Below are 57,671 nucleotides of genomic sequence, written 5' to 3'. Positions count from 1 at the left end.
TGTGAACAACGACCTCACCTATAAGGTGGGGTTTTCTTTATGTTAATTTTAAACTAATGCTGCTCGATTATCGCGAATTATATGGACAACAAGAAGGCTTTTGGCAGTTCATGAAACTTGAGAACGGAAAAAGGATCGAACTCTACAGCAAAAACGACATCCTTTTATGCCATTAATTGGTAAAATGCATTCGTACCATAAAAAGATTAAAGGAGGGAAGAGACTAATGATACCAATAGACAAGAAGAGGATAGTAACCTTAGCAGGGACGTTAGTTCTTGCAGGTGCTGTTGTTGCAGCAGGGGTTTATGGCCCTAGCGTCTGGAAGGTTTTTCGGCAACAGAGTGCTATCACTGACCAGGTAGTCATTCAAACACCAGCTGTTGATGACGCTAACAGCACTAATGGCAGTAATGGCACGATGTTGCCAGAGGGTACTGCTCCACCACCCGCGCAAGGGGTAGAACAGACAACAACCACAGCACCCCCGGCCATTAATGCACCTCCAAAAAGTGATCCCGGAAATAAGAGTAAATATAGGGAACCGGATACCACGCTGATAGACATGGCGCCGTCTGTCACTGGATACTTCGGTGAGGCTGCATTAAGTAATGATGTTAAAACCCTAGCTTTTGGCTCTGCATGGAATATCCACCAGTATGTAGATGGATATCTTTATGGGTTGGCAGCAGGTCCTCAGATGAATGAAGAGGATATAAAGAAGTATATTGTGTTCCACAAAGCATTGTTGGACAAGCAGTACAAGAATGAAGCGAATCTTTCCAAAGCGGCAACCTTCACAGGTTACCTAGATGTGCTTCTTAACAGCGGCATTGATGCTTTTGATTCGAAGGATAAAACTCGAATCGAACAGTTCCATCAAGGCATTCACGATCTCGATGCACACATCATGCGTAATGATGCAAGTTCAAAAATCTACGGGGCGACGCCATTTGCAACCAAAAGGTAATAGTTTTAGGCATCAAGTAATGTAATAAACCTAGGAATGGAATGAAGCTTAGTTGTAGCAGTATAAGTGGTAAACGTCGCATTAAATTATTTCCAAGGTGCACAATGGCTGCTCTGATTAAAACTAAAGGCATAGAGTGTCGGTTGAAACGACAATGCACTCCTAAATTTATATAAATTCGATCTGTCAAATTGGTTATTTAATGGATCGCATAGTTTACAGGTTCAGGAGGGAGATTTGCCAATCAGTTGATAAGTGTCAGGTAGTTTTTCATCTTACAATTTAATAGGGCAACTAAATCTAGTGACTGTGACCTTGTATTATTTACAAGGTTGAAAGCAGGTTTGGTTGTTAAAACTGAATATGACATTCAAATACAAGGCCACCTTAAATGGACAGGTCTTGTGTTTTTTTGAATCGATGTCTAACATCTCCTTCCTTTGGTCAAGATAGTAATAAAATCATTTGAAGGAGATTCTGGTCTTTATGCGTAAAATGAATTATTTGTTTGGAGCGGCCGCTTTAGGTCTTGGTGTTTTGGTCGGGACCTTAGGTATGTCTTTACTCACGAATTCGAGTTCCCCAACGTCATTTATCTCAAAATTACGTGGCCAAGATAAGATACAAACAGTTTCAGGAACCTTGAGTGATCCTGTCAAGATTCCACCCAACTCGGATGTTGTAGCAGGGGGAACGTCAGAAAACGAAAATGAGAATGGATCGAAGATTCCGCAAACTAACCACGGTACTCTTACCGACAAAGAATCTCTCTTGGCTCAGCAGATCATAACTGATTATAAGCAGAACATTGGTATTTTCTTCGGAGCTTGGAAATCCACAGATATGGCTACCTTCCGTGCCAAGCTAGCTAAAGCCTATACGGGTGATTTGTTTGAAAAACATGCTCGCCGAGCGGAAGAATACTTAGTTCAAGGGATAGGCTTGGATGTAACTCAAATTACCTTCGACCAGATTGATGTTGAAAGCGTCTCGGAAAATGCGGCTACCCTGCGCGTAGATTATCGGTACACAGCAAGGGATTACAATCTGACCGACGGGGCTCCGGTCGGGGACGAACATGAACAAATAGTGCAGGTTCGGGTAAATCTAGTCAAACAAACTTCACGCTGGATGATTACGGGAGAAAGTACCATTCAGTAAGTAAAAAGGCTACCTTAAGGGGTAGTCTTTTTTTAAGTTTCAGAAAGTATAACTTTAGGGTTCTCTTTTACTCATGTCATCCTGAGCGCAGCGAAGGATGACATTAACCTATATGCACCAAACTAGGTGTGTGATAAACTATTGTTCAGAATCATTTCCTTGAGATGTAGGGAAGAAAGAGGGGCTGAGCTTAGATCGTGGAAACCGCCAAAAGTCCCAAAATGGAGCGGGTTGTGTGGGTAGACGTTTTAAAAGGCTTAGGAATAATGGCGGTTGTCTGGGGACACTCAGGAAGCAAAAATGCCTTCTACATGTTCTGGTTCCATATGCCTCTGTTTTTCTTTATCAGTGGTTATTTGTATCGCCTCAACTCACAACAAACAGAGCTATCATATATAAAACGCAAGGTGAACCATTTATTGGTCCCTTACGCATATTATCTGATGTTATTAGCCCTAGGTATGTTCAGTGTGAGTCTTTGGAGAGGCCAATCTGCAGCTTACTTTTGGAGTGCAAATTGGAAGGCCTTTTTGCTAGGTGGAAGTCTACTAGAAGGGGTTTATGCTACCTTTTGGTTTACAACCTGCTTATTTTTTGTACAGATCGGATATGATTTCTTATGCAGAAAAATACCCTCTGGGTTCTATAAAGGGCTTATTGTACTTGTAGCTTTTTTAATAGCCTATTGGCAATCACGTTATTTGCCAGAGAGTTTCGTCCCTTGGAATATGGACGTTGGATTATACGCTTTAGTCTTTTATTCAGGTGGTCACTTTTGCAAACAAACAAAGCTATTAGATAAACCTTCAAGTCGGAAAATAGTGTTAGGAGTATCTTTTATACTCTTTATAGGGTTCATTCATCTTTACTCGCGGCAAATCCTAGATTATGGCTTGGATATGAAACATCGCCAATACTATTATTTTGGGTTGAATCTAATCCTTCCTTTAATTTTTACGTTCTTTTTAGTTCAACTAAGTTTAATTCTTTCTAAGTGGCAGGTTTTTAATAAGACCTTAATTAGGATAGGCAGAGCGGCCATGGTAATTATGTATTTGCATATTCCTTCAGTCTACATAGTCCGTCAGATTATCCCTATGACACCGGTTCGCTTTTTTGTGGTAGGGATTCTATGCCCGTTGCTTTTTTATATGGTCATTCAAAGTTTCCCCTACGGAAGATTCTTAGCACTTGGAGAACCCATGAATAAGGGAAGGGAACATTCGGCATGATTAAACGTAACACCTTTGCAACGAAACCGGGAAAGATCGAGGAAATAAATTATCTTAGAGGGTTTGGAGTTTTAGCAGTCATCGCTATCCACACGACAGGCTACTTTACTGTCATTAAGGAATTTAACTCCTTAGTCCTATTGACCTTATGGACAGATGTCTTTTCGCAGTTTGCGGTACCCTTATTTATTCTAATTTCGGGATTTGTTTTAGCTAGGAATTATAGAAATGACTTTCCGTTAATCGATTTTTATAAAAAAAGGATCCGCTCAATTATCCCTCAATACCTATTATTCTCGGTTTTATATACAGCCTTTAACAATTGGGCTGCTATGAAAGCTAGCTCACTCAGTACAAACTTTAAACTTTTGCTTAAGAATATCTGGCATGCCGATGCATCCTACCATCTATGGTTCTTTTTATTAATCATTGTATTTTACCTTCTCTATCCGATCATTATAAGACTATATACTTTATTTAAGCAAAGAGACCGGGCAGAACAATTCCTTGCCTTACTTCTGATCCTGCAGACTCTCTTTATGGTGAGTCTACACACTCCCTATTTAGCAGGTACGAGAGTTAATTTTATTGGTTTTCTTTTTTACTTTGGTCTAGGGATATATACCGCGGATCACTATAAACAATTAAAAGAAGGATTTAAGCGACAAACCTCGATTTTATTCACAATGTCCATGGCCTTGACTCTGGGATCAAGCTTTTTTATCATTATTGGCTTAACCACAGGCTACCGATATAACACAACACCAGATTATTTTTTTATCGGATCAGAATTAGTCTATCCCATGTTTAGAGTGGTCACCTTCTTGCTGCTTTATAATGTGGCGAGGTACCTCCTTGAGAAAAAGAAGAGTGTCCTGGCCAAAGTAATGAATAAAATTGGTCAATATTCCTTTGGAATTTACTTAATCCACATCTTTTTCAACCAATCTGCCATAAAGCTACTTAAGGACTATCAAATTGGCTTTGATGATTGGGTTTTTTACCCAATAGTATACCTGGTGACGGTAGTTTTAAGCTATTTAAGCGTAAGAGTTATCAGTTTTATGCCCTTTAGTTACTATATAATAGGGTTCCAGAGTCCTAAAAGAACCCTCAAATAGAGGGTTTTACCCTCTTCATTTTGTCAGTGAATATCAAGGAAGCAGCTCTCTTTTCTGTAGTTGTAAAAGCAAGTAAGTTGTAGTAAACTTTAGAACGATAAAGTATAATGTTGGGGTTTATCGAGAAAGGGCTGAGCTACGTGTTATTCCGCAAACGAACGTTGGTTTTAATGCTGATTGATGCTATGTTAATCAACTTGGCAGCTTTCGGCAGTTTTTATTTGCGCTTTGAAGGAGGTATACCCTTAGATTATTATCAGACGTATTATCATACCGCCGTTGGAGGGACTATTTTATATCTGGTGGTTTTCTACGTCTTTGGGTTATATAATCGCCTTTGGCAATATGCGAGTACAGGGGAGTTACTCTCTATTCTTTATGCTGTAACCGTTGGAACGGGTGGAACCGTTGCGGTGGTTTATTTTTATGGCTTATCGAATGCGGACACACTCTCCTATATAAGGATGCCCCATACGGCTGCAGTGCTCCTTTGGTTAGCCATGGTCTTTTTGATTGGGGGGTCGCGGTTTATTTGGCGGATCTTACAGGAAAATGCCTTTGATCGCCATGTCCCGGGCTCGCAAAAACAGGTACTTATTGTTGGGGCAGGAGATGCCGGCGTATTAGCTGCGCGAGAATTAAAAAACCGTAATTATCGAGATGGACGTCCTATAGGTTTTATCGATGATAATCGTTCAAAACAAAAGTTGCAGTTACTTGGAATTCCAGTTTTAGGTACGAGAATGGATATTGCCCGCGTCGTAAAAGGACACAACATTGATGAAGTTATTATTGCAATGCCTTCTGCATCAGGGGAATCCGTCCGGGAAATCGTCCAAATCTGTGAAAAATCCGGGGTTGAGCTAAAGATAATGCCCGGCGTCTATGACATTATCAGCGGAGATATTAACGTCAATCCGATTCGTCAGGTTCAGGTAGAGGACTTGCTGGGGAGAGACCCAGTTTCCGTTGATCTAGAAGAGGTAGCGGGCTATGTTGCAGGAGAAACCGTGTTTATTACCGGAGCCGGTGGATCCATAGGCTCGGAAATCTGCCGTCAAATTGCCAGATTTAACCCAGGGAAGCTGGTTCTGCTCGGGCATGGAGAAAACAGCATTTTTGACATTGAACAAGAGCTGAGATCTGAGCACCCGGGAATTGACTTTATAACAGAGATCTTGGATATCAAAGACCGGGAGAAGGTCTTCTTAATCTTTAATAGGCATAAGCCAGGTGTCGTCTTCCACGCTGCAGCCCATAAACATGTTCCCTTAATGGAAAGAAATCCTGAAGAAGCCTTAAAGAATAACGTTGTCGGAACCCAAAACCTGGCAGAGGCAGCGGATTCAGTAAGAGTAAAGACCTTCGTCTCAATCTCAACAGATAAGGCAGTCAACCCAACTAGTGTTATGGGAGCAACTAAACGAACGGCAGAAATGCTGATTCAAAGCTTAGATCTCCGTTCCCAAACCAAGTTTGTAGCTGTGCGGTTTGGTAATGTTTTAGGAAGCCGCGGCAGTGTAATTCCTACGTTTAAACGGCAAATTGCTCAAGGTGGTCCGGTGACAGTCACACATCCTGATATGGTACGTTACTTTATGACCATTCCTGAAGCGGCCCAGTTAGTGATTCAGGCGGGTGCCATGGGGCGTGGAGGAGAGATCTTCATCTTAGACATGGGGAAACCTGTTAAGATTGTAGATTTAGCTAAAGACTTAATTAGGCTTTCGGGTTTCGAACCCGATGTTGATATTAAGATACAATTTACGGGGATTCGGCCGGGAGAAAAACTCTATGAGGAATTGTTGACGGCTGAAGAAGGAGTTACTTCAACGAAACATAGTAGAATCTTTGTTGCTAAACCAAATGGTATTGACATTGAACGTCTAGAAGAATTAACCCATATTGTTCGAGAACGAGGCAGCTTTTTAACTAGAGATGAAGTTATTGAATTGTTACAGACCGTCATTCCAGCCTTCCGTAAGAAGGTAATTAAGGAAGTTGTTAATCATTAAGGAGGAAATCAGAGATGATCACTGTTCAGAACGTAATAACCGACGAAGATATTGTGGCCAAGACGCTTAAAGGAAAAATAGAAAACCACGAAGCAAAAATTGGGGTTATTGGATTAGGATATGTAGGACTTCCCTTAGCCGTAGAAAAAGGGAAGGTCGGATTCCCTGTGCTGGGGTTTGACATTAACCCAGCCCGAGTTGGTCAGGTTAATGCAGCAGACAACTATATTGGAGATGTCAAAGATGAAGACCTCAAGGAAATCGTGCAAAAGGGTTTACTAATTGCAACCACAGATTTCTCCCGGCTGGCAGAATGTGATGTTGTGATCATTTGTGTACCTACACCATTAACTATTACCCGTGACCCAGATATTTCCTATATGCAAGCATCTGCAGAAGAGATCAGTAAATATCTTCGTCCTGGACAGATTATCACCTTAGAAAGCACAACCTATCCAGGCACTACAGAGCAAGTTATTCTGCCCTTATTAGAAAAAACAGGGCTTAAAGTTGGACGGGACTTCTTTCTAGCCTTCTCGCCAGAGCGGGTTGATCCAGGTAACAAACGTTTCAGTACGAAAAACACGTCTAAAGTAGTAGGCGGTATGACGCCAACATGCTTAGAAATCGCCTATGCCCTCTACACTCAAACCATTACAAACGTCGTCCCTGTATCCTCACCCGCTGCTGCTGAGTTGACCAAAGTCTTCGAAAACACCTACCGAGCAGTCAACATCGCCATGGTCAATGAACTAATGATGCTCTGCGACCGTATGGGAATCGACATCTGGGAAGTGGTTGAGGCAGCAGGAACAAAACCCTTCGGAATCCAAACCTTTTATCCCGGACCGGGGGTTGGAGGACACTGTATTCCTATTGATCCCTTCTACCTTACCTGGAAGGCCCGAGAATATGATTTCCACACTCGTTTCATAGAACTTGCTGGGGAAATCAATGTTGAGGTTTCCTATTATGTTATCAACAAAGTGGTGCGTGCCTTAAATAGCGTTAACAAGAGCCTAAAGGATGCTAAGATCTTTGTTCTTGGGGTAGCCTACAAAAAGGACATAGACGACATGCGGGAATCACCAGCCCTCAAAATCATCGAACTCTTACGCAAGCAAGGGGCCAATATCACCTATCATGACCCCTACATCCCAGTTATTGAACCACACGGTGGAAGTACAATTCACCTGGAAAGTGTACCGCTGACAGATGAGGTCTTAGAGACCGCAGATGCAGTATTAATCCTGACTGATCACACTGCTGTGGATTATGAACGGGTAGTTGAGAAAGCCAAGCTTGTTGTAGATACACGTAATGCCACCAAAGATGTCCTTAGAAATCGTGAAAAGATCGCTAAAATCTAAGGGGACTCGTGTGTCAGGGGGACGGTCCTTTTTGACACACTTTAGAAGGGTGTGACAAAGGGACGGTTCTCTGTCAACTTCGAGAACCGTCCCCTTGTCAGTGTTGAAATAACAAAGGAAAGAGTGGTTGTATTAAGATGAACGGAGAAAACAAAATTCGGTTTGCAATTATTGGATGTGGACGGATTGCCCCAAAACATGCGGAATCTATTGTTGCGCTGCCTGAGGCAGAATTAGTTGCAGTATGTGATATCGTACCAGAACTAGCCCAAGCCTTTGCTGATAAATATGGCGCAGTGCCCTATACAGATTATAAGGAAATGCTAAAACGGACGGACATCGATGTCGTTACCATCGCCACTTCCAGCGGCATACACGCTGAAATCGGAATTGCAGCAGCTGAAGCAGGGAAGCATATTTTAGTAGAAAAGCCAATGGCAATGACCCTGAAAACAGCGGATGCTATGATCGCGGCCTGCCGTAAAGCAGGGGTAAAATTAGGGGTTATTCATCAAAATCGGTTTAATGAATCTATAAAACTCCTTCGCAAGGCTGTAGAGGATGGACGTTTTGGAAAACTGACCCATGGACAAGCTACTGTGCGCTGGAACCGGAACGATAACTATTATACTCAAGCGCCTTGGCGTGGGACAAAGCTTCACGATGGCGGAGTGCTCATGAATCAATCCATACATAATATTGATCTCCTGCAGTGGACCTTTGGACCGGTTGAATCTGTTTTTGGATATACTGAGACCTTTATGCGCAAAATTGAAATGGAAGATATGGGAGCAGCTGTAATCAAGTTTAAAAGCGGTGCCATCGGAATCATCGAGGCTGCCTCAACTATTTATCCAACCAACATTGAAGAGACCTTGAACGTTTTTGGTGAAACCGGGTCCGTTATCGTCGGCGGAATCGCCGTCAACCGCATAGAAGTTTGGGAGTTCCCGGACAGCGTCGAAGAAAAAGCGGAGATTTTTGCGAGCCAGGCAGGGGATCCGCCAAACGTATACGGTTTTGGACATCGAGAAATAATCGCTGATATGATACAGGCGATACGAGAAGATAGAACACCGGCTATTCCTGGAGAAGAGGGACGAAAGGCTTTGGAAATTATTCTGGCAATTTATAAATGTCAGGAGACCAAGGAGCCGATTGTGTTTCCTTTAGAGGAGGAGTAAAAATAATGACTCATCACTTAATAGCCACTAGTGCAACTGTGCCGGAAAGCGTTAAGATTGGACCGTTTTGCGTAATTGGAGAAAATGTCGTGCTCGGAGAAAATGTGATCTTGGGAGTCGGCTGTGTCCTTGGAGACGGAGCCAAAGTTGGAGCCGGAAGTGTGCTTGGCAACTATATCAGTATTGGTCAAGGGACTGAAATAGGGCTTCAAACCCGCATAGGGGATCACACCACGATTTACCCGCAAGCTATTCTTGGCGAGAACGGATTTATTGGCAGTAACTCCTCGATTGGCCGTTTACCGAAGGCATCCGCAACGAGTACTGTTAAAGCTCAGAACGATTTACTTCCTCTTCAAATGGGGAATGGGTATACTATAGGCTGCTCTGCAGTCCTCTATGCCGGGACAAATTATGCAGATAAAGCATTTATCGGGGACGGAGCGGTTGTCCGTGAGAGATGTTCAATAGGGCAGAACGTAGTAATCGGCAGTGGAGTCGTAGTAGAAAATGATACAAAGATTGGCGAATTCACCAAGATTCAGACAGGTTCCTATATCACTGCCTATATGGAGATCGAAGAACAAGTATTTATAGCACCCATGGTCACGACAACAAATGATAATTATATGGGACGCACCGAAAAACGTTTCAAATCAATCAAAGGTGCCACGATCCAACGAGGGGCCCGTATTGGGGGAGGGGCAATCCTCTTGCCAGGCGTGAAAGTAGCACCGGAAACCTTCGTAGCAGCAGGGGCTTTAGTCAGCAAAGACACCACCGAAAAACGGGTCATCAAAGGGTTCCCAGCAAAAGACCTCCGAGCAGTTCCGGAAGAGGAACTCCTCTAGGAAGAAAGCCCAGAGGTTGGCGTAATAGCTTCAACATCCAGCGAGCAAGTGAAAGGAACCCAAATGAAGCAAAAGAAAGGATCGATTAAAGTGAGTATTCCTCTTTTGGATCTGAAGGCTCAGTATTTGACGATTAAAGATGAAATAGACCAGGCCATTTTTGATGTGCTTGATTCCTCGGTTTATATTTTAGGACCACAGATGAAGGCTTTAGAGAAAGAAATAGCTGCTTTTTGCGGTACAGAGGAGGCTGTTGCTGTTGCCAATGGTACGGACGCCTTAGTCCTGACTCTTAAAGCTTTCGGCATCGGACCGGGGGATGAAGTGATCACGACTCCCTTCACGTTCTTTGCCTCGGCAGAAACCATTGCGATGGTTGGAGCTAAACCCGTGTTTGTAGATATTGACCCTGTAACTCTTAACATGGATCTAAATCAACTACAGGATAAAATTACTCCCCAGACAAAAGCAATTATTCCAGTACATATTTTCGGACAGATGGTGGATGTTGACAGAGTCATGGAAATTGCTGCACGCCATGATTTGAAGGTCATTGAGGATGCTGCTCAAGCAATCGGAGCTGAGTATCGCGGTAAAAAAGCGGGCTCCCTTGGACATGCTGCAACTTTTAGCTTCTTTCCGACCAAAAATTTAGGAGCTTATGGGGACGCGGGAATGATTGTCACCAACGATAAGAGCCTGGCCGCCCACCTGCGGATGCTACGTTTTCATGGCTGTCAAACGAAATATTACCACGAAGAAATTGGCTACAATAGCCGTCTCGATGAAATGCAAGCAGCAATTTTACGTGTGAAGTTAAGATATTTGGATCAATGGAATGAAGGCCGCCGAGAAAAAGCTAAGCTCTATGATCAACTCCTTGCCGATACTAAGATTCAGCTGCCCGGTCGGGATCCCTTGGCAACTCCCATCTATCACTTATATGTCCTTCGAACCGACGAACGTAGTGCTCTAATGGAACATCTAAAGGCTGGCGGTGTGGCGAATGCCATCTATTATCCTGTTCCCCTACATTTACAAAGGGCTTTTCGTAGCCTTGGCTATAAAGTCGGAGATTTCCCTGTAGCAGAAAAAGCTTGCGAACAAGCGCTAGCTATCCCTTGTTACCCTGAATTGAGCCTCGAACAACAACATGAAATTGCAGCCTTAGTGAAATCAGTCAGCTAAAGTTGAACATTGAGACTTTGAAGACTATTTACAGGAGGCTTTCGTCGCCGAAGCAGACTTGGAACATCTACTTCAAGAAGGGTGGAGTTTTCGTAGTAAATTAGGTAGCAGACAGACGAGGAGGAGAGAAATTTGCTCTGGAATACAGGGATTACTAGTACTAACCGGAATAAGCTGCTGCTCATATGCGGGATTCTGTTATCCGCTATGCTTTTGCCTTCGCTAGAAATCCATCCAAGTTTACCCCGGGTTCGCTTGGATGATGCCCTTATTTTTGGGGCTTTTGCAATCAATTTGCTCCTCCGGTTAACACGCCGTTTCCATTCGTTTACGGAGGATAGTTTTGGTTCTAACCAATATAGTGTGAAGGAAGGCTTGAGGTCAGTAACCAAGGTTTTTTTGCTTTTTTTCGTGTCTATCATAATATCAAATCTCTTTGCCGTACTTTTCCTAGAGGGGTCCTTTGGCTTTCGAGATGTCATGGAAGGGGTCACCCTAGCCAAATATTTTCTGGCGATTACCTTAGCCCTTTCTCTAGATTTACAGCAAGGTGAGTTCAATGTATTACGGAATACATTTTTGGTGGGGTTAGGGTTTATTTTGTTGCTTTCGTGGGGACAATTTCTAAATCTGGCCAATGTCAATGCATGGCTTACTCCCTTTTTTGCTCAATCTCACTTGGATAACTTGGTGAATGCGAATCCGCCTCGAGTTTTAGGGACCTTTGACAACCCAAATGTCATGGGTATTGTGTCTGTTATAATGATGACCCTGTTTGTAACTTGGTTTTATTTCCGTAATAATGATCGACTGCAAGGGGTAATTTTATTTATCTTGATAGGGCTGACCTTAAAACAAACCTTTATGACGATTTCGCGAACCGCTCTTTTAGCGACGGCTACAGTCTTAGTCTTCCTAAGCATTTGGGCATTTTTCAAAGTTTACTGGAAAAAGCGAATTCTTTTAAAGGTAGGGGTTCTCTTCCTGTTAACTCTAACACTGTTCTTCACCTCGCCGCGAGACTTTGTGTCTCGAATAAGTGAAGCGACAAACCTTGAGGAGAGTACATCTGCTCAAGGACATCTCCTGCGCATGGGAAGTGCCTTTGAATTTATCGAACAATCTCCCATTTTAGGTTGGGGAACGGCCAAAGACACTATGACGACTCTTGTCGATAATGAATATGCCTTAGTGACCCGTCGTTATGGGGTTATTGGATTGGCCTTTTATCTCTGGTTATTTATCCGACCAACAAAAGCAGCCTTGAGGAGGGTTAGTTTCTTTAATTCCTATGCCTCCGACCCAAGGATAAGAGAAAATAAGACTCTCCTTTCCATTGCCTTTGTGGCTGCAACTCTTGCGATTATGGTTTACAACATTACGGCTGGGGCTTTCTATAATCTTCAGCTAATGACCCTAATAGCTCTTTACATGGGCCTAATTTATAGAATAGAAGGGGAAAACGATTGAAAGTCTGTATTTTAACGACAGCACATTCACCCTTTGACGAACGGATTTTTCATAAAGAGGCCAAAAGCCTAGCTGAAGCGGGCTATGAAGTGGTCATCGTCGCGCCTTTTTTAAAATCTGAACAAAAGGAAGGAATCAAAATTCAGGCTGTGGCTCCGCTTTCCTCTCGGACGGATCGGATTTGGCGTCTAAAAGCCCTTTACCGGGCGGCGCTTCAGGAAAAGGCGGACATCTATCACTTTCATGATCCGGATTTGGTGCCAGTAGGTTTGTTGTTAAGCCGCAGGCATCGGAAACCCGTGATTTATGATGTCCATGAATATTATGGAGACAGCCTCCTAACGCGTTATTGGATACCAAAACCTATGCGCAAATTTGTTGCGCGTACGGTAGATTATTTAGAGAAATGGTCAGCACGATCCTTTGCCGGTATTATAACGGTCAACAGTCATATGGCTGAACTTTTTCGGCGTAAGAATCCAGAAGGAGAAATCCTCCACAACTATCCCCTTAAACGGCAATTCGAATTTCCACGTCCGGAAACCATTAAACCACCGGCCATATTATACCTAGGCGGGATTACTCGGGAGCGGGGCCTTGAAGTTATCTTGAGAGCAATGCCCCTGGTTCGAGAAAAACATCCTGAAGCCGTTTGTGAACTTGTAGGTCCGGTAGATACGGCGGATTTGGGTCCGGAATTTTCAGATCTTACCCCTTGGCTTAAACGGGGAAATGTACGTTTAAGAGGAAAGGTCCCTTATGAGCAGGTCCCAGAAATTTTAGCTCAAAGTTCCATTGCCCTTGTTCCGTTACTTCCAACTCTGAATTATCAAAAAGCCATTCCAGTCAAACTTTTAGAATATATGGCAGCAGGGCTTCCAGTGATTGGTTCTCGGTTTGGTTACATTGAAGAGATCGTCGAAAAGAATCAATGCGGTCTGCTGACTGAACCTGGATCGCCGGAAAGTCTGTCTCACGATATTTGTTCCTTGTTAGATGACCCTAAAAAAGCCTTAAGCTATGGTCAGAATGGCTGGGATGCCTTTCACCGAGAGTATACCTGGGAAAAAGAACAAAACAAACTCTTAGCGCTCTATGAGCGAATCCTGGCAAAGAAGGATCGATAAGATGCGTGTTTTAATGCTTTCTCATATGTATCCCAATGCAGTAAGCCCTTTAGGTGGAATCTTTGTTCGCCAACAGGCCCAAGCTTTAGTGCGCCTGGGTTTAGAGGTAAGGGTAGTAGCTCCGGTACCCTGGGTGCCGGGCTTTATGGCTGGACGAGGAAAGTGGGGAGGATATCCCGCGGTCCCCTCTCAGGAGGAGCCCGATGGGTTTCCTGTCTATCATCCAAGGGTTTTGGAATTTCCACGGTCTCTTTTTTTCGAGTACTATCCTGAAACCTATGCACGGGGAATAGATCGGGTTTTCACAGAACAAATTTCACGAGGGATAGACCTCATCCATGCTCATGTGGCACATCCAGATGGAGCGGCCGCTTTGAAATTCGGCCGAAAGTATAAGATTCCCGTGGTGGTCACGATTCATGGTCAGGATTTTGCTTATACATTGAACAGAAGTCGCACCTGTGCGGAAAGTGTCCGGGCCACGCTAAAGGATGCTTCGGGAGTCATCTTAGTAAGCCAGAAATTAAAAACTCAGTACGGTCTGGAAAGTTGGGCTGATCAGCTTGAGAAATATAGGGTTATCTATAATGGTGTGAATTTGGAAGACATCGAACAAAAGGGACCGTATTTAGAGCCAAAACATCTATTAGTGCAAGGAACCCATTTAAAGCAAGGCCTAAACGAAGCTCGGCGACGTCTACTGACCGTTGGCTTTCTGCGTCCTGATAAAGGACATGCCCTAGTCCTAAAGGCTCTCCCAGCCTTGATTAGCGAATTCCCCGATTTGGAATACCGAATTGTTGGGGACGGATCGGAAAGAGGAAAGCTAGAGGCCCTAACCAAGGAATTGGGACTAGAGGGCCATATCGTGTTCTTGGGAAGTTTACCACACCCAGACGCTATGAAAGAAATGGCACAGTGTGAAGTCTTTATCTTACCAAGTTGGAATGAAGCCTTTGGGGTGGTTTACTTAGAGGCCATGGCCCATAGTAAACCAATTATTGGCTCCTTAGGGGAGGGGATTTCGGAAATTCTTACCCAAATGGAAGTCGGTAAGGCCGTTCCTCCTAAGGACGTTATGGCAATCACCGAGAGTATTCGAGAACTCCTAATGAATCCCGACCAAGGGAAGGCTATGGGAATGCGAGGTAAAGACTTGGTCAGAGGTCAATTTACCTGGGAATACAATGCGCGGGAAACTCTAAAGCTCTACGAGGAGATCATTACCGAAAAATTGAAGGGAGGATCCCCCAGTGGAACTTCGCTTAGTCCTTAAAAATGCTGCCGCCTTAAGCGCGGCCAGTGTACTTTCCAAAGCGATTGCCGCTGTTGTGGGAATCGCGGTCACTCGTTATTTAGGACCAGAAATTTTTGGTGAATACAGTTCTGCCCTCGCTTTTGTCAGTACCTTTATACTTTTCGCGGATTTTGGTTTGAGCAACTATATGGTTCAAGAAGGGTCTCGAGATGAGAAAGTTTTACCACTTTACCTGGGAAACACCCTTTTATTTAAGGCGTTTACAACTTTGGCCATCTATGCGCTTATGCTTGTCTTAATGTATCCCGCGGGATATAACCAATCTATTCGCAGCATGGTTATCGTTCTGGGTCTGGCGAGTGGGTTAAACGCCTTGCACGCAACAGTATATAACTATTTTCAGGCCAAACAGCAAATGTATTTTGCAGCCATATATCAGTTTCTGTCGACGTTTTTGATTGGTGGTTTGACGATCCTAGTTGTAGTAAACCAGGGCAGTGTGGTGATGATCACTCTCGCCCAACTCGTGACAGCGACTCTTATTTCGTTCTTCTTATATGCTCATTTGCGGCGTCACATACGTCTGGAATTTGATCTTTCCCGACTTATGGAGATGCTCAAACAGGGATTGCCCTACGGAATTGCAGTCATCTTTTTATACATCTATTTTCAAATTGATATGTTCATGCTTTCCCTGATGCTCCCCCCAATCGAAGTTGGGATCTATTCGGCAGCTTATCGCTTAATTGCGGTCCTCTTATTTATACCAGGGATTCTAACCAGTGTTCTTTATCCGATTTTATTTCAGCTCAGTGTAGAAAGTAAGGAGAAACACCGAGGGACGATTGAAAAGATCTATAAAGTCCTAAGCGCCGTCGGGATACCGGGGAGTGTCTTAATCTTCGTTTTAGCTGATCCACTCCTGACTTGGCTGTACAACGGTCGTTTTCCCGCATCCATACCAATTCTAATGCTCTTAAGCTGGTTCTTTGCTCTGGAATGCTTAAGCTTTTCCCTAGGTGACGTATTGACAACCACAGATCGGCAATGGACCCGAGCTAAGATACAAGGGAGTGCCGCTCTTTTGAATATCGGTATCAATCTATATGCCATTCCCCGTTATGGAATCTATGGGGCAAGTGTGGCAACCCTCATCACAGAATTATACGTTTATATCGCGTTCTACTGGATAGTACGGCGCCACGTTTATAAACTTAAAATTTTGCGTCAACTACCTGTCATCGTTCTGGCCTCATTGGCTATGGGCTTCACAGCCTACCTGCTGCGTGATCTTCACCCACTGGCCTCAGCATCCCTCGCGGGAAGTCTATACTTGATAATCCTCATCGTCCTTGATAAAGATTTCCAACGAATTGGAGGATATATCCTCCGCCGAAACAGGGGGACAGGTTAACTGTTTCGCTCGCGAAACAGAGGGACAGGTTAGCCGTTCCGCTCAGAGAAGATAATTACTTTAACTGGAAATAAGGTTGTATTAAATGTTGAGGGGCGGTCTCCCAACACGACACGTTTTAAAAGCGTGTCAAAAGGACCATCCATAACTACTGAAAAAGTAAATAATATGGCAAAAATCAATATTGTCATCCTGAGCGATAGCGAAGGATCTTGCAGTTGAACGGCATGAAGATTCTTCATTTCGCTAACGCTCCATTCAGAATGACACAAATGGGACGTTTTCAGTGGCTATGGACCGTTCTGACATGCCAAAAAGGAGTAAGAAGTATGAAAATAATTACCGTATTAGGTGCCAGGCCTCAATTTATCAAAGCGGCTCCACTTTCCGAGGCTTTGAGGAAAAGACATGAGGAAAAAATCGTTCATACCGGTCAGCATTATGATTATCAGATGTCGGATGTGTTTTTCGAGGAGTTAGGGATTCCTAAACCCGATTACTTTTTAGGAGTTGGTTCCAAACAGCATGGCGCTCAAACCGGTGAAATGTTAACCGGCGTTGAAGAGGTACTCCTCAAAGAGAAGCCTGACTGGGTTCTCGTTTATGGAGATACGAACTCTACCTTAGCCGGGGCATTAGCTGCCTCTAAGCTCCATATTCCTATCGCTCATGTCGAAGCAGGGCTGCGAAGCTATAACCGCCTGATGCCGGAAGAAGTGAACCGTGTGTTGACAGATCATGTCTCAACTCTCATGTTTTGTCCAACAGATCAGGCTGTGAAAAACCTCAGTTTAGAGGGACTCACTAAAGGGGTCGTCCGAACGGGAGATGTTATGGCTGACGCCCTATATTATCATGCACGGCGGGCGGAGGAACGGAGTATGATGGAAACCCTTCGCTATCCAAAAAAATCCTATCTCTTGGCTACGGTTCATAGGGCAGAAAATACGGATGATCCGAGCCGACTAGCAGGGATTATCAATGCCTTTGCCCAAATTGAGGGTCAGATCGTGCTGCCCCTTCATCCTCGAACAAGAAAACTCCTCCAAGATCATCGGCTCACGATTCCAGAAAATGTGGAAGTGATTGAGCCGGTGGGCTATTTGGAAATGATACTCTTAGAAAAAGAGGCAGAACTGATTCTCACAGACTCAGGTGGTGTGCAAAAAGAAGCCTACTTATGGAAGGTCCCCTGTGTAACCCTAAGGGATGAAACCGAGTGGGTAGAAACAGTCCAGACAGGTTGGAACACACTCACGGGCGCGAAAACTGAGGCTATTGTTGACACTGTTAAGAATTATCGCAATCAACCTCTGCCTCCTTACCTTGAGAATCTTTATGGAAACGGTCGTGCCAGTGAGGAAATTGTGGCTCAGATGGAGAAAAGGGGTTGAGCTTCGTGCTCGAAGCAAATGGCACTAATCATGGATCAAAATCAGGGCAAGTAGGATTTTATGTCTTAGAATCCCTCAAGCCGATCTATCGAGAGATCGCCGGGCTTTTGGGTATTCCTTTTCATGCAAGTAGTGAGGAGATTCCAGATGATTCGGGACTCTCGAACTGCCAGGCAATTATAGTGGATGGAATATCCCTTACACAGTTGGAGTTGCTAATCTCAAACTCATCTGGACAAAGTCCCCTTAAACCTCTGATCCTGGTTTGTGGACCCATAACAGGGGAACGTCAAAATCATGCCCTCCGGCTCAAAACCTTTTCCTTTAATCTGGGTCAAGAGGGAACTCGCCTTCTTATGGAGGGCCGAGATTACACGGAAAAGCAGGTCAGTGAGCCGACCCTTGATTTAATGCTCGAAGAAATCCAGGCAGTACTTCGCCGTGAGGTTAGAAATTACATAGAACTCCCGCCAACCCCTTGGGGATATTCCTACGCTATGACCTTAACCCATGACATCGATATCCTAAGCCTGAAGGAGATGCCAATCTCTCGCACATTTTTAGGATATTGTTACCGAAGTTCTGTCCTGAGCTGGAAGCAATGGAAGGCTGGAAAGGTCCAAACTTCGGAATTCTTCCGGTCCCTTTGGGAAATAGGGAGGACTTGGGCGGCGAAGGCCGGGTTTGGACAAGATGTCTGGAAGCGAGCTCTGCCAACCCTACTTGACCTTGAGAAACGGTTGGGAGTACGATCAAGTCTTTACTTTATGCCTTTTCCTAAAAAACCGGGTATTCTTCCGGAAGCCTTAAGGAAAGATAAGGACAAAGATATAGAAAATGCCTCCAACTCTTATAACGATATCAATCACAAGGAATTCACGAGTAAAACTATTGATGAAAGCGCACCTTCGAACAGGGCATCTTTTTATGATGTTACGAACTCCAAGGAATTGCTCAACAACTTGGAAAAAGGCGGCTGGGAAGCAGGGATTCATGGAATAGACGCTTGGCACGATCCCCAGGCGGCTCGGGCAGAATATGGCCGAGTAGCCGATCTGACTGGGCAGAATGAGCTGGGGGTGCGCATGCACTGGCTCTATTTTAAATCGCCCGAATCCTTCAAAAGCTTGGAAGAGGGCGGGTTTCAGTATGATGCAACCTTCGGATATAATGAAGTCGTTGGCTTTCGGGCGGGAACACTTCAACCCTATCATCCGCTAAATTGTCAAACCCTTTGGGAACTCCCCCTTCATATCCAAGATGGTGCTCTGCTGGGAGAGGAACATCTTGACTTAAATCGAGAAGAAGCCTACCTTACAGCAAAACCTGTTCTCGATTGGGCCAACCGCTTGGGCGGTGCAGTCAGTCTGCTGTGGCATAATCAAAGCTTTACCGCTCCTCGTTTTTGGGGAGAAGTCTACGAACGCCTAATTGCCCAAGGAAAGAAGGATGGCGCCTGGATTGCAATACCCAGAGAGGTTCTTCGCTGGTTTACCCTGAGGCGTCACAGTGAAGTCTCCCTTTCTATTGAAGGTACACGTTGGCAAATTAGGTTTGCAGTAGCAGACTCTTCGCACAACCCCACAGCTCAGCAGATCCCTCCCCTCCGAATTCGTCTGCATCTTGACCCGAAAAGGGTTCGATCAGCCTCCGTACCCTATGAGGCGGGAGAAGGATATCTTGATTTTCCTGCACGCCCCTTGATTACACTAGACGTGGAAAGGGAGGGACAACAATAATATGGAGCTCACCCTTTTAAAGTGGATTTTTTTCCTGCTTAGCCTCGGAACTGTAGTATACTTGGGATTTAGAAAACCAAGTATCCTTATCTCTTTATTAGCGGGAGCGGTTGCTCTAGAGATCTCTACCACCTGGTTCCCGCCCTTGGGAACCTTGGGTTCCCAACTGGATAGTTTGGCTCGCCTCGTTACCGTTGGAATGATCGGAGCTGCCCTTTGGCGTCTCTGGATTGAGCCGGAAAAGCGTCTTAAGCTAAAATCCGTATTAACTCATTATTTAACAATTGCCCTCATGATTTACATAGCAGTCGGGGGATTTAGTATCCTTTATTCTGTAGACCGAGGTAAAACAGCGGTTGAGATCATCCGCCTATTAACCTTATTTCTACTCTATCTCAGTATTTGCCTTCTAGCGGAAAAGAAACATATCTTCCTACCCTTTAAGGTTGTCCATTGGGTTGGGGTTGCACTTGTTCCCCTCGCTCTTTATGAAGGAATGACACGACATTTTATTTGGCAGGAACATTTGGCCGAGGGCATGATCGCTCGAGTCAATACCACCTTTGTTGATCCGAATATTTTTGCTCGCTACCTGATTTTGGGGATTGTGGCCAATTTGATTCTTCAATATATGAACACGGAGACAGGGAAACGGATCGTATATATTGTCTCACTCCTGGGATTAATGGGGGCTTTAGCCATTACCCTTTCACGCAGCGGGATTCTAACCTTGGCAATCGTCCTCGCGCTGATGGTTCTACTCATTCCGCGTAAACGGATGCTCCTGCCCATTGGATTTTTAGGGTTCATCGGCGTGATTATTATAGCTATGCGTCCGACGATCTGGCAGCGTCTGCTAACCTTCCGCGAAGGATTTGGGGCGTTAGATGCTCAGCGGCAATACCTATGGAAAGCAGCCTGGGCCATGTTTACAGACCATCGTCTTTTGGGAGTCGGCCTGGGTGGATTTCAGGAAATGTTTTTAACCAAATACATTCATTTAAAGACCGTGATTCCCGATGCAGAAGGGGCTACCCTCTCCCATACTACCATTTTGACAATCGCTGCAGAACTGGGTTTAATAGGACTGGCAGCCTTGTCCTGGGTTTGGATAGCTATAATACGTGTGCTGGGAAGTTTACGTAAGCTCGGTCTTGAGCCAAAGGGACTCGAAGGCTATATTCCTGGGGTTGGGTATTTCTTATGGATAACGACAGTTTTTATCAGCTCACAAGCTGAAGCACGTTTCTTCGAAGACCCCATGATTTGGATAAGTATGGGCCTGCTGGTTCGTTTATTAGGTCAGTCAACTGAGGACAATCAATATAAGCAAAGGGATCGAGGACTTTCTATCTCGAACTAAGATAGAGGGCTTTGGTACCTGAGGGAGTGAAAAGAGACATGGGTTTAAAGCTAAAGTCCATTGAGCGCGAAGCCTGGCAAGACTTCCAAAAGGAGACCCCTTTCGGTTCTCTTTTTCACCGCTGGGAATGGCAAGACATCCTAGAAATCGGATTTGGTGTAAAGGTTAACCGTCTAGGGTTATTTGACGATGAGGGAGTCTTAAAGGGCTTGCTTCCTTTAGTGGAGCGGAAGATGAGTCTTCTGAAACTAGCAGGTAGTCCCCTGTCCGGCGCTGCAACTCCTCACAGCGGCCCGTTAGGCCCAGTCCCTTTAGACGAGTTTTTATTCGCCCTTGAAGTGTATGGAGCAGAAAAACACATAGATTACCTGGAACTGGGTTTGCCCGAGGTTAGGGGAAAAGAGGTTCTTGAGCAAAATGGGTACACTGTGGAGGAACTTATTACCTTAGATCTACCGATTCCCCAAGAGGAAGAGGTTCTCTGGTCAGGGCTGGAAGTGCGTTGCCGGAATGCCATACGTAAAGCAGAGAAATCCGGAGTCAAAGTGATTGAAGCCCAGGCTCTGGAGGAGTGGCTGGAACCATACTATCAACTCTCTTGTGGAGTTTATAAACGGCAGGAGAAGGAGCCACCCTTTAGCAAAGAATATTTCAGCGCTCTTTGGCAGAACCTTTATTCAAAGGGAGATTTGGTGGTTCTACTGGCTCAATATGAAGGAAAAACCATTGCCGGCGGAATTTTCCCAAGAGACAGAAACGTAGGATATTACCTGGACGGGGTTTCTGATCGAGAGTACAATAAAGTCGTCCCCAACAATCTTGTACAGTGGGAGTACTTAAAACGCGCTCAAGCTATGGGGATTACACTTTACGATATGGTAGGAGCTAATATTCCAAGTATCGCTAAGTTTAAAAAGAGTTTCGGGAGCCAAGAGCGAAATTATGTCTATGCTTACCGCAACCGCACCCTAGCGGCCCGCGTGGGTCGATCAGTTTATGCGAAGCACGGTGAAACGATTAAGAAATTCCTGAAACGTTCGTAATAAAGTAAACATAATTTAGAATAAATATTGTATAAAAGTTGACTTTTAGGTTTTATAGTTCTTTAATTAAGATAAGTTTTTGTTTTATGGTTTAGAGTGAACTGTCAAATAACAAATTTTTTGAAATAGTGCAAAATCATTTTCTTTTAACCTATATGTAATAAAAGTCTGTATGTAGATAGTAGATTTGAAGGAGCGGCGGTTTGATTGCGCATTTTAATGCTAACACAATACTTCCCACCTGAGTCCGGAGCTGCTCAGGTCCGTCTTAAGGAAGTCGCCAAAGGCTTGCAGCGAAGCGGACATCAGGTCACCGTTGTAACTGCCTTTCCCAATCACCCCAGCGGGGTCATCCCGCCAAACTATCGCGGACATTGGCGGATGAAGGATGAGGTGGACGGGATCCCGGTTTGGAGAACTTGGATCTACCCCGTGCAGCGGGGACGTTTTTGGAAGAGATTGCTTAATTATTTTTCTTTTGTCTTTTCCTCCTTCTGGGGGTTAAGTAAAGTGGGAAAACAAGATATTTTGTTCTTTGAATCTCCACCGCTCTTTCTGGGAATTACGGCATTGATCTATGGGTGGTTAACTCGCACCCGTATTATTATGAATATTTCCGATCTCTGGCCAGAATCCGCCGTTGCTTTGGGGCTTGTTAACAGTCGCTGGATGATTAAAGCAGCTGAGGGCTTGGAGAAGCTCCTTTACCGCAAAGCATGGAAAATATCCACACAAACAGAAGGAATTAGGGACTCGTTATTGCAACGGGGAGTTCCTAAGGAAAAAGTGACCTTTTTACCTAACGGGGTCAACCTTGAACTTTTTGCACCCCGGGAACGTGATGCAGAAATGGCTCGTACCCTGGGTATTAAAGAAGACGACTTCGTTCTGATTTACGCTGGAACTATGGGCTATGCTCAAGGCCTTGAATCCGTGATCCACACAGCAGTGTTGCTCAAAGATAAGCCAAATGTGCGATTTTTGTTCGTAGGGGATGGTACGGAGAAACCTATGCTGGAGGCACTTGTTCAGGAAAAAGGATTAGCCAATGTGATCTTTGTAGACTTTCAGCCGGTGCAAGAAATGCCTAGATACTTTTCCTTATCTTCGGCTAGCATCGTGCCCTTAAAGAAAAATAAACTCTTTGAAGGAGCAAGACCTTCGAAGATGTTTCCTGCCCTTGGTTCGGCCGTTCCAGTGATTTATTCCGGGGAAGGGGAGGCTGCCGAACTTGTACTTTCTTCAGGCGGGGGCGTTGTGGTTGCTCCTGAGAACAGCCAAGAGTTAGCACAAGCAATCCTTGAATTACAGAAGAATCCAAATCGCCGTGAGATGGGTCAAAAAGGACGGCGGTTTGTTGAAGCCAACTATACTTGGTCAGAAATTATCCGGAACTGGCTTCGAGAGCTGGGGATATGATTCCGGAGGTCGGGAGTCAGAGGCCGGAGGTCAGATTAGCGAAGCTCAAGATTGAAAAGAGGTAATGTAGTCGTTATGAGTGCACGTCAAGAATTCTTACCCTATAATATTCCCTTAATAGAAGAGGACGATATCGCTGAGGTTGTGGACACTTTGAGATCGGGTTGGATCGCCAAGGGGCCTAAGACCCTGGAATTCGAAAAACAGTTTGCTGAATATGTTGGAGCCAAATATGCTGTTGCACTGAACTCTTGTACTGCAGCCTTACATCTCGCCCTTGTTGCGGCGGGCATTGGGGAAGGAGACGAAGTCATCACCACCCCTATGACCTTTGCTTCCTCGGCTAATGTCATCATTCATACCGGGGCTAAGCCAGTCCTTGTAGACATTGATCCAATCACCATGAACATTGACCCCAAGAAAATTCGTGAGAAACTCTCCCCTCGAACAAAAGGGATTATCCCTGTCCATATAGCCGGGCACCCCTGTGATTTGGACGAAATCATGACCATTGCCCGGGAACATAATCTTTTTGTTCTAGAGGACGGGGCCCATGCCGTTTACACCCAATATAAAGGAAAGATGATCGGGTCCCTTGGGGATGCCACTGCCTTCTCATTTTACGCCACCAAGAATCTTGTCACGGGTGAAGGCGGAATGGTCACAACGAATAATGAAGATTTGTATAATAAGATCCGCATCTTAAGTACCCACGGAATGAGCCGGAATGCCTGGAATCGCTATGCTCAAGCTGGTTCCTGGTATTATGAAGTTCTTGAACCGGGATATAAAGACAATATGTCAGACATTATGGCTGGGCTGGGACTAACCCAATTGGCTAAACTTGAACGAATGCAAGGAGTACGCCGAGACCTCGCGGAGTATTTTAATGCTGAGTTTGCAAAAATCCCAGAACTTGAAGAACCGGTAGAACTTGATTATGCACGGCATGCCTGGCACTTGTATATCATCAAGCTAAATCTGGATAAACTATCCATAGATCGCGGAGCCTTTGTAGAGGAACTTAAAGCAGAGAATATTGGGACGAGTGTTCACTTTATTCCCCTTCATATGCATCCCTACTATAGAGACACCTTTGGGTATAAAGCGGGGGATTTCCCAGTTGCTGAGGACGTTTTTGAACGGATAATCTCCTTGCCTCTTTATCCAAAAATGAGTATGCAAGACGCACAGGATGTTGTAGATGCTGTAAGACGGGTAATCGAACGTTTCCGAAAATAATTGTCCTAAGCGTCGGCGAAAGGATCCTGCCGCAATCGGAAGATCTTTCCGTCGTTCCGCCTTCAGGATGACACACATTACTCGAGTTGATTTCATAGCAATGACATAGCCCCTAGAAGCTTTCATAAGGATTAATAATCCTTAAATGTGGATAAAACCTTAAGCCGGTTAAATATGAGCAGCCCTAAGTGGGCTTGAGAGGAGATATATAGATGGGTCAGAGTTCGCCCTTATCCGTGGAAAGCAAAGAATTTGGATATTCCGGTTGGCAACTTGCGGGGAAGCGGTTGCTGGATTTTGTGGCAGCCTTAACTCTCCTCGTCCTGATATCCCCCCTTTGGCTGTTTATAGTACTCTGGATTCGGTTAGACTCTACGGGACCAGCCATCTTTAAGCAGACACGAGTTGGTCAGAGAGGAAAAACCTATACGATTTATAAGTTCCGAACCATGGTACAGAACGCAGAGGCTTTGATGAAGGATAAACTAGAAAAGGTGAACGATCTGGAGAGTTTTGTATTTCAGGAAAAAGATGATCCGCGTATAACCAGAAGCGGTCATTTCCTCAGAAAAACGAGCTTAGATGAGCTACCTCAACTGATCAATATTCTAATCGGAAACATGAGTTTGGTTGGTCCTCGTCCAGAGGTTCCGGAACTGGTCAAACTCTATACCCCAGAGCAGCGACGACGGCTCAATGTTCTTCCGGGGGTTACAGGCTTGGCCCAAGTGAATGGGCGAAGCGAACTGACCCTGGGAGAAACAATGACCTACGACCTAGAATATGTACGCTCCTGGAGTTTTTGGTTAGATCTAAAAATCCTGTGGAAAACCATCTTTGTCGTTTTCACGGGGAAAGGCGCATTTTAACGGTATATAAACTTGAAACATCCCATAGTATCCGTAATTATTCCAACCTATAATGTCCAAGACTATATCAGGCAAGCAATTCATTCGGCTTTGGATCAAACCCTCCAAGATCTAGAGGTTATCGTTATCGATGATGCCTCCACGGATCAGACGGTTGAAATTATTCAATCGATAAATGATTCCAGAGTCCACCTAACTATCAGCCCAGAAAATCACGGCCCATCCTACTCCCGTAACCTAGCCATCAAAAGAGCGACTGGAGAATGGATTGCCCTTCTCGATGGGGACGACTGGTGGGAGAAAGATCGGTTAGAGCGAATGCTTAAAGCAGCTGAGGCTCATCAAGCAGATATAGTGGCAGATGATATTCGAAATTTTGTCGAGGGAGAAACCAATCCTTGGAATGAAACCCACCTGGGGAAGTTGAAGTTTGAGCTACCTAAGTGGTCGGTTTCAGCCGTTGACGTGATTCAATATGACCTCGGCCCCTTAAAGCCCCTAACGCGACGGGATTTCCTCCTTCGCAAAGGACTGCACTATCATGAAGACATAACCTATGGAGAGGATTTCGTTCTCCTATTAGAATGTCTTCTGCATGGGGCAACTATGTTAATCATTCCGGATCCCTTATATATCCGGAGGGCTTGGCCTAATTCCCTAACGGCCCACAGACAACGATCAACGGAATGCTTGATTAAACTCACGGAAACCTTACTTAGCAAGATGAAGGCTAAGGAACAGGAATACCTAATGATAGAAATATGTCCTGAAGTGATTAATGCCTTAGAAAAACGTCTTAAAAAACAATCGGATTCCTATCTATACCACCAATTGACTGAGCCCTTCAAAAAGGGAAACCCCCTTCAAGCAGCCTGTCAGATGTTAGGCCTAATGCTCCGTAAGCCACGAAGTGTGGCTATTATGGCGGAGAAAGTGCCTGACATCCTCGATTACCGTGTACTCAGGCATTTAAAACGTCCGACTGGAGGGAAGGACCTAGGAATCCCCGACGAATACCAGACAGATAATAACCCAGATGAATCAAGGGAATGGTCATAGAAAACTAGACAGGGGGACGGCTCTTTTGTCTGCGTTAACGCAGACACGAGAACCGTCCCCCTGTCAGGACAGGAAAGAATAGGATTCGTTTATCGTAGTACAGCAGCGCGTAACGAATTGCTATGAAAGCAACTTAAGCACCGTGTCATCCTGAGCGTTAGCGAAGGATCTAGATCCTTCGCTAACGCTCAGGATGACATTAAGCTAAACTGATTTTCGAGGTTAGAAAGTACAAGTAGGGCAGTTAATGAATTGCCCCTACTTGTTCGCGTGAGTGCGTATTCCCGAGAGCGTGTGTCTGCGTATTACTCCCTTGCCCCAAAAGCAGGAACAATCTTCTTCATGTCGAATAAAGAAAGCAAGAATGTGTTTGTGACTATTTGCACGGTAGGAAGGGGAAAACGTATGAGAGCGCACCAATTTAGGAGAATCATAGCGATACTGATTGTCGGACTCTTTTTTATGCAATCGATTCCGGCTAAGCCAGTTTCAGCAGCAGCCAGCCAAACAGCCTATTACAAGGAAATAGGCGAAAAACTAGAACATTGGGCTAATAAATATAACATCCCCCCGGTGCTTTTAAAGGCAATTGCTTGGATGGAAAGCGGCTGGAAACAGTATGAACTAGATCCCACCACGGGACTGCCCCTAACGGATAAACCGCTAATTGGGCGAGATGGCATAGGAATCGGGATCATGCAAATTTCCTCCTATTCTCCTACGGATACAGAAGAAATCGAAAAACTTAAAAACGATATTGACTATAACATCGAAATAGGTTGCCAAATGCTAAACCAGAAATGGCGGGCTTATCCCAAGATTGGAGATGGAGACCGCAACGTTTTAGAGAACTGGTATTTTGCCGTATGGGGCTACAATAGCTGGGCCACGAGAAATAATCCCAATGTTTTAACCGGTAAATCTGCCTATCAGGATTCAGTGTTTAGCCTGATGGGTCAAAAGTATAATAGCGCTATTACCTTTGCCCCAGGAGCGACAAAAATCTCTAAATCCCTGTTGCCCCCAGTGAATCCACCTTACTTTGCCAGTCGCTGGAGTACCCCAACCCCCAAGCATTTGGGAGATTTAGTGATCGATCCTGATTTGTTGATTTCCTCCGGTGGAGGACCTGGTGCACATGCTGCTAACGGAGATTATTGGTTTAAGTACGCACGTTGGAGTTCTTATTATGCTTTGGGATTTTATGTAACGGCCTATAAAAGTCCAGAGGTCACTGATAAATCAGTAAGCACTCAGAAGATCCTGAGCGCTTACGGCAAGCTTATAGCAGAAGCAGATGCTTTGATGCTTGAGGGTAAAGATTCTTCCTACGTCACTGCTGCAAAATACTATTGGACGGTGTACCAGGGCCCGAATTTAGATTCCGCCATCTCAGAACGTGCTAATAAAGGACATTTAAGTGCTCTCAGCAAAGTCATAACTGAAGCCGATAAGTTATTGCTTCAAGGTACAGGTCAATCCTACTTAACTGCTTCTCAGGACTATGGAGTGGTTCTACAGGGGTCAGATCTAGATCCAGACCTCGTAGAAAAGGCCAATACGGGTCTTCTAAAGACATACGAAAAGCTCCTGGCGGAGGCAGACAAATTAGCTCTCGAAGGGTCTTCCGAATCAAAGGCCAGTGCATCCAAATATTATTTGACAGTTCTAGAGGGACCGGTCCTCGATGCCAGTCTCGCCGAACGGGCTAAAATCGGTTACGACCTTACACGCAACGTTAACACCGATCCAAGTTCTCCTATCTACGACCCAAGCAGAGGCAACCCTACGCCGACGCCAACTCCGGCTCCAACGCCAACTCCAACTCCAACTCCAACCCCCGACCCTGACCCTATCAACATAGAGCGTCTTTATGGGACTCGAGCGGAAGATACTGCCATTAAAATATCTCAAGAAGGTTGGGAGGATAACTCCTCTCCAGTCGTCCTCCTTGCTCGAGTGGATCGCTTCCAAGATGCCTTAGCGGCAGCCCCTCTAGCTAAGAAACTTAATGCCCCCTTATTGTTAACCTCACCCTATCAGCTGGACAAAGCAGTTTTACAAGAACTCAAACGCCTGGGGGCTAGCGAGAAGATCTATGTCATCGGTGGAGAAGGGGCCATAACCAAGCCGGTGACAAACGCTCTAGACAAAGAGGATTTCTCTTATGAGCGTATTTTTGGAGATTCGGCTGCAGATACAGCAGCAGCTATAGCTAGGAAAATTGGCCCTAGCACCCAAGTGATCCTAGCCTCCAGTAAAAGTTTCCCAGATGCCCTATCAGCGTCTGCTCCGGCGGCAGCCCTTGGGATTCCGATACTTTTAACAGAACAAGGTAAGTTACCGACGGCTACCAAGCAAATACTCAAAGATTTTGAAGTGACTAAGACCATCATTGTTGGTGGAAAATTTGCTATTTCCACGACCTTTGATGCTGAAGGAGGCCCCCTAGCAAGCTATGGGCCGCTGCGCTTGGCTGGTGAGACAAAATATGATACTATGTTACAAATTGTTAAGCATTTCAACCAAGATCCTCAATCATTGGTCATAGCCACTGGAGAGAATTTCCCGGATGGCTTATCAGGCGGGGCTTTCGCAGCTCTAAATGGAAGTCCGATGATCCTTATTCCTAAAGGGGATCTGAACTTAGATACTAGAAACTACTTAAAAGGCCTGAGCGGAACAACCACAAATGCTTATATTTTAGGTGGAACTGGGGTTATTACCAGCACTAGTGAGAAAATCATCGGTGATCTATTAACTCAATAAAAAGAACCTCGAGCATCGAAAAGGATGGACGTCTTGGATAAAAACCATAAGAAAATAGAATTCGAACCTCGTACATCGAACTTCGCACTTCGCAAAGGGCTATGGATTACAGGGCTCCTGTTTTTCATCGCCCTAGTTGTCGAGTTTCTCTATATTAACTCCTATAATGTAAGCTATTTTATTTCACCGGATGGGCTACTGTATTCCAACATTGCCGAGAATTTCCTGAAAGGAAACGGGCTCGTAAATACTGCAGGTTTTGTTCAGGAAAATGGTGTCGTACGGGAAATTCCTCGAACGCGAGACTATGTCGTTGGGCCAATCTATCCCTTGCTCCTTGCCATGGTCTATGGAATCTTCGGCTTTAAGAGTTACAATATGGTGGTTCTGCTGCATGCTTTTTTCAGCGCGGCTAGTGCCGTACTGGCCTACAAAACCGGTGAACTATTGTTTGGCAAGAGGTATGCCTTGATCCCCTATGGGTTGACTCTCGGCTACCCCTTATTTGCGTTCTGGGGAATGTATGTTCTTACAGAGACGACCTACGTTTTCACGATTACGCTTTTTCTTTATCTCTTGGCACTGTATGCTAAAGAAGCGAAACAGCCGAAACTCAGAACCCTCTTGATCTTGGGGTTAGCTATCGGCATTTCGAATCTGGTGCGTCCTTTTTTATTGCTTTTCTTCCCGATTCTTGGACTCTGGATCTGGTGGATGCAACGAGGGCGTTTGAAAATAGCACTCAGGGATTTTACAATCATAGTTGTGATGACAATATTGGTTATGAGCCCCTGGTGGATTCGAAATGGAATAAAGTACCAACAGTTCATTCCCGTGTCAAACTATGGATCCTATGAATTTTACTTAGGCAATAATCCCTTGACCGTTACAGACAACTTTTTTTATTTCGCTCAACCGAGCTACGACCCTGAGGTCAAAGCGCGTATCGAGAAACTGCCTTTGTTAGAACAAGAAAAGGAATACAAGAAATTAGGAATGTCATATATTTTGCAACATCCTGTGCAGTTTATACAGCGTACCCTTACCAAAGAGAAAAACCTTTTCTGGCAACCCATTACCCCTGTATTCGGGGAATCTTATAAAATGCAGGGCTATTTAATGGACAAATGGTATCTCCTCCTGGGTCTGGTCGGGATCGTCTTAAGTCTTTTTCAGTTAAGAAACTATAGCTTTCTTTTGCTTTTTACCCTTTATTATAGTTTTACCGTAAGTATGATTACCATAGTATCCGGAGGTCGTTATCGTCTGCCCGTCATGCCCGCAATGGTTCTTTTTGCATCCTTGGCTGTGGTTATGGCCCTTAAAGGAATAGGGAAACTAGCCAAAGTAACTCCACGTTCAAGTGGGAGGAGCTAAATTTATGTCACGCGTTCAGATTGTTGTTCTTATAACCAGCCTTCTGGTAACTGGATTTATCGTTGAACAAGTCCGCCGGCGTCGCTTGGCGGTTGAATATTCTCTGATTTGGATTGTTGCCGGCCTAGGGATGATTGGTCTTTCTCTATGGAAAAATGGGGTGGAGTACTTAGCCGACCTTATGGGGATTTATTATGCCCCCTCCGCGATCTTCGTGATTTTTGGAGTTTTGGTGTTTGTTTTATGTGTTCACTTTTCTTTGGAAATCTCTAAATTAAGTTCGAACAATAGAGTCTTAATTCAACGGATTGCCTTGCTTGAAGACGATTTAAAAAAACTCAAAGAACATCCGGCTAATCCAGAAAATCAACTTCTTCAACCACAACTGAATAGGGAGACGGGTACCCCATGGGAATTCGATAAGGACGTGTAGGATAAATAATGAAGATTTTAGCGATTGTTCCCGCCTTAAATGAGGCAGCTAATATTGGTTCTGTGGTTCGGGATTTAAAAACAGCATCCCCTTGGCTCGATGTGCTTGTCATAGACGATGGATCCACGGATCAAACCGCCGAGGTCGCTTATGCCCAGGGGGCTAAGGTGATCTCTTTACCGGTCAACCTTGGAATTGGAGGAGCAGTCCAAACGGGGTTTCTTTATGCCGTCAAAAATCAGTATGACGTAGCTTTACAAGTTGATGGAGATGGACAGCACAGAGCAGAAGAAATCAAAAAATTAGTCGATCCTGTATTGCTTGGGGAAGCAGACGTAACGATCGGATCGAGGTTTTTAGTAAAGACCTCCTATAAATCCGCTTGGCCACGACGATTAGGGATTTATCTGTTAAGTAAAACGATCAAGTCCGTTGTGCGTAAGAATTTTACGGATCCTACCTCGGGCTTTCGTGCCTATAATCAAAAGGCCCTGAGGATTGTATCCACCCATTATTCAACGGATTACCCCGAGCCAGATGCAATTGTAACGTTACTTAAAAACGGTTTGCGAGTGATTGAAATTTCCGTGGAAATGGATGCTCGGTTGTCAGGGAGTTCGTCGATTACACCCTTTAAGAGCGGGTATTATATGTTTAAGGTGAGTATGGCGATTATTCTTAATTCGATGATGAGTAGGATTTGGAATGATTAGAGCTTTTTGTACAAAGCGTGCGTTTGGGGAGGAGCGATTTTTAGCTGTGTTAACCCGTGCGAAGACGGTGTCTTCGTTCTGCACGCGTCTGCACGTTACGCCGCTGACGTGCTGGACGGTTCGCGAGCGCGTCCGAACCTCAGGGATGTATGCATGTGTGCCGCTCCTTGCCATCCTTGGCACCGCGGCATCAGTCCATCCATGGACAAGCCCTGCGGCGCGCTACGGGACGCGAACCGTCGGCGCACGTCTGGACCGCGGCTTCACTGAAGCATCCGCTTAGCAGAAAATCGCTCCTCTTGAGTAGTCTCAAGGGATGTGGGGATGTTTGGGCTTTGTAGAAAGGCGCTCCTTACAGCGTGTAATTGGGGCGATATCGCAGGGCTTAAATCTGTAAAATAGATAGAATAAACTCCTTCAGGCAATTTATAGGTCTGAAGGAGTTATCTATTGCTACACTCTGATGCTTACTTTCTTGTGATAATAATTACGCCCAGGCAGATCACTAACACCCCGATGATCTTCGTAGCTGTGAGCTCTTCTTTAAAAAAAGTTGTTCCTATAAAAAGGGCAAAAATAAAGGCTGTGCTCTGAATCGGGTAAAGATAGCTTAACTCGCCCTTATTGAGAATATAGATCCATAGGACGGAAGCAAAGGCATATACCACAAGTCCCAAAATCACATAAGGACCTAAGAATAGTCGGAGAAGTTGCCCTAGGCTATGTACTTCCTTTCCGCTGGCTCCTAACTTCCAAAGCGTCTGTCCCGCCACCATGAGCATAGAATTAAAAATCGTCAATAATACTAACAAATCGTGCCACCTCATTTAGTATTATACAAGATGAGGTGAACAAAGCAACAATAGGTCACAATGTCGCTATCAATACCATGTCCATTAGGTTATATGAGTTAGGTTATAACTATAATGATAAGTATATAAAATAATGGTTATTTAGTTCTTACCTGAACATGAATTTAATGAAGTCCCTTGAAATATTAGGTATAATATAACGGCGAGGAGGGAGATTTATGCCATTATCTAAAGAAGTAAAGAAGCACACGTATGCAGACTACTTAACCTATCCGGCTGATGAACGATGGGAAATTATTGATGGTATACCCCATATGCAATCAGTCCCAACATGGCAACATCAGGTCGTAAGCGTTCAATTAGCATCACAATTCAACGATTATCTTAAAGGTAAACCCTGTAGAGTATTCACGGCTCCATTTGACGTTTGTATTCCTGAATACGATGAAAGTGATGAAGAAATTTCAAATATTATTGCACAACCCGATATTGTTGTGGTTTGTGATGAAAGTAAGCTTAGGAAAACAGGTTATTTCGGCGTACCGTCACTCATAGTTGAGATAGCCTCACTATCAACGGCAAGAAATGATAAGCTTTTCAAGTTTAATAAATATGAAAAGACGGGTGTAAAAGAGTATTGGATAGTAGAGCCGGATACAAAACTTGTAAGTGTATTCATCTTACAGAACAACAACAGATATGGGAGGCCGGAACTATTTACTGAGACCGATAATGTAAAGGTGTCAATCTTCCCTGATCTAGTAATTGAGTTAAGTACAGTGTTCGATTTTGAGTAAATCAAAGCCATTCGCTATTTAATGCACAGCGAATGGCTTTTCTATTTGACCACTGAAGGATCTTTGCAGTTGATAGGCTTGAAGATTCTTCTTTTCGCTGCACTCCTTTCAGAATGACACAAATGGGGCTTTTCCAGTGGTTTCCGACGGTCCTTTTTGACACGCCAAGCGTGTCAAAAGGACCGTCCCCCTGTCATGTTAGCGTAGATGCTGCTTTAGGACTGGAAGGATCACCTCAGAGCTTTTCGGGTTCACCGTCCAGTAAAGGGACCATGATCCGACTCCGGCTAGTCCATATTGACTGAGCAAGCCCATCTTTGCGTTCCAGCTTTGAGCATCGTCATAGTAAACCGTGTGTGATGCGCCTGTAGTATCCGTGTAACTAAAATAAGGAACCTGAGAGGCATCTCGTTGGACCGTAATCTTGTACTGGGCAATAAGCTCTGTCACGCCATTGATATCTTTATCTGAAGTTGTACCATAGAGGGTATTGAGCCCACGTGGCTGACGGGTATAGGGTAAAGCAGGTTTGCCTGTGGAGGTCCAGTCGACTCCGTAGTAGGGAATACCCATCAGGACTTTGCGCATGTCAACTCCTTGAGCTTTGGCATAGTTTAAAACCTTTTTAGTCCAATCCACTGGAGCGATAGGGCCAGGGGCTCCATGGCTATAGTCGTAGGTCATAATGTGCAAGTAATCAACATATTGGGCAAGATCAGCATAGTGAAACTCTTCGAGCCAGGCTTCAGAACCTGTTCTGGGCATGACGGCTTGAATGACTAACTTATTTAAGGGGTGAAGCTTGGCATAGAGCTCTTTCATGAACTGAGTGAGATAAGGCCCAGTTTCAGTACTCATAAATTCGAAGTCGATGACGATTCCGTCGGCATTGATACTGTTCATCCGATCCATAATCTGGCCGATCAGTTTAGCTCGGGTGGTTGCTGAAGCCATCACGGTATCGACGGTCTTGGGAGTAGCCCAGGAAGACTGAATGACAGGCAGAACTTTTAAATTGCGGGCCTGAACAGAGGAGGCAAATAGCTTGTAATTATTGGGGTTTGCATCCCACCCTCCAACGACATTACCATCGGCTGTATCATCAAGGTAATACCAGCTTGGAGCAATGATATCGGCATAATCCGTAGCTGGGGAGGGAATTGATGTAACCTGATTGAGCATTCCATTCGTGCCGCCATAACCCCCTTGGGTATATTGAAGGGAAACTCGCGGCTGGACAACACCGGTACGAATGACACTTTCCATCTTATAACTAATAACGCCCCACCCCCCGAAAATTGTAAAAGCTGCGCCAGTAGCACGCTGTTCGTTCAGATAAGCAGTCGTTGAGTTGCCTAATTTGGAATTCGGAATCAATAGAATCGGTGTATTACTTTTCCCGGCAAGAGCTGCTCCCGCTAGGGCATCCGGGAAGTTTTGGCCTGTGGCTACATAAACCTTGGACGTATCAAATGATAATTGATTCAATACGACGGTGTTCGTCTCATACTGGTCGTATCCGGCATAGCGGGCAGTGACTTTGATGGGTTGAGGCAGTTTGCTTAGCTGTTCTTCGATACTGTCTTTAATCACAGCCTTACCGCCTACCAAGGTGACCTCTGAAACTCCCAGTTCGGCGAGAGCCTCAACTGTTTCTGTTGGCAATGAATCCGGACGTGTGAGTAGAACGGGAATTCCTTGAGCAGCAGCATAAGAGGAGATACTTAAAGCATCTGGAAAAAGTGCCCCATTGACTAAAATGGCTTGGCTAGAACTCGGAGCCGCTACCCGAGCAATCTCTGCAGCGGTTCCGTACTGATCCCATCCCGCAAGACGCTTCGGCAGGATCCCTTGGGCTCTAAGGGACTCTTCAATCCCTGTCTCTAAGGCGACGGTTCCGCCAAGAAGATAGACTTCTTGCGTACCAAGGCGTTTGAGCTCCTCGGCAACGACGGGAATTAAACGATCCGATTCAGTTAGAAGTAGGGGACCCTTGACTTTTTGAGCAAGGACGGTACCCGTCAAAGCATCCGGAAAGTTCCGCCCGGTTGCTAGAACAGCGACAGGAGCAGAATCCCACCCCCTCTTTGAAATCTCTACCGCCGTATCATACAATGTATTCCCGTAAATGCGATCAGTGACTGATTCCGTAGTTGAAGCCTGTACCGGTAGTGGAAGAACGGGAGTAAGACTTAGGAAAATTATTAAAGTACAAAAGATACTTATTACCTTATTAGTGATAAAGTGCATTAAAGTTAACCTCTTTCTCCATTTTTTAAACACACCTAATTATTCTTTTAAATAAGGTAAAATCCTTCCTTGAACAAGGAAATTAGACACTCCAAAATATAACAGGAAGATTAACAAGGATTTATAAAGGAAAGGCGAGAAATTTGTCGAATGAATTATACTGGTCTAATCATCAATGATTTCGTTTAATAGGCCAATATAAGATGTATAGAAAGGCGTGGAAGAGATGTACAAGCGCTGGTTATATCGAACCAAATCGACGCTGCTGTCTCTAGGAATTATAGGGATCATGCTTCTTAACCTGGGGTTCACAACCATAGCCCCAATTGCGCCAATAACCCTAATCCCTACGCTGACAGAGCATTCCGACGCTTTTCAAGAAATAACAGGACAAGCAGATCTACCTCAAATCGTCCTCTCTTTAGCCCCAGAGGCAAATCTTGAGCAGGTAGCGAAGGATTTTGATGCGAAAATTGTGCGTCGAGGTCCCTTGAATTTTGCTACCCTTGAATTCCCCGCAAGCAGTAATCTCAAAGAACGCCTGGAGGCGCTAAAGGATACCCCTGGGATTATAAGTGCGGAAAAAAATCACCCTCGGACAGTTCAAAGCACACCTCAAAAAATAGTACCGAAGGACACACTTTTCTCGAAGCAATGGCCATTGATTAATCAGGATGTACCAGGAGCTTGGGAGATGGGAGCAACGGGGCAAGGTGTGACCATTGCCATTGTTGACACGGGTGTCGCCCTAGAACACCCAGACTTAAAGGGGAATTTGGTTCCCGGATACAACTCAATCACGGGAAGCGAAGCATCGGGGGCCAATCAAGACAATAATGGGCATGGAACCCAGATGGCTGGAATTGCAGCGGCTGAACTCAACGACATAGGAATTGTCGGAGTAGCCTATCAAGCGAAGATTATGCCGATTAAGGCTTTGGGGGCCAAGGGATTAGGGTATGACGATGCCATAGCCGACGGAATTATTTGGGCAGCAGACCATGGAGCTAAAATTATTAACCTTAGCCTTGGGTCAGAAAATGGTTCTATCGACTCAGATATTTTGAGGCAGGCGGTGACCTATGCCCATAATAAAGGATGTTTGTTAATTGCAGCCAGTGGAAATTATGACTCAGAATCCCAAACAAACCCCGGAGTGAGTTATCCTGCCTCTGATCCCCGGGTTCTGGCGGTTACAGCTACCGATAAAGGGGGTAAGGTTACAAGCTACTCCGCCACCGGTTCAGCAGTCGATCTAGCTGCACCGGGAGATTCCATCCCGACATCAGGATGGAACCGAGTGGGGGGATCAGGTTACACCTACGCAAGCGGGACTTCTCTAGCCGCTCCCTTTGTCTCAGGGGAAGCAGCTTTGCTTTGGAGCCAACACCCTGAATGGTCTAGAGATCAAGTGGTTCAAGCTCTTTTACAAGGGACCCAGGACTTAGGCTCTCCAGGACGGGATAACCAGTATGGTTATGGACTCGTAAATGTGAAGCTTGCCCTAGCTCTCGCTCCTGAAACCCTAGATACCCAGACATCCCCAGCAATCGTTAATGCCTGGGGCGGTATTGTCCAAGCGATAGAAGGGTCAACTCAGATCGCTTTAACCCTTCCCTCACAAGCCTTTGATCAAGGGGTGAACGTTAGCTTAAAAGCTATATCCACTCCTGCCGATTTACCTAACGGTGCTGATTTTTTGACCCCGGTTTTTCAGATCGATTGGGGAAGCGCCTCACCTCAGAAAATGCTCTCCCTGAAATGGAAGGACCCCGCCCTTAAAGGGGACTTTGGAGGGAGTCTATATCGCTGGAATGGCTCACGCTGGATCTCCTTAGGTGGAGAAATCAGCAGTGGAGAAGCCAGGTTTGGCCTCTATATGCCTGGAATCTATGCCCTTGGAACAGCTCAGGCTAGCGGACAGCAAAGCCAACGCTTCGCAGGGGTCACAGCGGTGGGGACAGCAATACAGATTTCCAAGGAGACCTTTACTACCGGTGCAGATACCGTTCTCTTGGCTCAAGTTAATCAGTTTCCAGACGCCTTAGCCGGAGCACCGCTAGCCTATAAACTTCAAGCACCGATCCTCCTCTCTCCAAGTCCAGGGCTTACAGAGGATGTACGAGAAGAACTACAACGACTAGCCCCGAAAACCATTTATCTCTTAGGGGGTCCGGCAGCTCTGTCTGCCCAGATTGAAAAGGAACTTCGACAAACCTATGAAGTAAAGCGCCTCTACGGCTATACCGCAGAAGGAACCGCTCAGGCTATAGCAGAAGAACTTGGGACGAAGGGCAAGGCTGTACTTGCCAGTGTACGCTCCTTTCAAGACGCTCTGGTCATTTCCTCCTGGGCGGCAAGGCAAGGGATACCAATCTTGCTCACTCAACCCCAGATTCTATCCCCGGATACTCAATCCGCCTTGCAGGAACTCAGTGTCACAGAGTCTTTAGTGATCGGAGGGACAGCAGTGGTCGGGGCTAAGGTCATGGACAAGCTGCCTTTCCCCAGTCGAATCAGCGGAATCACAGCCTATGACACGGCAGCTGCCGTTTTACAAGCCTATCCGCCAACAACCTCTAGGATAGAAATCGCCACGGGAGAAAATTATCCGGATGCCTTAACAGGAGCAGTACGGGCAGCCTTCTACGGATCAAGGGTGGTTTTGGTACCCACCCAATCAATGATTCCTGCCAATCTAGCCTCTCTCTTAAAATCCTGGCAGGGACTTCAGGTTGAGTCCTTAGGTGGGGTCGCAGCCTTGCCGGAAAAGGTCGTCCAAACCGTACAAGCCTGGACTCAGTAATCCATCACTAAGGGGATGAATTGGGACAAAAGTCCTGTAGGAAAAGGGCCTATCCTGTCGAAATCTAAGATAAAGATTAAATTAGATTGTAGTAAGAAAAACGCTATGCATCTTTTTCAGATTAATGTCATCCTGAGCGATAGCAAAGGATCTAGGACTTAAGATTCTCACTTCGTTCAATGACAAAAGCATACTGGCTTTTATTCATCAGTGGTACTGCGAAGCGGCATGGGGGTCTGATACGTGAACAAAGGAGTGATGAAGTGGCAAAAGTAACATGGAAACTTATAGGGATGGTGGTATTGAGTCTAGGATTCTTGATGAGCTTTCAAAATCCAGCAGGCGCCACTCCCTTAGCTTTAGAAACAAAAAGAATTTTTGGGATGCGTCAGATTGAAACAGCTATTAACGTCTCTATGGAAGGATGGCAACAGGCAGAGACCGTCTTGCTAGCTAACTGCTATAACTTTCCTGATGCTTTAGTAGCAGCACCCCTTTCCCATCAACTGGATGCACCGATTCTCTTAACCCCAACAGGAGGGGTCGATGCGAAAGTTATGGAAGAAATTAAACGTCTTGGTGCGCAAAAGGTCATCCTGCTTGGAGGCCCAGCGGCCTTAAGCACAAAAGTTGAGGAGGATATCTTAAAGGCAGGTCTAAACCAACCAGAACGAATTTATGGGTACGATCAATATGAGACAGCACAAAAAGTGGCTGAACGTGTAGGAACAAAAGGACAAGTGATCCTAGCAAGCGGAGAACAGTTTCCCGATGCCCTCTCTATTTCAGCATACGCAGGCGTGACAGAGACTCCGATCCTCTTGACCAGAACCAAGCAGATGCCAAGTTCGACCCAGCTAGCCCTCAACGGCTTTCAGCAACAAGGGGATTTGCACACCATCGTCGTAGGGGGAGAAGCCGTAGTATCCTCTACAACCTTAGGTGGCTTACAGAGCGTGGAGCGAATTTTTGGCAATGACCGCTACGAAACGGCAGCGGAAATCTATGAGTTTGCCCGAGATGCTTTGCCGTCTCAAACAGCGTACTTGGTAACGGGAGAGAACTTTCCCGACGCCCTTGCAGCAGGGGGCCTAGCGGCAAAAAAACGTGCAGGCATTCTCTTGACCCAAAGAAATAACTTACCGGGAGCCATCTACTCCGTCTTGACCAGACCCTCTGAAAGTCCCCTTCAGGTAGTCATTATCGGGGGAACAGCGGTGGTCACAGAGAAAGTCAAGGCTATGGTAGAGGGAACTGAGCAACCTTCCTATCTATTAGCGAACCTGACCATTGTCATTGACCCAGGGCACGGAGGACCTGATCCAGGCGCCAAAGGAGTGTCTGGGGTGTATGAGAAAAATAACACCTTGCCGGTGGGGCTTAATCTTGCAGCCTTGTTACGTTCAGCCGGGGCACGAGTTATCTTAACTCGAAGCACGGATGTTTCACCCGCCGAGGGAACTTACTCAGAACGTTCAGACCTTGAGGCCAGAATAAAAATCGCCAACGATTTGCAAGCAGACCTCTTTATCAGCCTTCACAATGACTCCTTTAGCAATCCTAGTGCCTCTGGGACGACAACTTATTATAGCTCACAGAACCCAGCGGCCAGCCAATCCAAGACTCTAGCGCTAAGCATCCAAAGTGAGCTGGTCAGATCCATTAGCTTACCCAATCGAGGAATCAAGGATGCAGCGTTCTATGTAGTCAAGAATACAAAGATGCCTGCGGTCCTTGTAGAACTTGGCTTTCTATCTAACCCTACCGAAGAGGAGCTTTTGAAATCTCCAGAGTTTCAGAGAAAAGCCGCCCAGGGAATATACCAAGGGATTCTAAGCTTCCAAGGTTATTAAGCGGATCTCAATAAATAATTTGTTGAAACTCCACAAAATGCCCACAATTAGAGTGATTTTATGTGATATACTTCAAATATTCCGTTCGATTAAGTATATTTTTAACTAAATGGTGGAAAACTAGTAGGTTTTAGTGTAAACTAGAACCAGTAAAATTGGAAACTTTGTCCGAGGGAATAATGTCCATAAAAAAAATCGGACAGCAAGCAGGAATATTGGCTATAACGAAGAATATATATAGCTAATATAGACCTTTTTGTGGTTTCTTCATTTCCCATGCGTTCTAAATGGTACGCCACAGGAGGGATGAACACCGTCATCCTTAGGGGGGACGCTCCCGCTTATTCTGTGGAATGCTTTTAGATATTGCGCAATGTCTAAAGATTGTGCTACACATTTTAAGGGGGTGAGGGGCGACTAAAAGACGTCCTAGTAAAGAGAGATAGTTCATTTCCCAAAAAAGAAAGAGATCCAATGACGAGAGGAGAAATTCACTACATGAAGAAAACTAAAAAAGCCTTAGCTACATTAGCTATCGCAGGTATGACATTAAGCATGATTCCTTTTAATGTTTTCGCTGCTGCACCAGTTCCAACCCGTATCGCAGGTGTAACTGCTGAACAAACCGCAGTACAAATCGCTGACCAAACCGGCTATACCGGTAAAGCAATCCTTGCATCCTCAACCTCCTATGGTATGGTTGATGCTTTGACTGCTGGTCCTTTGGCAGCTTCCTTACAAGCTCCTATCCTTTTAACCGGAGCTGGAAACACATTAGATGCTTCTACTAAAGCTGAACTCACCAAACTCGCAGTTAAAACCGTCTATGTAACAAGCGGAACCGCTGTTATTAAACAAGGCGTTATCGATGAGTTAAAAGCTATGGGTATCGAAGTTATTTCTCTTGGTGGATTTGACCGTGCTGAAACATCCGTCAACATCGCTAAGAAAATGACAGGCGTTACCAAAGTTGCCATCGCTAACACCGTACCTGACGCACTCTCCATTGCAGCTATCGCTTCTGCTGCTAACCAACCAATCCTCTTAACCAACAAAGGCGCGCTTCCTTCAAGCGTAGCAGATTACTTAGCAAGTGCTGGAGTTACCTCCAGTGATGTTATCGGTGGAACAGGCGTCATCAGTGATGCAGTAGTAGCTGGACTTCCAGGTGCAACCCGTCACTTTGGTATGACTGCTTATGACACCAACAACCAAGTTATCCAAGACTTCGCTGCTAGCATCGAGTTCGACAATGTCTATGTTGCTAATGGCCAAACTGGTATTGACGCTCTCGCAGGTGCTCCACTTGCAGCTCAAACAAAATCTGCTATCGTACTCACAGACGGAAAATCCGTTCCTGCTGCAGCTGAATTCACATACAGCAAGTCTCCAGTTGGTGCTGTTGTAACTGCTCTTGGTGGTGCGGCTGTTGTTCCTGACGCTATCCGTGCTGGTGTAGCCGCTGGTAAAGTTACACCTGTAACGAACGAATTATCAATTGTTTCTATAAGCGCACTTAACGATGAAAACAGCGTTTTGCAAATCAAATTTACTAAGCCTGTAACTTCTTTTGATCGTGGAGATATCGTTATTCAAAACGCTAAAACATTAGCCCGTTATGGCGTAGAAACAGCATCGTTGCTTTCTGGTGGTATGATTGCTGAACTTAAATTATATGAAACCATTGAAGGTCAAAAAGTACTCCAATCCAATACTGATTACAATGTAACTGTAAAGGCAAACGGTGAAACCTTAACTGCAAAGTTTAATCGTGGTGACTGGAGAGAAGCAGCTATTACGTCAGTCAACTCAGAAGATAAGGAAATTGTAATCGCTGGTATAACTTTAGAAGTTACAGACCCAAAATTTGACTATCAAAATGCATTAGGACGTACTGCTCGTGTATGGTTCAACCAAGACAAAGAAGTAAACAATATTGCTTACACTGAGCAAGTTGTTAAGTATGATGCAATTGAAGTAACTAAAGCTAATGAAATCAAACTACTTACTGAAGATGAGAAGTATGACGTTGCTGATCAAGATTTCCTCATTTATGATGATGGCACACGTATAAATTCTACTACTACTGTAGCGGGTCCTCCTGTTGTAACTACAGTTAATAATGCAATCGATCTCGCACTTGCGCCTGTAGGTACACAGTTTGACTTCGCTAAAGTCGTCTTTGACAGTGATGGCGATGTTGTATTCGTAGGAGCATATGATTGGCAAGACTATTTAGTAGTAGATAGCGTTGACAACGATGTAGTTGTTGGTGTTGATGGATCAGGCGAATTCAATGCTGAAGATGCTGTTATCGTTAAAAATGGTACTGAAATTGCTCCTTCAGCCCTCAAAGCGGGAGATATCCTTTACTACAGCAACAGTGCAAGAGGCAATGATGGCTTAGCTGAAGTATTATCCAATACAGTTAAAGGTGAAATTGATACAGTCTACTCAGATGCAATTGAAGTTGAAGGTGAAACTTATGACTTCTTAGCAGCTTCACCACTCTTTGGTGACGCGGATTATATCAATAAAGACGGAGATCTTGCTGAAATTGATGATTCTGATATTGCTGAAGAACTACAAGCGGGTGGCGAAGTTGTATTGAACTTCGATAGAAAAGGTGACCTAGTATTTGTAGGCGGAGACGTTGCTGAAGTAGCCAGTTCAAGTAACTTCGGTTATGTTGAAGAGCAGGAGGATATTACTGGTTATATGCAAGCCGGAAAGGCACGCTTACAACTTTCAGTAATTGACGAGAATAAAGATACTAAGAATTATGACATCGTTTTAGAAGATCTTGATACTATTACATTTAACGGTCATGAGTATGATGTTGATACAACACCTGACGCAGTAAACGAAGCATATTTCTCGTTAGCTACGCCTAATGCAGACCAAACCTATCAAGACCTACAACTTTCCGGTATCGGCAGTGTACTTGGACCTGTCGCACCAATTGACACGGTCAACCTTAATACTTTCAACGACCTTATCAATCTAGAATTAGATGATAGTGGAAACGTGGTTGGTCTGGAGTACTCCACAAACCCTGTAGCAATCACCGTCCTCGCTGCTAACTCTGTTGAATCTGGAGATAAGTACGCAGCTGGTAAACTTATTCAAAGTAGTACTCTGGTGTATGAAGTAAATGCTAGCAATGAAGTTAAAAAGGTTTCTAAGTGGAGCGACCTTAGCGGATTCGAAGTTACTGTTGGAGAGGTATACTTTGACACAAACAACAAAGCTGAAGTAATTGTTGCTAGAACTTCTAATGCTGCTGACGTAGAACAGAAGAAGGCTTATGTTACAGACGTACGCAGTAATTCAGATGGCATTGTACGAATTACAGCATTCATTGACGGTGAAGAGGTAACACTAACTGCTGATGAGTTGTCAAGTACTGTAACTGAAGGCGATGTAGTAATGTTAGACATTAATGAAGATTCTAACGAGATTGACGCAATTGGTACAGTTAACGATCCTGCTTATGTTACGACTCCAACAACACTTGCTGTTGCTGCCCCTGGCGTAATTCCTGTTAATGTTGGTGCTCGCGAAATAACATTACTTGGTGACGCTACTCCATATGAGCTCGAGAGTGGTGGATTCGTTATCGACGCAACTGACCCTAATGACGTAAAAGTTGTACCATTTACAGATCTAAATGATGTTACGACTGAAACGATAACTGTTATTTTAGGCGCTTCAGGTACACACTTTGCCCAAACAATCATTATCGAGTAAGAACACTATGTTTTGCAGGAAGTAGCTCATTAGTTGCTTCCTCCCTAGGATCTTACTGAACACCGAAGTGTGTTAATCCTAATAATCTAAAAAAGAGTCTTTTGTCTTTGAATAGACGAAAGACTCTTTTAACATTTTTTCAGGTTAATGCAGAATTGTTTGTAGGTAAGCGGTAAGTGCTTAATAAAAAGGTGCGTACATAAAAAACCGGTTACATACTAGTAACCGGGTATAACAACACTTCATCAAAATTCAATTACCTTTATTGAGACAGTAGTCTGGGAGTTCAGGGGACCATGGCATTAGACTCTCAAGAAGAGCCGGATCATTCTTAAAGTCTAGACTAGGCATTTTTTGAAAAATATGCACGAGATACATGTATGGGTTGATACTATTGGCTTTAGCTGATTCAACAATGCTATAGACGATTGCACTCGATTGAGCTCCCTTTTTCGTATCGGCGAACAGAAAGCATCACTCCCTGATATGCCCAGTCTTTTTCCTGCCGGTTCAAGGGCATGCCATTGACATATTTTTGATACATGACATGGGCTACCGTCGATGCTGATGCAAGACTTCTTTTAATGACAGGAGCCGGAGTAGGGGCTTTTATAATCGTTGCAACGCCTGTTTCCTTCTCACAACGCTTGCAGACAAAGCTTTGTCGTATGTAACGGAGTAACCGTATTTGTGCCGGTATGATTTCTAATTCTTCACGGACAGTCTCTTTGCCCAACACCCGAAGTTCGCTGCCACATTTCTCACAAACTTGCTCATCCTCATTTAGTTCGCAAAGAATCTCCACTACGGGAAGATCCGCTGCCAGTTCTTCCTTAGTGCGTTTCGATTTCCGAGTATGTCCGGCAACTGATACTTTGTTCGGTTCCGGAGCGTTTCGATTGGCCTCGGCTTCCGCTTCGTTAAACAGTGAAAGCTGGTTGCGATCTTCACCCAGTACATACTTGCTTTTCTCACTGGAATGACCGTATAAGGTCTTTTGGAAATTGGCCAGCATGGTCATCAGCTTATCAATGCGAACCTTCTGATTTTCGACGGTTTTGGTCTGTACCTCAAGCTGGGTTGACTGTTCTTTAACTTGCGATTCGAGCTTTGTAATATATGCAATTATTTCGGGCGCTAGGCCTGTTAAATCTACATTTTTCATAGTTAAATTATACCATAAAAAACCCTCGAAAACCAGTCGTTTCAAGGGTTTGCGGGTTTTTATCCCAGTTATTTTCGGGGTGATTTTTTAGCAGAAATCTCTCGATTTTATCTCACCAAATCCTTTAGGAGGATCAATAGAAAGTCCGTCCATAAGGAGCTGGAGTTGCTTAATGGTGATGTCTCTGACATCCTTAGGATCCTTAGGCCACTTAAACGAGCCCCTTCGCCATCAAGCCTTTTGTAGTATAGGACAAATCCATTGCTGTCCCAGCTTAATCCTTTCAATCGATTTCGCTTTCTGTTGCAGAATAGAAAGAGAAAATTACCGAATACGTCCATCTTAAAGTCATGTTTAATGATAATTGCCAGGCCATTTACTGAACTTCTAAGATCGGTTGCTCCGCAGGCTAAATATATCCCGTCGGAACTTGAAATGTCTTTCAACATACTGCATCGAGAACCTTAGGCACATCCGCTAGTAATGTAGGACTAAAGTCGCTCTCTACGGAGACTATCCATTTACCACAGATGAGTTTAACTTCTCCGTAGCTATACTCTTGTTTAGTGATCGTGACATCTGCCCATTGCAAAACCCCTGCTGGACATTGGCGTTTTTCCTTATTAATTTTGGATGCCCAGTCAATGTAGCTACGATACTTAATTCCCTTGGCTTCACACCATTCCTTTGCCGAAATACCACTAGGACGGCATTCGGCAACTAGGGCTTCTTTTTCACTCTTTCCACTACAACTATACCTCCATGTAAGGTTTTTATGGGGATATTGTCTCATGAATGATTTGGGTTGACTACGCACCCTTTTATTAAGCACTTACAAGTGCTTAATAAAAGGGTGCGTACAAAAATAAAACCCTGTTACATTTACATACTAGTAACTGGGCATAATAAAATCAAAATTGAATTACCTTTATTGAGACAGTGTCTGGAAGTTTAGGGGACCAAAGCATTAGAATCTCAAGAAGAGACGGATCATTCTTAAAGTCAAGACTAGGCATTATTTGAAAGAATTGCACTAGATACACGTTTGTGTTAATCTATTGGATTTTCCATTAAGATATTTTCCGCCGTAATTTCAGGCCTTGATTTGATATAATTCATTCGCTTCCTGCGGCATACGGATTTAAGATTTAAGATATGCATGAGTCTGTAGATCCGTTTACGATTAACCTTATGACGGTGGTTTGATTGTCATCTGGCGGTATCCAAGAATTCCATTTCTTATCGTAAGTATTTTGAAAGCAGTTCCTTGTTAAATTTTTCGTTATCACTTTCTTTCCTGTTTAGCCATATATAATACGAAGAACGTTGAATACCAATAATTTCACAAGGTTCACTGTAGGATAGGGATTCTGTCTCATTCAGATCACGTAATGATAGATATATAGTTTCATATCTTGCCTGGCTTAGAACCGTCTCCTTTCATATCGTCCAGCTTTTTTAGTAAATGTATCTCTATCTGTTTTGTTCTGTTCTCAGCCTCTAGTAGCTTGTTTTGTGCCCTTAGTTTCTCCACATCGGACACCACCATCTTCAGATTTTCCTTTTCCACGTCTGTCCTGAAGTTTGCCCACACCATAGTATAAGTATTTATTTGTTCAGAATAAACTTGCTGATAGGATACCTGAAATCTATATGCTGTTTCGGTATAGCCGATTTGATGTTCAATACAGTATTTGATTGTTTCAACTTTATCATCATAGGCAGTTGCTCGTCCTTTAGTCATTATTGTCGTTCCTGTTCCAAAAGTTTTCAATTTCTTATGAGTTACGTAACTGGCAAGTTGATTAAATACATATTTTTTATTTCAATATGAGAACCGCCACCAGTCAGATAATCCTTGACAGCTGTATTCTTGAATTCTGCGGGATAAGTAAGTATTCTTGGATGCATTAAGCAGGCCTATTTAACCCTAGAGATTGATAAGTTTGAAGCTGTTTGATGGATTGACAGGAAACATATAGCAGAGTGGCTATATGATTAAGTGAATCTTCCCTACGAATATATTTTTTAATAGCTACTATCTTTTCTGGACCTAATATTTTGCTTTGCGGGACATAAAAAGGCTTCTCCTTGTAATAGACACTATTATTTTTTAAACTGTCTACCACAAAGGAGCATATCATAACTGAAGATCTAGGCAAGTTTTATATGCTACGCTACTTGATCCACCGCTTACAACAAAAAAAGACCCTGTAAAACAGAGTCAGTTAAATTATGACTATAAGCCTCTTTTTCTCACTGTCTATTTTACAGGATCCACTTTAGTCTAAAGTGGTCCCTTTATATATTGTCAAGATACACTTCTCAGTGTCCTTAGGATCTTGGTGAGAAGAAGCCATTAGCTACTTCTCACCAGTAATGGTTTTACTCGATAATGATTGTATGGGCAAAGTGTGAACCAGAAGCACCCAAAATAACAGTTATCGTTTCAGTCGTAACATCAGTTAGATCTGTAAACGGTACAACTTTTACGTCATCTGGGTCAGTTGCGTCGATAACGATTCCACCACTTACAAGCTCATAAGGAGTAGCGTCCCCGAGCAATGTTACTTCGCGATCCCCAACATTGACAGGAGTTACGCCAGGGCCAGCAGCGGCAAGTGTTGCGCTTACAACATAAGCTGCATCGTTAACTGTACCTATTACTGCGATCTCGTTAGAACCTTCATTAATGTCTAACATTACTACATCGCCTTCAGTTACGGCACTCGCTAGTCCATCAGCGGTTAGCACAGCAACTTCACCGTCAATTATGGCTGTGATTCGTACCACGTTACCATCTGAATTATGACGTACGTCTGTAACATAAGCCTTTTTCTGTTCTACGTCAGCAGCTTTAGTAGCTCTAGCAACAATTACTTCGGCTTTGTTGCTTGTGTCAAAGTATACCTCTCCAACAGTAACTTCAAATCCGCTAAGGTCGCTCCACTTAGAAACCTTTTTAACTTCATTGCTAGCATTTACTTCAAATACTAGAGTACTACTTTGAATTAGTTTACCAGCAGCGTACTTATCACCAGATTCAACAGAGTTAGCAGCGAGGACTGTGATTGCTACAGGGTTTGTGGAGTACTCCAGACCAACCACGTTGCCACTATCATCTAATTCGACATTGAGAAGACCAGCAAAAGTATTGAGGTTAAGTGTATCGATTGTTGAGGGAACCGCAACTGTACCGCCAATGAGTTGGAGATCTTGATAAGTTCCGTTGGGATTGGCAGTAGCTAATGCAAAATACGCTTCGCCTGCTGCGTCAGGAGTTGTATCAACATCATACTCAACACCATTGAATGTAATAGTATCAAGATCTTCCAGAATAATGTCATAACTCTTTGTTTCTTTATTTTCGTCAACTAGTGAGATCTGTAAGCGCGATTTTCCAGCTTGCATGTAACCAGTAATATCAGTCTCTTCTTCAACATAGCCGAAGCTACTGGAACTTGCTACTTCAGCAACGTCTCCGCCAACAAATACTAGATCACCTTTTCTGTCGAAATTCAATACAACTTCGCCAGCTGCTTGTAACTCTTCAGCAACATCGGAATCATCAATTTCAGCTAGATCACCATCTTCATTGATATAATCTGCATTACCAAAGTCTGCAGAAGCGGCTAAGAAGTCAAAAATTTGGCCATCAACTTCAATCGAATCTTGGTATACTGAGTCAATTTCACCTGTTACAGTATTACTTAACACTTCAGCAAGACCGTCTCCGCCTCTTGCTGAGGTGCTGTAGTACAAGATATCGCCAGGTTGAAGTTTATCAAGTGTGATTTCTACACCATTTTTAACGATAATAGCGTCTCCAGCATCAAATTCACCAGAACCCTCAACACCGATAACAATATCTCCCTCTACTTCTGAAACTACTAGGTAGTTCGCAAAATCGTATGCACTTACAAATTTAATATCACCATTGTTGTCATAAACAATTTTAGCAAAATTGTATTGGGTACCTACAGGTGAAAGTGCTAGATCAATTTGATTATTAACGATAGTCTCAGTACCTACTGTAGTGGTAGAATTGATTAAGGTGCCATCATCATAGATAAGAAAATTTTTCTCAGCAACGTCATACTTCTTGTCTTCTGTCATAAGTTTTATTTTTTTGGCACCAGTAACTTCAATCGCATCGTACTTAACTACTTGATCAGTGTAAACAATATTGTTTACTTCTTTGCTTTGGTTAAACCATACACGAGCTGTGCGCCCAAGTGCATTTTGATAGTCAAATTTCGGATCTTTAATTTCTAGAGTGATACCATCGATTACGATTTCTTTATCTTCTGAGCTAACGGATGTAATAGCTGCTTCTCTCCAGTCGCCACGATTGAACTTTGCAGTTAGAGTCGAACCATTAGCCTTTACTGTTACATTGTAATCAGTATTGGTTTGTAATACCTTTTCACCTGCGGTGGTTTCATATAATTTAAGCTCAGCGATCATACCCCCTGAAAGTAGCGATACTGATTCTACACCATAACGAGCTAAAGTCTTAGAGTTTTCAATAATGACATCTCCGCGATCAAGACTTGTAACAGGTTTGCTGAATGCAATTTGCAATACACTGTTAGCGTCGTTAAGTGCACTTACGGAAACAATTGCCAACTCACCAGGTACACTCGTAACTTGTCCAGCAGCAACGCCAGCGCGAACAGCTTCAGGAACAACTGCTGTACCACCGAGAGCAGTTACGACAGCGCCAACTGGGGATTTGCTGTATGTGAAAGCTGCAGCAGCAGGTACGGATTTGCCATCTGTGAGTACAATAGCAGATTTGGTTTGAGCTGCAAGTGGAGCACCTGCAAGAGCATCAATGCCAGTTTGTCCATTAGCGACATACACATTGTCAAATTCGATGCTAGCTGCAAAGTCTTGGATAACTTGGTTGTTGGTGTCATAAGCAGTCATACCGAAGTGACGAGTTGCACCTGGGAGTCCAGCAACGACTGCATCACTGATGACGCCTGTTCCACCAATAACATCACTGGATGTAACTCCAGCGCTTGCTAAGTAGTCAGCGACGCTTGAAGGAAGTGCATTTTTATTCGTTAAGAGAATTGGTTGGTTAGTAGCAGCGGCTACGGATGCGATGGAGAGTGCATCTGGTACAGTGTTTGCGATGGCAACTTTGGTAACACCGGTCATTTTCTTAGCGATGTTTACGGATGTTTCAGCACGGTCAAATCCACCAAGTTCAATAACTTCCATACCCATAGCTTTTAACTCATCGATAACACCCTGTTTAATAACAGCAGTTCCGCTTGTTACATAAACGGTTTTAACCGCAAGTTTGGTGAGCTCAGCTTTAGTGTCAGCGTTCAGTGTGTTTCCAGCTCCGGTCAACAGGATAGGAGCTTGTAAGGAAGCAGCTAGAGGACCAGCGGTTAATGCATCAACCATACCATAAGAGGTTGAGGATGCAAGGATTGCTTTACCGGTATAGCCAGTTTGTTCAGCAATTTGCACAGCAGTTTGTTCAGCAGTTACACCTGCGATACGGGTTGGAACTGGTGAAGCAGCGAAAACATTAAAAGGGATCATGCTTAATGTCATACCTGCGATAGCTAGGGTTGCTAAGGCTTTTTTCGTTTTCTTCATGTAATGAATTTCTCCTCTCAAATTTGAACAGTTTTTAATTAGTGGACTATGGTTCCTTATAGAGATACTTTTTCGCTCCTCCTCCTCTCTTAAAAGAAGTTAAATGTTTAGACATTGCGCATTATCTAAAAATATTCCACTGGATTTCATGGAAGCGTCCCTCCCTGAAAATGCTATTTTCAGCCCAGTGGGTACTTTTTAGAGCAAGATAAAAGGCAAGAAAATAAAACGTTGGATTATTTGGTCATTTTTCTTTTGCCGTAAATAGAGATTAACATAGTGAACCATAAATTACATTTCAATTATATTGGGTGAATTTCCATTAATTATTTAAAACAGAATATTTTCGTATGTTCTCCGAACGAGATATAACTCTATTTATATGAAATAAAATAATTCTATGGTTAAAAGATACAATGCAAATATAGTTTTAGCACTAACTTAGCTGTTAATTTTCAATGAAGTCTCCTCTGTATCAGATACATGAAAAATCTGACCTCCCATCAAAGCAACTTTACATCTGAAACGACATCTGTTAGAATCTACCATGTAAAAAGGGAGGAGGCATTAAAACAAATGTTAAAATGCAAATGGTTAGTAATAATAGGTTTAATAACAATGTTTCTTTTTCTTACAGGTTGTTCTGATTCCAAATCAACTCAAGAGAAAAATGGACCTAATCTTGGAACAGAATTGAAAGAAGAAAAACCACAGCCTACGAATAAACTTGAGAGTGATGATGACCTAAAGAAACAACTCGAGTCGGAAAAAGGAATTGAACGCGTTATGGTTCAGGTAGTAGAAGGAGAACAACGTGCTGTCAACGTTGATATTGAAATAAATAATGAGCAGGAACTGTCGGTAGACCAAGTTGTGGAGAAATACAGCAAGGTCATAAAGGAAAAGTATCCTGATCGAACCATAGATATCATAGTTGCTAAAGAGGGAAAATTACTAAAGCAAGCTACATTAAAATAAGTATTAAGATAATGGTTTGCACTGCGAATAAAAGGGGTCTTTCGCCTTTAGGCGAAGGGCCTCTGTCGAATTACAATTGACATCAGAAAATTTGTAAACTACAATAAGCACATAGGTAACAGGAAAGGGAGTTTACATATGAAAAAACTAGTTGGAGTATCACTATTATCAGCCATGTTAATTTTGGGGCAACCTTTTATGGCCTTTGCTGACAGTACGGGATCGAGAACAATAACCTTTGAAGATCTTAAAGGTATCATCACTGAGCACAATTTAGAGGTTCAAATTAATGAGAACGAACGACTGAAAGCTTACGTAGACTTTTCAAGTCTCAAGAGAGATATCCGAGATTTAGAGGATGACCTTGATGAGATCGATGATGATAGAGATCAGTTGGGCAGTATACCGGGAGCACTTATAGGCCTAAACGCAGAAAAACGCATACTCCTCGAAACACTTAAACAACTAGAAAGAACTCAAGTTGATCGACCTACCTTAGAAGCTATGGCCGATCTTAAAGCCTCGATAAATAATGACTCACTGATCCGTAAAGCAGAAAGCAAATACATAGAATATAATCAGTCGAAGTTGGATTCCTCTAGTCTTTCCATGGCAATGGATACCATGCAAAATCAATTAGTAGCGATGCAGTTGCAAGAGAGCTTGGGTCTGGTATCCCGCAATAGTATGAATGATCTAAAGACAACGTTAGTTGATATGCAAACTAAACTTGAAAGTACAAAGTTTCTACAGGATTCCAAAGAACGTGAAATAAAAAGTCTGATCAATGATCAGGGTAATGACGTGGTAATTGCAAGTATTCCCTTGGATAAAATAGAATTTAGCATTAAAGATAAAGAAGCAGATTTAAAAATGGCTCTGGAAAACAGTTATTCGATAAAATTAATAGAACAACAGATAGTAATCTCCCAATCTGCCCTTAATAGAGCAAAAAAGGATAATGGAGTCTCATCTAAACAATATAAAAAGGCAGCTTATGATGTAACTAATGCAAACTTAAAGCTTACCCAGACGAAAGACACTTTAACGACAGCCTATTACTCAATGGTTGACAACATTGCAAGAGTGCAAAGCGATCTTCGTTTAGCAGAACAGAGCCTTGCGGATCAAAAAGTAAAGCTTTCAGAAGCTCAACTTAAGATGGGGTTAGGGATGATTTCTAAGCTAGACATGGATAAAGCAACCACGGATTATCAGGCCCAAGAAAATACGGTCAAGACAAAACAAATCGATTTGTTTAATGCTAAGAGCAATTACGAGTGGTTTTTGAAAGGAATGTCTTGATTATTCAAAGCAAATATCCATATATCCACAATCTTCGGACGATATCAGTGGATTTATCTTGACTTTCGTAATCTTTAGTGCTAATTTTATTTTGTAAGTCATAAGACCCTTTGAACCATTGACTTGCGCAATTAGGACCTCCGGACGCGGGGGTCCTTTAAATATGCCTTTATTTAGAAATCCTTAAAATATGTAAACTTTAGATCAGTAACAGTGAATAGTTACGTGAGTAGGGGTAAAATTAAAGATAAGAAGTTTAAGAAGTTTAAGAAGAGTTAACAGGAAGGATAGGACAGGAAAAGAATTCTTTTAGGTAAGGTCTCTTTCTAATTATGGATAACTATGGTATAATATATAGTTGGTGCCATAAGCGTCTATTCCCTCGTTGGCGAAACTCACGCGCTATCGCGGATGTTCTGTTTCGGCGGTAAGTTAATTGATAGATTAATAAAGATTTTTTCTTCACAGTTATTGTTCGCAGTTATAGATAAGGACGCAATTGGAAAACTTAAAGAATATAACAAACAAAAAAGGAGACTGAACGTATTGGCGACATTTGCAGAATTAGGATTAAGCGAGTCTATTATTCGATCGATAGTAAACATGGGGTTTGAAGAAACAACCCCTATTCAAGAACAGACGATTCCCATTGCGATGGAGGGCAGAGATCTTATTGGGCAGGCCCAAACTGGAACGGGGAAAACAGCGGCTTACGGTATTCCCTTAGCGGAGAGGATTTCAGGGCAAGCTGAGCATATTCAGGGGATTGTTCTAGCCCCTACTCGAGAACTAGCCGTGCAAGTAGCGGAGGAACTAAATAAGATTGGCCAGTTTAAACGGATCCATGCCTTACCTATTTACGGAGGACAGGGCATCGATTGGCAGATCCGGGCTCTTAAGAAGAGACCCCATATCATTGTAGCAACCCCAGGACGTCTAATGGATCACATGAGACGAAAGACGATTCGTCTTAATGATATTAAGATCGTTGTTCTGGACGAAGCAGATGAGATGTTGAACATGGGCTTCTTAGATGATATCGAAACGATTCTCAAGGAAATCCCAGAAGAACGTCAAACCTTGCTCTTCTCGGCTACCATGCCCAGACAGATTCAAAATATCGCTCAGCGCTTTATGCAACAGCCTCAGCTGATTAGTATTAAAGCAACAGGGGTTACGGTTTCAGATATTGAACAGCATTATATTGAGGTTACTGAAAGACTGAAGTTTGATGTTTTATCCCGACTATTAGACATTCAATCCCCAGATCTGTCCATTGTCTTCGCACGAACGAAGCGTCGCGTAGATGAGATTTCTGAGGCCTTAAGCAAACGCGGTTATTCCGCAGAAGGAATTCACGGTGACTTGACTCAAAGCAAGAGAGACAGCGTCTTGAGACAGTTTAAAGACGGCACTATCGAAGTTTTGGTCGCTACCGACGTTGCTGCACGGGGACTCGATATTAGCGGCGTAACCCACGTCTTCAACTTTGACATCCCTCAAGATCCCGAAAGTTACGTCCATCGAGTCGGCCGTACGGGTAGGGCTGGAAAATCAGGTTTAGCAATTACCTTAGTCACCCCTCGGGAGATAGGTATGCTGCGACTGATTGAATCCGTAATTAAACGCAGAATCATACGTAAACCGATTCCGACTATCGTGGAAGCCGTCCAAGGTCAGCAGCGCTTAACCATGACAGAGATCTTACGTGTTATCGCCGAAGAAGATATCGAGAAGTATAAAGGCGTAGCTGAAGAGTTACTGGCAGAAAACGATTCTGTGACCCTTTTATCTGCAGCCCTAAAGATCATCACTAAAGAACCTGATAACGTCGAAGTTCGCTTGACAGAAGCCGCTCCCGTTCGGGCAAGAGGCATGGGCAATAGACGCCCTATGGGAAATAATGCTAGACCTCAACAAGGAAACTATCGCGACGGCTATGGTCAAAAAGCGGATACCTGGTCGAGGAGAAAAGGCAACGATTTCCGAGGTGGCTCAGGAGGGCAAAGAGGCCGAGATAACATGAGAAACGGATAAGGATAATAGGTTGATATTAAGGAAAAGGTTGTTTACGGCCTTTTCCTTTATGTTTGGGCAAGATTTATCTTGTTGGTACAGCTTTAGGCTGTTATAATTTTGCGAGAGAGGTGGTGAGACTGTGGAAAAAGAAAGTCAAAGAACACTTGAGTTAATACTCAAAAAGCTTAATGAGTTAGACTCTAAAGTGGATAATCTAGACTTTAAAGTAGATAATCTAGATACTAGAGTGAATAGCTTAGAATCTAAGATGGATTTAAGAATGGACAGTTTAGAGTTAAGACAAAATGAGATATATTTAGTTGTAAAGGCTATAGAACAGAACAGTCAAGTACATAGAGATGAGACTGATAATCTGAAGTATACTGTAAGTAATTTGGAAGGAACCATAAATACCATTGGTGACGTAATAACAAAACGGAAGGCGATATAATGACACATAATAATCTAAGGTTCAGGGTGTGAAAATGCTCTCTCTAGTTCGAGAAACTATGGGGGGCATTTTTTTAACGTATTAGATCCCTTGCTGCTGCGCGGCACCACAGATCCAATGAAAAACCCAGCGCTTTTGTCATTGTTACGATAGGAGCTCAAGGGCCGTGTCATCCTGCGTGTCATCCTGAAGGAGGCACGAGTGAAGGATCTAGATCCTTCGCTATCGCTTAGGATGACAATACACTTTAAAAGAACTTTTAAAAAGCCAAAGGATAAACTTAACTATCTGTCGAAATCTCTAAGTCAGGGAAAGGTCTAAGAACTTGGAGGAAAGATAACATGAAAGCAAGATTACTGACTAAGCGGGCATATAATAACGGATTTGTTCACATTCTAATTCTTTTAATCATGATGCTGAGTACAGCGACAACAGTTAAAGCATCTGAGGATGTCTTGCCTGAAATTCGTTCCCTCCTTCGAACTCAGTATGTCGAGGTTGTTTCAAAGGAGATCTTGAATGCTCCAACTATCGAAGAAATGCTGGAAAGGCTGGGAGACCCTCATACAATGTATTTCACTCCAGAGCAATACCAGGACTTCCTCGAAACTATCGATATGAGCTTTACTGGGATTGGAATTCATATTGAGATGTTAGCAGAAGGAGTTAAGGTATTATCCGTCATTGCTGGCTCTCCGGCGGAGGAGGTTGGGTTAAAACCTGGTGATGTGATTATTCGAGCTGATGGACTATCCCTAGCGGGACTTAGTTCGGAAGAGGCAGTAAGCTTGCTGCGGGGTCTTGAAGGAAGCACAGTTCAGCTCCATGTGAAGCGAGGGACTGAAACTCAGGATTTACAGGTCACACGCAGAGCAGTGAACGAACCTACAGTGACTGGTCAAGTGCTTAGTGAGCATATCGGCTATCTAGATCTCAATTCCTTTGGAAACGATACCCCAGAGGAATTCAAGACCTTAGTTGATCAATTAAAAGACCAAAATGTCGACAGCTGGATTGTGGATTTAAGGGATAACGGAGGCGGGTACTTAAGCTCAGCCCTTGATCTCGCAGGCTTTTTTATTGGACCTGACGTTGCAGTACAAATCAAAGACCGCACAGGCATTCTATATCCTTATAAGGTTCGGGATCCAGGTTGGATAATGGATCAACGGATTATCGTTCTCATCAATGAAAACAGTGCCAGTGCCTCTGAAATTCTAGCCGCAGCAGTCAAAGATCACGACAAGGCCGCCCTGGTTGGAACGACGACCTATGGCAAAGGAACGGTTCAGAGCATGTTTCCTCTGGAGAATGGGGGAGTGCTTAAAATGACAGTAGACCACTTTTATTCTCCGGAAGGGCATGAAATTGATAAAGTAGGGGTCAGCCCTAACGTCACTATTCAGCACTCAGATGCCCTTAAGGCTGCGGTACTGATGTTAACCAATTCTTCACAAGCACAAGCCCTGGCTAGAACCGACTCTTATTGGGAAGCTTGGGGAGAACTGTCTGGTATTGTTCCGACAAGCTCCCATGAACTGTCCTCAGATTATATCCATTATTATTCCAGCTACGGTCAAGTGGCTGAATTATCCGAGATCCCACTTGATAAGAAATTCAGGGTAGATTTCTCTGCAGAGGTAGATTGGCAGAGCGTGAATAATTCGAGTATCGAGCTGATTAATAGCATAACAGGGCAAAGGGTGCTTTCAGAGTTTAAACCCCTTGGAGGCACCTCTGTTCAAGTAATTCCTGAAGTTGAGTTAAACCCAGATACGACTTACTGGCTAGTTATCCATCCTACTATCCTTGGAGTTAGGGGCCAGACCTTACAAGAGGGAGGCCTGGCCATCGCACATACCATACGAGAGTATCAAGAAATCTCAGGCACATCAAAGGTACAGTCCTTTGGGGTTAGCCACCGGATCAATGAGAGGAAAACCATAAGACCTGGTGATCCGGACTATGGTCAAGCGATTAAGGTTTTAGGAGAAAGGCGTTAGACAATAGGAGCTAGGAATCTGAGCTGGGGGGACGGAGATCGATGATTTATGAAGTGTGTGCCCTTGTTGCTACCATCAT

At 43.9% G+C, this 57,671-nt stretch carries 43 protein-coding genes and 2 pseudogenes (1 of these 45 cut by a window edge); 35 read left to right on the top strand and 10 right to left on the bottom strand.

From position 1 onward, the window contains the following. The first annotated feature begins 226 nt into the window (after positions 1–226). The 13 genes from HGJ98_RS07890 to HGJ98_RS07830 all read left to right on the top strand — a co-directional run bounded on the left by HGJ98_RS07890 (position 227) and on the right by HGJ98_RS07830 (position 16,361). Positions 227–970 carry a hypothetical protein gene (locus HGJ98_RS07890; protein WP_291350503.1) on the top strand — a complete coding sequence of 248 codons (744 nt, stop codon included), beginning with the start codon at positions 227–229 and terminating at the stop codon, positions 968–970. Between the two features lie 486 nt (positions 971–1,456). Further along, positions 1,457–2,131, top strand: coding sequence for a hypothetical protein (locus tag HGJ98_RS07885; RefSeq protein WP_291350502.1), 675 nt, complete (start codon positions 1,457–1,459; stop codon positions 2,129–2,131). Positions 2,132–2,328: 197 nt separating this feature from the next. Next, positions 2,329–3,363 carry an acyltransferase family protein gene (locus tag HGJ98_RS07880; protein ID WP_291350501.1) on the top strand — a complete coding sequence of 345 codons (1,035 nt, stop codon included), beginning with the start codon at positions 2,329–2,331 and terminating at the stop codon, positions 3,361–3,363. After that, a complete protein-coding gene (locus HGJ98_RS07875) occupies positions 3,360–4,484 on the top strand; it encodes an acyltransferase (RefSeq protein WP_291350500.1) in 1,125 nt (374 codons plus the stop codon). The genes HGJ98_RS07880 and HGJ98_RS07875 overlap by 4 nt, the downstream gene beginning before the upstream one ends. A 140-nt stretch (positions 4,485–4,624) precedes the next feature. Further along, positions 4,625–6,499, top strand: a complete 1,875-nt coding sequence (locus HGJ98_RS07870) for a nucleoside-diphosphate sugar epimerase/dehydratase (protein ID WP_291350597.1) — start codon at positions 4,625–4,627, stop codon at positions 6,497–6,499. Positions 6,500–6,513: 14 nt separating this feature from the next. Continuing rightward, positions 6,514–7,869, top strand: a complete 1,356-nt coding sequence (locus HGJ98_RS07865) for a nucleotide sugar dehydrogenase (protein WP_291350499.1) — start codon at positions 6,514–6,516, stop codon at positions 7,867–7,869. A 137-nt stretch (positions 7,870–8,006) separates the two neighbouring features. Then, on the top strand, positions 8,007–9,053 hold the full coding sequence (locus tag HGJ98_RS07860; protein ID WP_291350498.1) for a Gfo/Idh/MocA family oxidoreductase: 1,047 nt from the start codon (positions 8,007–8,009) through the stop codon (positions 9,051–9,053). 5 nt (positions 9,054–9,058) lie between these two features. Then, entirely contained in the window at positions 9,059–9,904 is an 846-nt protein-coding gene (locus tag HGJ98_RS07855) for an N-acetyltransferase (protein ID WP_291350497.1), read from the top strand. 90 nt (positions 9,905–9,994) lie between these two features. Further along, positions 9,995–11,092 (top strand): DegT/DnrJ/EryC1/StrS aminotransferase family protein, encoded by a 1,098-nt coding sequence (locus tag HGJ98_RS07850; RefSeq protein WP_291350596.1) that lies wholly within the window; start codon positions 9,995–9,997, stop codon positions 11,090–11,092. Between the two features lie 132 nt (positions 11,093–11,224). After that, positions 11,225–12,562 carry an O-antigen ligase gene (locus HGJ98_RS07845; protein WP_291350496.1) on the top strand — a complete coding sequence of 446 codons (1,338 nt, stop codon included), beginning with the start codon at positions 11,225–11,227 and terminating at the stop codon, positions 12,560–12,562. Continuing rightward, positions 12,559–13,689 (top strand): glycosyltransferase family 4 protein, encoded by a 1,131-nt coding sequence (locus tag HGJ98_RS07840; protein ID WP_291350495.1) that lies wholly within the window; start codon positions 12,559–12,561, stop codon positions 13,687–13,689. The genes HGJ98_RS07845 and HGJ98_RS07840 overlap by 4 nt, the downstream gene beginning before the upstream one ends. Further along, positions 13,658–14,965 (top strand): glycosyltransferase, encoded by a 1,308-nt coding sequence (locus tag HGJ98_RS07835; protein ID WP_291350494.1) that lies wholly within the window; start codon positions 13,658–13,660, stop codon positions 14,963–14,965. Before HGJ98_RS07840 ends, HGJ98_RS07835 begins: the two co-directional genes overlap by 32 nt. Further along, positions 14,943–16,361 carry a flippase gene (locus HGJ98_RS07830; RefSeq protein WP_291350493.1) on the top strand — a complete coding sequence of 473 codons (1,419 nt, stop codon included), beginning with the start codon at positions 14,943–14,945 and terminating at the stop codon, positions 16,359–16,361. Before HGJ98_RS07835 ends, HGJ98_RS07830 begins: the two co-directional genes overlap by 23 nt. Before the next feature lie 29 nt (positions 16,362–16,390). Here the strand turns inward: HGJ98_RS07830 and HGJ98_RS07825 are convergent, their stop codons facing one another. Next, the gene (locus HGJ98_RS07825) at positions 16,391–16,603 is read right to left on the bottom strand and encodes a hypothetical protein (RefSeq protein ID WP_291350492.1); all 213 of its coding nucleotides are present in this window, start codon (positions 16,601–16,603) and stop codon (positions 16,391–16,393) included. An 87-nt stretch (positions 16,604–16,690) separates the two neighbouring features. Between HGJ98_RS07825 and wecB the strand changes: the two genes are divergently transcribed. The 12 genes from wecB to HGJ98_RS07765 all read left to right on the top strand — a co-directional run bounded on the left by wecB (position 16,691) and on the right by HGJ98_RS07765 (position 31,781). Beyond that, on the top strand, positions 16,691–17,755 hold the full coding sequence (wecB, locus tag HGJ98_RS07820) for a non-hydrolyzing UDP-N-acetylglucosamine 2-epimerase (RefSeq protein ID WP_291350491.1): 1,065 nt from the start codon (positions 16,691–16,693) through the stop codon (positions 17,753–17,755). Between the two features lie 5 nt (positions 17,756–17,760). Beyond that, positions 17,761–19,494: a hypothetical protein gene (locus HGJ98_RS07815; protein WP_291350490.1), complete on the top strand. Its 1,734-nt coding sequence runs from the start codon at positions 17,761–17,763 to the stop codon at positions 19,492–19,494. Position 19,495: 1 nt separating this feature from the next. Then, a complete protein-coding gene (locus HGJ98_RS07810) occupies positions 19,496–20,857 on the top strand; it encodes an O-antigen ligase (protein WP_291350489.1) in 1,362 nt (453 codons plus the stop codon). 38 nt (positions 20,858–20,895) lie between these two features. After that, positions 20,896–21,900, top strand: a complete 1,005-nt coding sequence (locus tag HGJ98_RS07805) for a GNAT family N-acetyltransferase (protein WP_291350488.1) — start codon at positions 20,896–20,898, stop codon at positions 21,898–21,900. A gap of 207 nt (positions 21,901–22,107) precedes the next feature. Next, positions 22,108–23,319 carry a glycosyltransferase family 4 protein gene (locus HGJ98_RS07800; protein WP_291350487.1) on the top strand — a complete coding sequence of 404 codons (1,212 nt, stop codon included), beginning with the start codon at positions 22,108–22,110 and terminating at the stop codon, positions 23,317–23,319. Positions 23,320–23,394: 75 nt separating this feature from the next. Further along, positions 23,395–24,561: a DegT/DnrJ/EryC1/StrS aminotransferase family protein gene (locus HGJ98_RS07795; protein WP_291350595.1), complete on the top strand. Its 1,167-nt coding sequence runs from the start codon at positions 23,395–23,397 to the stop codon at positions 24,559–24,561. A gap of 212 nt (positions 24,562–24,773) precedes the next feature. After that, positions 24,774–25,430, top strand: a complete 657-nt coding sequence (locus HGJ98_RS07790) for a sugar transferase (RefSeq protein ID WP_291350486.1) — start codon at positions 24,774–24,776, stop codon at positions 25,428–25,430. A 12-nt stretch (positions 25,431–25,442) separates the two neighbouring features. After that, positions 25,443–26,489, top strand: a complete 1,047-nt coding sequence (locus tag HGJ98_RS07785; RefSeq protein ID WP_291350485.1) for a glycosyltransferase family 2 protein — start codon at positions 25,443–25,445, stop codon at positions 26,487–26,489. A 405-nt stretch (positions 26,490–26,894) separates the two neighbouring features. Then, complete coding sequence (locus HGJ98_RS07780) at positions 26,895–29,258, top strand: cell wall-binding repeat-containing protein (RefSeq protein ID WP_291350594.1); 2,364 nt, start codon at positions 26,895–26,897, stop codon at positions 29,256–29,258. Between the two features lie 24 nt (positions 29,259–29,282). Further along, on the top strand, positions 29,283–30,635 hold the full coding sequence (locus HGJ98_RS07775) for a glycosyltransferase family 39 protein (RefSeq protein WP_291350484.1): 1,353 nt from the start codon (positions 29,283–29,285) through the stop codon (positions 30,633–30,635). A gap of 4 nt (positions 30,636–30,639) precedes the next feature. Next, entirely contained in the window at positions 30,640–31,068 is a 429-nt protein-coding gene (locus tag HGJ98_RS07770) for a DUF2304 domain-containing protein (protein ID WP_291350483.1), read from the top strand. An 8-nt stretch (positions 31,069–31,076) separates the two neighbouring features. Next, positions 31,077–31,781, top strand: a complete 705-nt coding sequence (locus tag HGJ98_RS07765) for a glycosyltransferase family 2 protein (RefSeq protein ID WP_291350482.1) — start codon at positions 31,077–31,079, stop codon at positions 31,779–31,781. Between the two features lie 467 nt (positions 31,782–32,248). On the opposite strand, the gene HGJ98_RS07760 is transcribed toward HGJ98_RS07765, so the two are convergent. Continuing rightward, the gene (locus tag HGJ98_RS07760; RefSeq protein WP_291350481.1) at positions 32,249–32,593 is read right to left on the bottom strand and encodes an EamA family transporter; all 345 of its coding nucleotides are present in this window, start codon (positions 32,591–32,593) and stop codon (positions 32,249–32,251) included. Positions 32,594–32,811: 218 nt separating this feature from the next. On the opposite strand from HGJ98_RS07760, the gene HGJ98_RS07755 reads away from it, so the two are divergent. Then, on the top strand, positions 32,812–33,390 hold the full coding sequence (locus HGJ98_RS07755; protein WP_291350480.1) for a Uma2 family endonuclease: 579 nt from the start codon (positions 32,812–32,814) through the stop codon (positions 33,388–33,390). Between the two features lie 198 nt (positions 33,391–33,588). On the opposite strand, the gene HGJ98_RS07750 is transcribed toward HGJ98_RS07755, so the two are convergent. Beyond that, positions 33,589–35,640, bottom strand: coding sequence for a cell wall-binding repeat-containing protein (locus HGJ98_RS07750; RefSeq protein WP_291350479.1), 2,052 nt, complete (start codon positions 35,638–35,640; stop codon positions 33,589–33,591). 226 nt (positions 35,641–35,866) lie between these two features. Here HGJ98_RS07750 and HGJ98_RS07745 point away from each other — a divergent pair, with 226 nt between their 5' ends. The 3 genes from HGJ98_RS07745 (at position 35,867) to HGJ98_RS07735 (ending at position 44,049) form a co-directional block, all read left to right on the top strand. Next, entirely contained in the window at positions 35,867–38,446 is a 2,580-nt protein-coding gene (locus tag HGJ98_RS07745) for a S8 family serine peptidase (RefSeq protein WP_291350478.1), read from the top strand. A 263-nt stretch (positions 38,447–38,709) separates the two neighbouring features. Then, positions 38,710–40,299: an N-acetylmuramoyl-L-alanine amidase gene (locus tag HGJ98_RS07740; protein WP_291350477.1), complete on the top strand. Its 1,590-nt coding sequence runs from the start codon at positions 38,710–38,712 to the stop codon at positions 40,297–40,299. A gap of 498 nt (positions 40,300–40,797) precedes the next feature. Next, positions 40,798–44,049: a cell wall-binding repeat-containing protein gene (locus HGJ98_RS07735; protein WP_291350476.1), complete on the top strand. Its 3,252-nt coding sequence runs from the start codon at positions 40,798–40,800 to the stop codon at positions 44,047–44,049. Between the two features lie 252 nt (positions 44,050–44,301). Here the strand turns inward: HGJ98_RS07735 and HGJ98_RS22395 are convergent, their stop codons facing one another. From HGJ98_RS22395 to HGJ98_RS07715, 7 genes and pseudogenes are all read right to left on the bottom strand, one after another. Continuing rightward, complete coding sequence (locus HGJ98_RS22395) at positions 44,302–44,466, bottom strand: transposase domain-containing protein (RefSeq protein ID WP_367142698.1); 165 nt, start codon at positions 44,464–44,466, stop codon at positions 44,302–44,304. 49 nt (positions 44,467–44,515) lie between these two features. Beyond that, a pseudogene (locus tag HGJ98_RS07730) lies at positions 44,516–45,214 on the bottom strand (IS66 family transposase zinc-finger binding domain-containing protein); the annotation flags it as partial. A 107-nt stretch (positions 45,215–45,321) separates the two neighbouring features. Continuing rightward, a complete protein-coding gene (tnpB, locus tag HGJ98_RS22390; RefSeq protein WP_367142694.1) occupies positions 45,322–45,663 on the bottom strand; it encodes an IS66 family insertion sequence element accessory protein TnpB in 342 nt (113 codons plus the stop codon). Then, positions 45,657–46,007: a hypothetical protein gene (locus HGJ98_RS07725; RefSeq protein ID WP_291350475.1), complete on the bottom strand. Its 351-nt coding sequence runs from the start codon at positions 46,005–46,007 to the stop codon at positions 45,657–45,659. The genes tnpB and HGJ98_RS07725 overlap by 7 nt, the downstream gene beginning before the upstream one ends. A 257-nt stretch (positions 46,008–46,264) precedes the next feature. Beyond that, a pseudogene (locus HGJ98_RS22385) lies at positions 46,265–46,399 on the bottom strand (hypothetical protein); the annotation flags it as partial. 223 nt (positions 46,400–46,622) lie between these two features. After that, the gene (locus tag HGJ98_RS07720; protein ID WP_291350474.1) at positions 46,623–46,958 is read right to left on the bottom strand and encodes a hypothetical protein; all 336 of its coding nucleotides are present in this window, start codon (positions 46,956–46,958) and stop codon (positions 46,623–46,625) included. 641 nt (positions 46,959–47,599) lie between these two features. Beyond that, positions 47,600–50,836, bottom strand: a complete 3,237-nt coding sequence (locus HGJ98_RS07715; RefSeq protein WP_291350473.1) for a cell wall-binding repeat-containing protein — start codon at positions 50,834–50,836, stop codon at positions 47,600–47,602. Positions 50,837–51,412: 576 nt separating this feature from the next. Between HGJ98_RS07715 and HGJ98_RS07710 the strand changes: the two genes are divergently transcribed. The 6 genes from HGJ98_RS07710 to HGJ98_RS07685 all read left to right on the top strand — a co-directional run. After that, positions 51,413–51,814 (top strand): hypothetical protein, encoded by a 402-nt coding sequence (locus tag HGJ98_RS07710; RefSeq protein WP_291350472.1) that lies wholly within the window; start codon positions 51,413–51,415, stop codon positions 51,812–51,814. Positions 51,815–51,952: 138 nt separating this feature from the next. Beyond that, a complete protein-coding gene (locus tag HGJ98_RS07705) occupies positions 51,953–53,119 on the top strand; it encodes a TolC family protein (RefSeq protein WP_291350471.1) in 1,167 nt (388 codons plus the stop codon). 546 nt (positions 53,120–53,665) lie between these two features. Further along, positions 53,666–55,156, top strand: a complete 1,491-nt coding sequence (locus HGJ98_RS07700) for a DEAD/DEAH box helicase (RefSeq protein ID WP_291350470.1) — start codon at positions 53,666–53,668, stop codon at positions 55,154–55,156. A 121-nt stretch (positions 55,157–55,277) separates the two neighbouring features. After that, the gene (locus tag HGJ98_RS07695) at positions 55,278–55,589 is read left to right on the top strand and encodes a M domain protein (protein WP_291350469.1); all 312 of its coding nucleotides are present in this window, start codon (positions 55,278–55,280) and stop codon (positions 55,587–55,589) included. 341 nt (positions 55,590–55,930) lie between these two features. Then, a complete protein-coding gene (locus tag HGJ98_RS07690) occupies positions 55,931–57,592 on the top strand; it encodes a S41 family peptidase (protein WP_291350468.1) in 1,662 nt (553 codons plus the stop codon). Positions 57,593–57,633: 41 nt separating this feature from the next. Beyond that, positions 57,634–57,671, top strand: partial view of a procyclic acidic repetitive family protein gene (locus HGJ98_RS07685; protein ID WP_291350467.1) — the start only. The gene runs 397 nt beyond the window's last position; the window shows 38 of its 435 coding nt (coding positions 1–38); the start codon lies at positions 57,634–57,636; its stop codon lies off the right edge, out of view.

Source organism: Desulfosporosinus sp., from assembly GCF_014237355.1.
Lineage (GTDB): Bacteria > Bacillota > Desulfitobacteriia > Desulfitobacteriales > Desulfitobacteriaceae > Desulfosporosinus.
The sequence above is the reverse complement of the archived record's forward strand: the minus strand, read 5'-3'. Positions and strand labels throughout refer to the sequence as shown.

Coding starts and splice junctions, on each gene's coding strand:
- HGJ98_RS07770 (WP_291350483.1), top strand. CDS start 30,640: ATGTCACGCGTTCAGATTGTTGTTCTTATAACCAGCCTTCTGGTAACT.
- HGJ98_RS07890 (WP_291350503.1), top strand. CDS start 227: ATGATACCAATAGACAAGAAGAGGATAGTAACCTTAGCAGGGACGTTA.
- wecB (WP_291350491.1), top strand. CDS start 16,691: ATGAAAATAATTACCGTATTAGGTGCCAGGCCTCAATTTATCAAAGCG.
- HGJ98_RS07750 (WP_291350479.1), bottom strand. CDS start 35,640: ATGCACTTTATCACTAATAAGGTAATAAGTATCTTTTGTACTTTAATA.
- HGJ98_RS07825 (WP_291350492.1), bottom strand. CDS start 16,603: ATGAAGAATCTTCATGCCGTTCAACTGCAAGATCCTTCGCTATCGCTC.
- HGJ98_RS07715 (WP_291350473.1), bottom strand. CDS start 50,836: ATGAAGAAAACGAAAAAAGCCTTAGCAACCCTAGCTATCGCAGGTATG.
- HGJ98_RS07710 (WP_291350472.1), top strand. CDS start 51,413: ATGTTAAAATGCAAATGGTTAGTAATAATAGGTTTAATAACAATGTTT.
- HGJ98_RS07775 (WP_291350484.1), top strand. CDS start 29,283: ATGGACGTCTTGGATAAAAACCATAAGAAAATAGAATTCGAACCTCGT.
- HGJ98_RS07810 (WP_291350489.1), top strand. CDS start 19,496: ATGGAGCTCACCCTTTTAAAGTGGATTTTTTTCCTGCTTAGCCTCGGA.
- HGJ98_RS07705 (WP_291350471.1), top strand. CDS start 51,953: ATGAAAAAACTAGTTGGAGTATCACTATTATCAGCCATGTTAATTTTG.
- HGJ98_RS07860 (WP_291350498.1), top strand. CDS start 8,007: ATGAACGGAGAAAACAAAATTCGGTTTGCAATTATTGGATGTGGACGG.
- HGJ98_RS07745 (WP_291350478.1), top strand. CDS start 35,867: ATGTACAAGCGCTGGTTATATCGAACCAAATCGACGCTGCTGTCTCTA.
- HGJ98_RS07725 (WP_291350475.1), bottom strand. CDS start 46,007: ATGAGACAATATCCCCATAAAAACCTTACATGGAGGTATAGTTGTAGT.
- HGJ98_RS07690 (WP_291350468.1), top strand. CDS start 55,931: ATGAAAGCAAGATTACTGACTAAGCGGGCATATAATAACGGATTTGTT.
- HGJ98_RS07835 (WP_291350494.1), top strand. CDS start 13,658: ATGAGCGAATCCTGGCAAAGAAGGATCGATAAGATGCGTGTTTTAATG.
- HGJ98_RS07885 (WP_291350502.1), top strand. CDS start 1,457: ATGCGTAAAATGAATTATTTGTTTGGAGCGGCCGCTTTAGGTCTTGGT.
- tnpB (WP_367142694.1), bottom strand. CDS start 45,663: ATGTTGAAAGACATTTCAAGTTCCGACGGGATATATTTAGCCTGCGGA.
- HGJ98_RS07805 (WP_291350488.1), top strand. CDS start 20,896: ATGGGTTTAAAGCTAAAGTCCATTGAGCGCGAAGCCTGGCAAGACTTC.
- HGJ98_RS07855 (WP_291350497.1), top strand. CDS start 9,059: ATGACTCATCACTTAATAGCCACTAGTGCAACTGTGCCGGAAAGCGTT.
- HGJ98_RS07720 (WP_291350474.1), bottom strand. CDS start 46,958: ATGACTAAAGGACGAGCAACTGCCTATGATGATAAAGTTGAAACAATC.
- HGJ98_RS07780 (WP_291350594.1), top strand. CDS start 26,895: ATGAGAGCGCACCAATTTAGGAGAATCATAGCGATACTGATTGTCGGA.
- HGJ98_RS07735 (WP_291350476.1), top strand. CDS start 40,798: ATGAAGAAAACTAAAAAAGCCTTAGCTACATTAGCTATCGCAGGTATG.
- HGJ98_RS07795 (WP_291350595.1), top strand. CDS start 23,395: ATGAGTGCACGTCAAGAATTCTTACCCTATAATATTCCCTTAATAGAA.
- HGJ98_RS07865 (WP_291350499.1), top strand. CDS start 6,514: ATGATCACTGTTCAGAACGTAATAACCGACGAAGATATTGTGGCCAAG.
- HGJ98_RS07875 (WP_291350500.1), top strand. CDS start 3,360: ATGATTAAACGTAACACCTTTGCAACGAAACCGGGAAAGATCGAGGAA.
- HGJ98_RS07765 (WP_291350482.1), top strand. CDS start 31,077: ATGAAGATTTTAGCGATTGTTCCCGCCTTAAATGAGGCAGCTAATATT.
- HGJ98_RS07755 (WP_291350480.1), top strand. CDS start 32,812: ATGCCATTATCTAAAGAAGTAAAGAAGCACACGTATGCAGACTACTTA.
- HGJ98_RS07790 (WP_291350486.1), top strand. CDS start 24,774: ATGGGTCAGAGTTCGCCCTTATCCGTGGAAAGCAAAGAATTTGGATAT.